The sequence below is a fragment of the Herpetosiphon llansteffanensis genome (assembly GCF_003205875.1).
Classification (GTDB): Bacteria; Chloroflexota; Chloroflexia; order Chloroflexales; family Herpetosiphonaceae; genus Herpetosiphon; species Herpetosiphon llansteffanensis.
This window is the reverse complement of the sequence record NZ_PUBZ01000107.1, coordinates 1-46,149: the sequence shown is the minus strand read 5'-3', so window position 1 is coordinate 46,149 and position 46,149 is coordinate 1. Positions and strand designations below refer to the sequence as shown.

General features: G+C 51.7%; 40 protein-coding genes. 19 read left to right on the top strand and 21 right to left on the bottom strand.

What is annotated here, in order from left to right:
* Positions 1-396 precede the first annotated feature (396 nt).
* The 10 genes from C5S61_RS16590 to dprA form a co-directional block, all read right to left on the bottom strand.
* Positions 397-858 (bottom strand): nucleoside 2-deoxyribosyltransferase domain-containing protein, encoded by a 462-nt coding sequence (locus tag C5S61_RS16590; RefSeq protein WP_110516594.1) that lies wholly within the window; start codon positions 856-858, stop codon positions 397-399.
* 10 nt (positions 859-868) lie between these two features.
* On the bottom strand, positions 869-1,300 hold the full coding sequence (locus C5S61_RS16585; RefSeq protein ID WP_110516592.1) for a PD-(D/E)XK nuclease superfamily protein: 432 nt from the start codon (positions 1,298-1,300) through the stop codon (positions 869-871).
* Positions 1,301-1,302: 2 nt separating this feature from the next.
* Entirely contained in the window at positions 1,303-2,100 is a 798-nt protein-coding gene (locus tag C5S61_RS16580) for a DNA adenine methylase (protein WP_110516589.1), read from the bottom strand.
* A gap of 65 nt (positions 2,101-2,165) precedes the next feature.
* Positions 2,166-2,714: a DUF1349 domain-containing protein gene (locus tag C5S61_RS16575; RefSeq protein ID WP_110516587.1), complete on the bottom strand. Its 549-nt coding sequence runs from the start codon at positions 2,712-2,714 to the stop codon at positions 2,166-2,168.
* 56 nt (positions 2,715-2,770) lie between these two features.
* A complete protein-coding gene (locus tag C5S61_RS16570; RefSeq protein WP_110516585.1) occupies positions 2,771-3,670 on the bottom strand; it encodes an alkaline phosphatase family protein in 900 nt (299 codons plus the stop codon).
* Positions 3,667-4,506 carry a PHP domain-containing protein gene (locus C5S61_RS16565; RefSeq protein WP_110516583.1) on the bottom strand — a complete coding sequence of 280 codons (840 nt, stop codon included), beginning with the start codon at positions 4,504-4,506 and terminating at the stop codon, positions 3,667-3,669. The genes C5S61_RS16570 and C5S61_RS16565 overlap by 4 nt, the downstream gene beginning before the upstream one ends.
* A gap of 76 nt (positions 4,507-4,582) precedes the next feature.
* Complete coding sequence (locus C5S61_RS16560) at positions 4,583-5,701, bottom strand: DUF4349 domain-containing protein (protein ID WP_110516581.1); 1,119 nt, start codon at positions 5,699-5,701, stop codon at positions 4,583-4,585.
* Between the two features lie 128 nt (positions 5,702-5,829).
* The gene (locus C5S61_RS16555) at positions 5,830-6,978 is read right to left on the bottom strand and encodes an AI-2E family transporter (protein WP_110516580.1); all 1,149 of its coding nucleotides are present in this window, start codon (positions 6,976-6,978) and stop codon (positions 5,830-5,832) included.
* Between the two features lie 29 nt (positions 6,979-7,007).
* Positions 7,008-7,451 carry a Fur family transcriptional regulator gene (locus tag C5S61_RS16550; RefSeq protein ID WP_054534714.1) on the bottom strand — a complete coding sequence of 148 codons (444 nt, stop codon included), beginning with the start codon at positions 7,449-7,451 and terminating at the stop codon, positions 7,008-7,010.
* A 20-nt stretch (positions 7,452-7,471) separates the two neighbouring features.
* The gene (gene dprA, locus C5S61_RS16545) at positions 7,472-8,581 is read right to left on the bottom strand and encodes a DNA-processing protein DprA (RefSeq protein ID WP_110516578.1); all 1,110 of its coding nucleotides are present in this window, start codon (positions 8,579-8,581) and stop codon (positions 7,472-7,474) included.
* 147 nt (positions 8,582-8,728) lie between these two features.
* Between dprA and C5S61_RS16540 the strand changes: the two genes are divergently transcribed.
* Both C5S61_RS16540 and C5S61_RS16535 read left to right on the top strand, forming a co-directional pair.
* Positions 8,729-11,614 carry a PAS domain S-box protein gene (locus tag C5S61_RS16540; RefSeq protein ID WP_164689563.1) on the top strand — a complete coding sequence of 962 codons (2,886 nt, stop codon included), beginning with the start codon at positions 8,729-8,731 and terminating at the stop codon, positions 11,612-11,614.
* Between the two features lie 36 nt (positions 11,615-11,650).
* Positions 11,651-11,857, top strand: coding sequence for a hypothetical protein (locus C5S61_RS16535; RefSeq protein ID WP_110516574.1), 207 nt, complete (start codon positions 11,651-11,653; stop codon positions 11,855-11,857).
* 64 nt (positions 11,858-11,921) lie between these two features.
* Here the strand turns inward: C5S61_RS16535 and ung are convergent, their stop codons facing one another.
* Complete coding sequence (gene ung, locus C5S61_RS16530) at positions 11,922-12,599, bottom strand: uracil-DNA glycosylase (RefSeq protein WP_110516572.1); 678 nt, start codon at positions 12,597-12,599, stop codon at positions 11,922-11,924.
* Between the two features lie 145 nt (positions 12,600-12,744).
* Here ung and C5S61_RS16525 point away from each other — a divergent pair, with 145 nt between their 5' ends.
* The gene (locus C5S61_RS16525) at positions 12,745-15,003 is read left to right on the top strand and encodes a CHRD domain-containing protein (RefSeq protein ID WP_124033448.1); all 2,259 of its coding nucleotides are present in this window, start codon (positions 12,745-12,747) and stop codon (positions 15,001-15,003) included.
* Positions 15,004-15,053: 50 nt separating this feature from the next.
* On the opposite strand, the gene C5S61_RS16520 is transcribed toward C5S61_RS16525, so the two are convergent.
* Positions 15,054-15,248, bottom strand: a complete 195-nt coding sequence (locus C5S61_RS16520; RefSeq protein WP_110516568.1) for a hypothetical protein — start codon at positions 15,246-15,248, stop codon at positions 15,054-15,056.
* A 376-nt stretch (positions 15,249-15,624) separates the two neighbouring features.
* Between C5S61_RS16520 and C5S61_RS16515 the strand changes: the two genes are divergently transcribed.
* From C5S61_RS16515 to C5S61_RS16505, 3 genes are read left to right on the top strand one after another with little or no spacing between them, the layout of a single operon-like run.
* Positions 15,625-16,215 (top strand): hypothetical protein, encoded by a 591-nt coding sequence (locus C5S61_RS16515; RefSeq protein ID WP_205701419.1) that lies wholly within the window; start codon positions 15,625-15,627, stop codon positions 16,213-16,215.
* Positions 16,212-16,904, top strand: coding sequence for an HAD family hydrolase (locus C5S61_RS16510; protein ID WP_110516566.1), 693 nt, complete (start codon positions 16,212-16,214; stop codon positions 16,902-16,904). Before C5S61_RS16515 ends, C5S61_RS16510 begins: the two co-directional genes overlap by 4 nt.
* On the top strand, positions 16,888-17,727 hold the full coding sequence (locus tag C5S61_RS16505; RefSeq protein WP_110516564.1) for an SDR family NAD(P)-dependent oxidoreductase: 840 nt from the start codon (positions 16,888-16,890) through the stop codon (positions 17,725-17,727). Before C5S61_RS16510 ends, C5S61_RS16505 begins: the two co-directional genes overlap by 17 nt.
* On the opposite strand, the gene C5S61_RS16500 is transcribed toward C5S61_RS16505, so the two are convergent.
* Positions 17,674-18,015 (bottom strand): hypothetical protein, encoded by a 342-nt coding sequence (locus C5S61_RS16500; protein ID WP_110516562.1) that lies wholly within the window; start codon positions 18,013-18,015, stop codon positions 17,674-17,676. The genes C5S61_RS16505 and C5S61_RS16500 overlap by 54 nt on opposite strands.
* Positions 18,016-18,187: 172 nt before the next feature.
* Here C5S61_RS16500 and C5S61_RS16495 point away from each other — a divergent pair, with 172 nt between their 5' ends.
* Positions 18,188-18,895, top strand: coding sequence for a class I SAM-dependent methyltransferase (locus C5S61_RS16495; protein ID WP_110516560.1), 708 nt, complete (start codon positions 18,188-18,190; stop codon positions 18,893-18,895).
* 253 nt (positions 18,896-19,148) lie between these two features.
* Here the strand turns inward: C5S61_RS16495 and C5S61_RS16490 are convergent, their stop codons facing one another.
* Positions 19,149-20,714 (bottom strand): CYTH and CHAD domain-containing protein, encoded by a 1,566-nt coding sequence (locus C5S61_RS16490; RefSeq protein WP_110516558.1) that lies wholly within the window; start codon positions 20,712-20,714, stop codon positions 19,149-19,151.
* Positions 20,715-20,905: 191 nt separating this feature from the next.
* Here C5S61_RS16490 and C5S61_RS16485 point away from each other — a divergent pair, with 191 nt between their 5' ends.
* Entirely contained in the window at positions 20,906-21,625 is a 720-nt protein-coding gene (locus tag C5S61_RS16485) for a twin-arginine translocation signal domain-containing protein (protein WP_110516556.1), read from the top strand.
* 163 nt (positions 21,626-21,788) lie between these two features.
* Positions 21,789-22,805 carry a hypothetical protein gene (locus C5S61_RS16480; protein ID WP_110516554.1) on the top strand — a complete coding sequence of 339 codons (1,017 nt, stop codon included), beginning with the start codon at positions 21,789-21,791 and terminating at the stop codon, positions 22,803-22,805.
* A gap of 44 nt (positions 22,806-22,849) precedes the next feature.
* Here the strand turns inward: C5S61_RS16480 and C5S61_RS16475 are convergent, their stop codons facing one another.
* The 7 genes from C5S61_RS16475 to C5S61_RS16445 all read right to left on the bottom strand — a co-directional run bounded on the left by C5S61_RS16475 (position 22,850) and on the right by C5S61_RS16445 (position 30,459).
* Complete coding sequence (locus C5S61_RS16475) at positions 22,850-23,314, bottom strand: barstar family protein (protein ID WP_110516552.1); 465 nt, start codon at positions 23,312-23,314, stop codon at positions 22,850-22,852.
* Positions 23,311-23,901, bottom strand: coding sequence for a guanyl-specific ribonuclease (locus tag C5S61_RS27120; protein WP_205701418.1), 591 nt, complete (start codon positions 23,899-23,901; stop codon positions 23,311-23,313). The genes C5S61_RS16475 and C5S61_RS27120 overlap by 4 nt, the downstream gene beginning before the upstream one ends.
* Positions 23,902-23,975: 74 nt before the next feature.
* Entirely contained in the window at positions 23,976-25,052 is a 1,077-nt protein-coding gene (locus C5S61_RS16465) for a sugar ABC transporter substrate-binding protein (RefSeq protein ID WP_110516550.1), read from the bottom strand.
* A gap of 37 nt (positions 25,053-25,089) precedes the next feature.
* The gene (locus tag C5S61_RS16460; protein WP_110516548.1) at positions 25,090-26,913 is read right to left on the bottom strand and encodes a M3 family oligoendopeptidase; all 1,824 of its coding nucleotides are present in this window, start codon (positions 26,911-26,913) and stop codon (positions 25,090-25,092) included.
* A 52-nt stretch (positions 26,914-26,965) separates the two neighbouring features.
* Positions 26,966-28,660, bottom strand: a complete 1,695-nt coding sequence (locus C5S61_RS16455) for a peptide ABC transporter substrate-binding protein (RefSeq protein WP_110516545.1) — start codon at positions 28,658-28,660, stop codon at positions 26,966-26,968.
* Between the two features lie 4 nt (positions 28,661-28,664).
* Positions 28,665-28,892 carry a preprotein translocase subunit SecG gene (gene secG, locus C5S61_RS16450; RefSeq protein WP_164689561.1) on the bottom strand — a complete coding sequence of 76 codons (228 nt, stop codon included), beginning with the start codon at positions 28,890-28,892 and terminating at the stop codon, positions 28,665-28,667.
* A 499-nt stretch (positions 28,893-29,391) separates the two neighbouring features.
* On the bottom strand, positions 29,392-30,459 hold the full coding sequence (locus tag C5S61_RS16445; protein WP_110516542.1) for a deoxyguanosinetriphosphate triphosphohydrolase: 1,068 nt from the start codon (positions 30,457-30,459) through the stop codon (positions 29,392-29,394).
* A 228-nt stretch (positions 30,460-30,687) separates the two neighbouring features.
* Between C5S61_RS16445 and C5S61_RS16440 the strand changes: the two genes are divergently transcribed.
* The 10 genes from C5S61_RS16440 to C5S61_RS16395 all read left to right on the top strand — a co-directional run bounded on the left by C5S61_RS16440 (position 30,688) and on the right by C5S61_RS16395 (position 45,712).
* Positions 30,688-31,485 (top strand): NYN domain-containing protein, encoded by a 798-nt coding sequence (locus tag C5S61_RS16440; protein ID WP_110516540.1) that lies wholly within the window; start codon positions 30,688-30,690, stop codon positions 31,483-31,485.
* Between the two features lie 12 nt (positions 31,486-31,497).
* Positions 31,498-32,532: a type 2 isopentenyl-diphosphate Delta-isomerase gene (gene fni, locus C5S61_RS16435; protein WP_110516538.1), complete on the top strand. Its 1,035-nt coding sequence runs from the start codon at positions 31,498-31,500 to the stop codon at positions 32,530-32,532.
* 21 nt (positions 32,533-32,553) lie between these two features.
* Positions 32,554-33,063 (top strand): GNAT family N-acetyltransferase, encoded by a 510-nt coding sequence (locus C5S61_RS16430; protein WP_110516536.1) that lies wholly within the window; start codon positions 32,554-32,556, stop codon positions 33,061-33,063.
* Between the two features lie 141 nt (positions 33,064-33,204).
* Positions 33,205-36,300: a transglycosylase domain-containing protein gene (locus C5S61_RS16425; RefSeq protein WP_164689560.1), complete on the top strand. Its 3,096-nt coding sequence runs from the start codon at positions 33,205-33,207 to the stop codon at positions 36,298-36,300.
* A 114-nt stretch (positions 36,301-36,414) separates the two neighbouring features.
* The gene (gene surE, locus C5S61_RS16420; RefSeq protein ID WP_110516532.1) at positions 36,415-37,182 is read left to right on the top strand and encodes a 5'/3'-nucleotidase SurE; all 768 of its coding nucleotides are present in this window, start codon (positions 36,415-36,417) and stop codon (positions 37,180-37,182) included.
* Positions 37,183-39,774, top strand: a complete 2,592-nt coding sequence (locus C5S61_RS16415) for a hypothetical protein (RefSeq protein WP_110516530.1) — start codon at positions 37,183-37,185, stop codon at positions 39,772-39,774.
* A 13-nt stretch (positions 39,775-39,787) separates the two neighbouring features.
* Positions 39,788-40,870: a redox-regulated ATPase YchF gene (ychF, locus tag C5S61_RS16410; RefSeq protein ID WP_110516528.1), complete on the top strand. Its 1,083-nt coding sequence runs from the start codon at positions 39,788-39,790 to the stop codon at positions 40,868-40,870.
* 500 nt (positions 40,871-41,370) lie between these two features.
* A complete protein-coding gene (locus tag C5S61_RS16405) occupies positions 41,371-42,960 on the top strand; it encodes a leucine-rich repeat domain-containing protein (protein WP_110516526.1) in 1,590 nt (529 codons plus the stop codon).
* 273 nt (positions 42,961-43,233) lie between these two features.
* Entirely contained in the window at positions 43,234-44,574 is a 1,341-nt protein-coding gene (locus C5S61_RS16400) for a phosphomannomutase/phosphoglucomutase (protein ID WP_110516523.1), read from the top strand.
* 334 nt (positions 44,575-44,908) lie between these two features.
* Positions 44,909-45,712, top strand: a complete 804-nt coding sequence (locus C5S61_RS16395) for a DUF899 domain-containing protein (RefSeq protein ID WP_110516521.1) — start codon at positions 44,909-44,911, stop codon at positions 45,710-45,712.
* Positions 45,713-46,149: the final 437 nt, after the last annotated feature.

Sequence of the window (46,149 nt, the reverse complement as noted above, 5' to 3'; positions counted from 1 at the left end):
AAATGACCGACCCCGAGCGGATTGCGCGCTGGTGGGTGCTGCTGGCCGTCGCCACGTTGTGGGTGGTGAGTGTGGGAGGTGAGGCGGATAGGACTGACGCAGCGAACGCGACGGGTGAGGACGAACCGCCGCCCAAGGGAACGTGGCCACCTGCGGTGGTGGCCGCCCGTCCCCGCATGCTCAGCTGTTTCCGGCGTGGCCTCTTGCTGATCATCACCCACCTCATGACCCACCAGCCACTTCCCGTTGGACGTTTTTATCCTGAACCATGGTCACCGGTGTTAACTACCTACCCTTGAAAGAGAGGGGGTTGGGGGGTGAGGGAATGCTCCATGCCACCACCAATTGTTAAAAACCTACCCTTGTAAGGAGGGGGCTGGGGTGAGGGAATCAGTCTCAGGCCAAGCGTTTGCAGGCCGCAATCAGTGCTTCAAGATTGGCAGCTTGGGGAATCTGGTAGCGAGCACAGACAATATCAACATTGCCTTTACGCCAAAAGCCTTCAGGGCAGCAAACCAACAGCTTGCCGCTACTGGCAAATAAGCCCAATTCGAGCAAGCTAATCGGCGATTGGGTTTGCGGCGCAAAGTAGATGATGATCAAATCGGCCAGCGCCAAGCCATCAAGCTCCCATTCAACTTGACCGCGAAACAGTGGATTTTCGATCGTTTGCGCCCACGAGCTATCCCAGGCATCGCGACGCGGGTTGAGCAACAATACATCATCGGCGGCCAATTGTTGCTCAATTTCAGCTTGCCAATCAATCGCACTGCCCATTTCGATCGAGCCAGCCAGAAAAATTGTGGGCAAGGTTTTGCTGGTGGGCAAGGTACTTGGCGGCTTAAGCACAATCGCCATGATTAAGCTCCTAGATTTGTTTACGATTTGCTAAAGTAATAAATGCATCTAAGCTAATAATTTTTACTAAATGGCTATCAATAATATATTTAGTTAAACCATTTTTAAGATAAAATTCTTTGATTGAACTCCAGCCCTCCCCGCCTAATACAAGTAATGCATAAGGATATAATTCAGGATTATTACGAACAAGGTGAATAAGCTTAATCACTTCAAATGGTACTTTTTCCTGAGCACTTCCTGAAACTTCTTGCCATTTTAGCGATAAGGGAATAAACATATCTGGATAGGCGATAGATGTAATCAAAACATCTAATTTATGTTTACCACCGCTAATACTTTGACCTACAATAGGTTGTGCAGAAAAACTATATCCATTCTTTGCAAGCACAGGTTCTACGAGGCTTTCTAGAATTTGACCACTTGCAGTATTCCGACTCATATTTATATTCCTCTAGTAGCTAATATTTCTTTTGCAGAAGAACGATCACCATTACAAGATATTCGACGAGGTGCATCAACAAGAACTAACTTGAAATCCAGATTTTTATAAAGTTTCTGAATGCGTTCAGTTGCTTGATTAGAGGCAATAACTGGCCCCTGATGTTTAGATAGCCATTCAGCTAATTTTTCTTGTTCATCCCAATTAAATCCACCACTACTATAGTTGGTAAACTCAACATCATAAGGTGGATCTGCATAAATAAAGGCATTTTCTGAGATAACAAGATCTGAAAAATACTTATTAGATAAAACCCAATTTTCTAAGACTAACTGATAATCTTGAAAATCGTTAATATAATTTATTTTCTTGTATCTACCAAAAGGTACATTATAAAATCCTTTTTTATTGAATCTACATAATCCATTATATCCTGTTTTATTTAAGTAATAAAATATTGATGCAGCTTCTGCTGTTTTATAATTATTTTCTCTGATTAATTGATTAAATCGATCGCGATGTTGATAGTATAATTCTTCAGAATTTTCTAGTCGGATTTTAATAACTAGCCCTTGACTAATTTGTTGATAAAAGTTTATTAAATGAGGATTTATATCGTTAATTAACGCTGATTCTGGCTGTAATCCAAGTGATACAGCCAGACCACCAGCAAATGGCTCAACCAGTTGTCTATTAGCAAACGGTTGCCATAAACCATGTAATGTGGAAACCAACCAACGCTTGCCACCAGCCCATTTTAAGGGTGGAAGTACATGAGGCAAAAGATTTGTTATTGTCATGGATAATCCCTTGTAAGCATGATGGTTGCGTAGCTAATATATTTTATTAGAATAACACAAACATGCTACTCTTGGGGCAGCGCTTCAAGCTGAAAATCGCGGAATTCGGCGCTAAAGCCAGTTTGGATTGGCGCGGCAGCCATAAGACCAACCTGTACAGGCAATGCGGGTGGAAAATAGCCCAAACGCACCATCGTTGGCGTGGCTTCGGCCTCGGTGGCATACAGCACTTGCAGCGTGTCGCCGTTGCGCGTGACGGTCAGCCATAGTTCTTCTGGCGCTTCAGCCAATTTCACCACCGACCAATCCGAATGTTCTAGGGTCAGCACAGCGCTCATATGATACACGCCATCGACATATTCGATGCCACATTTGAGCCAATTATATTCATCAAGCCGCACCATCAAGCCAGCTTGATCGTACTGGTTCTGGTAGTTGGCGCGCACCCGCACGCTACAGCTAAAATTATTTTCGGCAACTTGATAGTAAAAATGGCCAGAATCATAAATAAACCCATAATGAGTTGTGCGCCAAAAATCGCTTTTGGTTTCAGGGGTGATGATCACCACATTGTCGTTGGCTGACCATTGTTGGGGTTCGTTTAACCATTGCATCGCGTTTGCTCCTTCGAAAACTAAGCAAGATCTGAGCATGTTGGCCTATTATAGCGCTATATCTCAATGCTCAGCAGGTCGAGAATCAAGGGCGTGATTTGGCTAATATCGGCGACCTTGGCGGCACGTTGGGCCTTAGCACCAACCACCAACAATGGCACAGGGTTGCGGCTGTGGCTGGTGTGTTCGATCATCTCTAAGTTGCCATGATCGCTGACCACAATCAAGCTATCGTTGGGCTGCATTTGGCCGATCAACGCGCCAAGCATAGTATCGATCAATTCCAACGTGCGTTCTGGCGTTTCGGCAATCCGTCGATGGCCCACGAAATCGGGCAAATAGCACTCGTAATGCACAAAATCGGCCAAACGTAGCGCCTTGCCAAGCCGCAAACCTGCTTCGTGGGCAGAAATCGTGGGCAAGCCAGCCAACGCGCCCCATTGTTGCAAATAAGCGCCAGTAATATCCCAGGTTACTGCTTGGCCACGAAGCCACTCTGGTGTAGCAGGCAGCGCCAAATCGATGACTTGGGCTGCAAAGGCGGCGGCGGTTGCTCGTTGCTCGCGCTTGGCCACGAGATCCCAATAGTTATCGCGATGCACGGTGGCAATCAGGCTGGTGTGGCCAAGCTGCTGCACTTTGGTAAATAGGCTTTGCTCGGCAATCATGGGGCGCTGCGATGGTGCAGGATACGCTGGATAATGCCTGCCCAACAAGGCCGATGCGTTCACGCCAGTCCATAAACTGGTGTGGCCGGTGCCACTTTGCGGCAAGCCGTCAACGCCCAAGGTCGCATCGATTGCGCGAAAATAGAGCCTTGGTTGATCGATCAGCAAATTGCTGTGTGGCACAGCGCCCAACAAGCTATTTAGAGTTGGCAAATGGGCAGTTGTCCAAGGTGGCGCTGGCGCTGGCAACAAGCCAACTCCATCAATAAAACAGACAATTACGCTCATCGGACATCAATCCCAAAGCGGGACAACAACGCGCTACACCGTTCGGCAGGCTGGGGGCTGAAGCGATCACGCGGGCCATGCGAATCGCCGCCAGCGCTGATCAAAAAGCCATGCAAAGCCGCTTGCTGCGCAAAAAACGCCACTTGCTCAGGGCGATGCATTGGATAATAGACCTCAATTCCATCAAGCCCAACCGCCGCCAGCGCCGCCAAATCTGCAGCAGTTGCTGGGATGGCATAGACGCTTTTTTCGCGCCCAGGATGAGCCAAAATTGCTACGCCACCAGCAGCGTGTGCCACTTGCACAATTTCGGCCACACTCAACGGATTGTAGGCTTCAGGCTGGTTGGTCAATAAATAGGCCATGCCCGCCGATTCGGGATCAACGCCAGTTTGGCTGGGCCAGATACCATCGCGCACCAAAGCATGCGCCACATCAGCCAAGTTGGCAGGGCGATCAACGGCAATTTGGCCAAGGCTGGGCAGCTCGTGGCCAGCAGCGCGGGTTTGCTCCAGCAAGCGTTGGGCATCGGCATGATTGCGGCTCACAACCGCATCGCACAAGCCCAAAATTCCCGCATGGTTGGGGTTTGCGCCATAGACCAAGGTATGCCAAAGCTTGCCATTGAAGGCACTATCGAACTCAACACCGCCGATGAAATGCAGGCCAGCAGCCTGCGCAGCCGCCGCAAATGTGCTTACTTGGCTGGTTGTGTTGTGGTCGGCAATCCCAATCACGTCGATGCCAGCAGCTTGAGCCGCCGCAACTAATGTGTTTGGTGTCCAATGTGAATGATGGGGCGTAGCAATGGTATGACAATGCAAATCGAGCAACATTTAACCCTCCCAACACAAAGGGCCAAGAGCACTAGCTCTTAGCCCTGCGATGGCGTTGCCAAAATGGTACCACAATTTAGGGTTGGTTGACGGTAGGATTTGGGGTATTGATTGGGGTATTTTGGCTTTGGCTATATTTGCGCCATTTGCGCCAGCCAAACCAAGCAACCAACAGCAACGGCAACCAAATTGGCAGCCACACTGCCCAGATAACCAAGGTTTCGGCTAGATCTTTGCCAATTTCCAAGACATCATCCCATGCGCCAGTAGCTGCGGCGAGCGGAGTCCAAGCTGGTTTTTCGGCGTGGGCCAGCGCGTTGCGCACATTTTGGCCAATATCAAGCGTCGTAAGAATGCTATATTCGGTGGCTTTTGGCCGAATCATCAAGGTAACCAAACTCATCGAAGCGCTATCGCTCAAAAATTTCTGACGGCCCTTGATAACTTCGATTTGGCTTTCGTATTGAGCTAAAGTTTCATTGATTTTAATTGTGTCGGCGATGGTTTCAGCTTTGGCCAATAATTCGCGAATGCGGGCAGCGGTTGCTTCCAAATTGGCTAGGCGCGATTGATTATCAACAAATTCTTCGGTGACATCTTGGCCCGAGACTTCGCGGCGCACAACTTCGAGCTTATTTTCTTCAAAGGCATTCAAGGCTTTTTCAAATTGATCGGCGGGAACCCGAAAGGCCAGCGAGATATAGGCTTGGGCTTCGTCGTTGCTGCTGGCATCGTCGGTCGAAACAATAAAGCCACCCAAACGCAACACCATATTTTCAATTTGGGTGCTGGCAAAGCGCATTTGCTTGTAGTCGATCAAGGCTTCAACATTGGCATTTTTAATCACCAAGCGCTCGGTTGCTTGGCTGGGTGCAGCATTAGGCTGTTCTGGCTCTGCAAACTTATCAGTTGGTGCAGCGGCCCCGCCAAGCGCCGTCGAACCTGTGCTTCCGTTCTCTTGCGACAATAAAAGGTCTGTATTGGCAGAATCTTGGCGACTTAGTGCTTGGGTAGGCATTGCACCTGAATGCTGTGGTGAATCAGAAGCAGAGTCCATCACGTATGCAGCAGTTTCAGGCTTTGGTGAACCTGAATTACCTGAACCATTAAACATTTGCGTAACGATCAAAAAGACAACCAAAACAGCAGCGCCAATCGCCAATGGACGTTTGCGTGAACGAATTTGAGCTAACATAGCTATTTCCTTTCGCGGAATGGGTCAAATTTTGGTTTGTCGCGACATTTCTATAGCATCAACGCCAGCAATGATTAATTTGTTCCCTTGATCAATAGCTATTTAGCGATCTGGCTTGAAATTGGTGATCAAATGCCCTGGCGCTTGCGCAATGTGGGGCGACGGCGCAATTGGCCACGGCGGATGGGGGCAGGGGCAGAAGCTTGCATAGGCAGCGGGGTTGGAACCGAATTGGCTTCGCGAATCCGCTTAATCCAAAATTCTTCGACTAAGGCTTGGCCAACCACCGCCAACGGAATCGCAATCACCCCGCCGATGATCCCAAGCAACTCGATACCACTAAACAGGGCCAAAATCGTCACGACCGGATGAGTTTCGACCGCCCGACCCATCACCTTGGGCGCAATGATGTGAACTTCAACATTGCCAACAATCAAGTGCAACACCAACACCCAGACCGCCAGAATTGGCTGCACCGTAAACGCAACCAGCATGGTGATCAATGTGGCCACAAAGCCGCCAACATACGGAATTAGCTCCAGCAAACCGCCAATAACGCCCAGCGCGACCGGATATGGCACGCCCAACATCCATAAGCCCATGCCAAAACAGATAGCATAGAAAGTTGCGACCGTAAGTTGGGCCCAAACCCAGCGCCCTAAGCGGCGGCCAATCACATTCGTGACGTTAATCAAGCGTTCTTGAAAGCGATTAGGAATCATCAGTTTGATGAAATTGCTGGCAACATTGGCGCGGCTGACCAAGAAAAATGCCAAGACCAAGACCACAATAAAGTTGATGATCACGCCCATCAAGGTGCGGCCAAAGGTCAAGGCAGCGCCACTAAAGCCGCCAACCATTGTGCCAGCATAATGGGCAGCTTGGCCCGCCAAATCGCCAGTCGGTAGCGATGTGTGCAAGGCTGGAAATTGTTGGGCGATCCATGCACTTGCTTGTTGCATCGGTTGGCGCACTAAATCGGGGAATTGTTGCGCCAGAATGCGCACCTGTTGATTGACCATTGGCACCAGCACAAAGCCCAAGCTAACAAACATCGCAATAATGATCGTGTAAATCACCAAAATAGTAATTGGGCGCGCAATCCGCAATTGTTCAAAGCGCTGCACGACCCCCGAAATTGCTACGGCGAGCAAGATTGCTACGAAAAATAGCACCAACACATGATGCAGCAGAATCGTAATCCAGACCCCTGAAAAAATCAGCAATGTCCAGCCGACGGTGCGGGCGCTGACTCGCACGGTTAGTTCTTTGGGCATAAGCCGCTACCTTCCAACGCTCCGAGAAGCTAGCCCAAACGTGGCGTTAGGCGCAGCTCTGGGCGATTATGTTGACATTGGCCACACAAGCCAAATGCTTCAAGCGCATGGCCATGAATCACAAAGCCTGTCGATTTGCCAAGTTGGCTCAAAATACCATCAAGGTCGCAGGTGTTGAAGGCAACCGCCGTGCCACAGCGGGTACAAACCAATTGGTGTTGATGCGGATGGGCTGGCAAATAGGCGTGGTCGCCTTCGTCGTGGTGAATGCGCGCCAACCAATGGCTGGCCGCCAACATATCCAAGGTGCGATAAATTGTTGCCCGCCCAACATCGGGCAATTCGGCCACCAACTGCTCGGCGGTAAAGGGTTCGCGCCGACTGGCAATCGTGCGCACAATTAAACGCCGTGGGCCAGTCATACGGCAGCCTTGCTCATTCAGCGAGCGTAATACGTCATGTTCCCAAGCCATAGATTAAATTCCTTGCTAGGTTAAGAAAGATCATAGGATGCGGGCTTTTCCCGCGCCAGCACATAGTGCATACCACCAACATGGCGAACCATACCTTTGAGTTCCATCAGGCCCAACGTTGCCGAAAGATCATGGGCGGCCAAACCACAGGCCCGCCCTAAATCGTCGATATGGGTTGGCTGACCACTCAAATAGGGCAAGAGCAAGGCCTCGGCTGGTGTTTCTGGCACAATGCTGCTGACCGTTTGTTGGGCTTGGGCTTGATGCAGATTCAGTTGCTCAAGCACTTGGTCGATACTACGCAAGGGTGTTGCGCCATCGACAATTAATTGATTGGGGCCATCGCTGCTATGGCTCAAAATCGAGCCAGGCACCGCAAACACATCACGGCCTTGGTCGAGCGCAAAACGGGCAGTAATTAATGCGCCGCTGCGTTCGCCAGCCTCAACGACAATCGTTGCCAAGCTTAGCCCGCTAATCAAGCGATTACGCGCCGGAAAGTTGCCACTCAGCGGCTCTGTCGTCGGCGCATATTCCGAAAGCAAGGCTCCTTGCTGGCTGACATCGTTGGCCAATTGGCGATGTTGATTTGGATAAATCTGTTGCAAGCCACTACCAAGCACCGCCAAGGTGCGACCATTATTATCCACAGCTGTGCGATGAGCGATTGCATCGATGCCAAGCGCCAAGCCTGAAACCACGGTCAGGCCTGCGCGGGCTAACTCGCCAGCAAACTTATAGGTGACCTCACGCCCATATGGGGTGGGGTTGCGAGTGCCAACAATCGCCACCGCCCAGCGATCGGTTTCAATCAACGAGCCACGCATATACAGCAATGGTGGCACCGGATCGATGGTTTGCAACATGCTGGGAAATTCAGGATCGCTCTGCATCACAACCGTGATGCCTTGCTCGGCGATGGTACGAAGTTCAGTTTCAAGGTCTAAATGCTGCTGTGCATGCTGTAAGGCTTGAATCGTGCGCCGATCCAAGCCGGCGGCACGCCAATCGTCAAGGCTGGCCGACCACGCTGCTGCAGCAGAGCCACAGTGTTTTATCAGCGCTTGAAGCCGCTGTGGTCCTATACCAGGAGTGAGATTAAAGGCAATGTAGGCATGACGTTCATCCATTGCAAACTCCCACGCATGTGTAACGCTTTAATTATACATCAGTCCGATTGGTAGCAAAAGCAAATAGGAATTGCGGGCAGTTTCAAAAGCAAGTTGCTTCACGGTATAATGAACCTATTATGGCTTTTTTCCACACTGGCCGAGTTTATGAATAGTTTTAGTAATACGTCCCGTCAACCAGCCATCGAGCCACCAACGCTCACCCACCTAAACCAAACTATTGCCCGTTTAGAAGCTGAGCTTGCGAGCGCCCAACAAGCCTTGCTTGACAGCGAAACGCGCAAAATGGAGTTTTTTACCCAAACTCCAGTCATCGAGTTAATTATCGAGCCGCAGACGTGGCAGATTTTAGCTGCCAACCCAGCCGCTTGCCGTTTTTATGGCTATAGTCAAGCGGAGTTTTGCAATTTTAGGCTCAGCGATTTAAATGCCCAACCAGCCCAAGAACAACGCTCGGCAATTCGTAATGCTGAACTTGGCGGCAGCAATCGCTACGATTTTCGCCATCGTTTACGCTCAGGAATGGTCTGCGATGTCGAAGTTTATATCACTGCCTTCGACTATCAGCAACAGCCAGTCTTGTGTTGTTTGATTCACGATGTAACCGCCCACAAGCAAACGATTCGCCAAATGCAACGCCAAAATTCCTACCTTGGCTCGCTGCACGATGTTACCTTGGCCCTGATCGAACAGGTTGCGCTCAACGATTTGCTCGAAATTATTGTCTGGAAGGCTACCGATCTGGTTGGCAGCGAATATGGCGTGCTCTACATTCGCAGCGACGATGGCCAAGCCATGCAATCGGTGGTTGGGCGCGGCGCAATCGACGTGATTCAGCGGATCGAATTGGGCCAAGGTGCGGTTGGCACGGTTGGTTTAACCGGCCAGCCGTTAATTATTGATGATTATGCTGTTTGGCCAGAGCGCCTCTTTACCCCACTAGATGGTTTTGGCAATGGCTTGTTGGTTTTGCCATTGCTGCGTGAACAAACCGTCGCTGGCGCATTGGCGATTATCTACGATCCCAGCCAAATTCAGATTAGCATTACCATGCTTGAAATGGTGCAACAATTTGCCCGCTTTGCCTCGCTTGCACTGGAGAAGCATATGCTCAACACCGCAGCTCAAACCGAATTGGCCGAACGTCGGCGGGTCGAACAGCAGTTGCGTTCGCTCAACGAGCGCTTTGAGTTGGCCCAAACGGTGCTCAACGGCGGCATCTACGATTGGGATATGATTCAGCAAACCACGCTGGTCAATCGGAGTTTTACCACGGTGTTTGGCTATACCAGTGCCGAGGTTGCCAGCAGCCCAACCTGGTGGGACGAGCATATTCACCCTGATGATCGTGAGTTGTTTATGCAACGCACTGCCAATCTGTTTGCTGGCAGCAGCGACGTTTTTTCTGCAGAATATCGCTTCCTCGATCATAATCAGCAATATCGTTTTGTGCGCGATCGTGGCCATGTGCTGCGCGATGCCAGCGGCCAGCCGTTGCGCATGGTTGGCACGCTAATCGATATTTCGGAAGAATATCGGCATATTGTCGAGATGTTGCCCTTGCCATTATTTGTAGTGCAGGATGATCGGATCGTTTATGCCAATCAGGCTGGTTTGGCGCTGACCCAAACCACCAGCAGCGAGCTATTGGGCCAATCGGTGCAACAGGGCTTGCGCCCACACGATCTTGCTGATTTTAATGTGCTCATTCGCCATGCCAGCAGCGTGCCGACCAATTTTATTGAAACGATCTTTTTGCGCCGCGATGGCACGCCGATGTATGGCGAATGCTCAACTTCAGCCATGGTGTTTGACCATCGCAATTCGGTGCAAGTTATTATTCGCGATATTAGCGAGCGCAAACAGGCCGAACAAAAACGCTTGGAAATTGAACAACACTTCTCCGAAACCCAAAAAATCGAAAGCTTGGGCGTGTTTGCAGGCGGCATCGCCCACGATTTCAACAATGTGTTTATGTCGATTCTTGGCAACACCCATTTGGCCTTGCTCGAATTGCCCGAACAAGCCAATGTACGCCAATTATTAACCGAAATTGAGCTATCGGCCAAACGTGCTGCCCAAATTACCAAGCAAATGGTCGCTTATACCGGCCAAAACCTTGATGTGCGGCGCAGCCTGTTGATCAACGAAGTGGTACAAACCTCAATTCGACTCTTGCCGTCAGCCTTGAGCCAGCAACGCCAAATCCAAAGCGAGCTAGCGCCCGACCTCCCTGCAATTGAGGGCGATCAGCAACACTTGCGCCAAGCAATCAGCAATGTTTTAATTAACGCACTCGAAGCATCGAGCAGCGGCCCAATTAGCGTAAAAACTAGCCTGCGCGAGCTGCATGGTGTGCCCGAAGGCCATACCTACACAACTGGCAGCTTTGTGCCCGCCAACTATATTGTGATTGAAATTAGCGATCAAGGGCTGGGCATGGATCACGCGACCATTTCGCGCATGTTTGACCCGTTTTTTACCAGCAAGTTTACTGGGCGTGGGCTTGGCTTGGCGGTGACGTTGGGCGTTGTGCGCGGCCATCGCGGGAGCATTGCGGTTAAGAGTCGCCCGCAACAGGGCACAACGATCGGACTGTATTTGCCAATTATGCCAGCAAATATCCAAAGCGCAGTCATTACTCAGGAGCCGAATCTGGCAGCTTCAGTTGCAGGCAAAATTCTGGTCATCGACGATGAGCCAGATGTGCGCATGGTGATTGATCGCATTTTACGCCGCTTGGGCTACGAAACCTTGCTTGCAGAAGGTGGCAATCGTGGCATTAGCTTGTTCCGCGAGCATTATCAGGACATTGCTGGGGTCTTTCTTGACCTAACCATGCCCGACCTTGATGGCCAAAGCACCCTCGCCGTGCTCAAGCAAATTCAGCCTGAAGTGCGAGTGGTAATTATGAGCGGCTATAATGAACACCACGTGAGCCAACAATTTGGGACTACTGGTACAACCCAATTTCTGGCAAAACCATTTATGATTGAGGAGATCCGCGATAAGCTCGCGGCATTACGGCTCTAGCCATGCCGCGTTTGGCAACTTTTGAAAGGGGCAAGTATGTCTCGGCGTTCTCCAAAACCATCACCATGGCCACGGCGCTTTATGTATATCACAGGCATTGTGATGGTCATTTTCTTTGGTGTAGCACTCAACGGTTTATATAGCGGCAATTTTGCGCTGGCGTTTCCCATGTTTGCTGGCTTAACTGGGTTGATGTTGTTTATGATTATTTTGCTCTTTTTACACAACCGCATGAATCGTTAACCCAAGCAGAAACCTCAAACGGGCTGATCGGGTTGTTGCCGATCAGCCCTTGCTGCGGTTTAGTCTACAAATTCGGAATCTGCCAATCGATTGGGCTTTGGCCATGGGCTTCAAGCGCTGCATTAATTTTCGAGAATGGGCGGCTGCCAAAGAACCCATTATCAGCAGAGAGCGGCGACGGATGCGCCGATTGAATGATGGTATGTCGGCTGCTATCGATTAAGCTCGCCTTCTTTTGGGCATACGCACCCCACAGCACAAACACCACGTGCTCAGTTTTGGCATTAACTTGGCGAATCACTGCATCGGTAAATTTCTCCCAGCCCCGATTTTTATGCGAGTTGGCAGTGTGTGCGCGAACGGTCATCACAGCGTTAATCATCAACATGCCTTGTTTGGCCCACGGCAGCAAATAGCCGTTATTCGGCACAACACAGCCCAAATCGGTTTTGAGTTCCTTGAACATATTTTTGAGCGATGGTGGTGCTTTGACCCCAGGCAGCACCGAGAAACAGAGTCCATGCGCTTGGCCAGGGCCGTGGTAGGGATCTTGGCCCAACAACAAGACCTTGGTTTGCTCAGGCGAGGTTAATTCCAAGGCCGAAAATACCTGATCTTCTGGCGGGAAAACCTGATGTTCGGCACGTTCGGCAGCAACAAATGCTTCAAGTTGGCTCCAATAAGGTTTGGTTGTTTCCTCGGCAAGCACTGGTTGCCACAAAGCTGGAATCGTTAATGACATTGATTAATCCTCATATTCACACAACGCTGGCTCTTGCATCTTCATAACATGCCCATATCATACAACTTAAGCATCGCTCAAGGCTGTGTCAATGGTTGACACAATGCTCATGTATGCGAAGTTTCCTTTGATTAAGGGGGTCAGTGTGCTGAATCATGTTCGGACACCTCGCAGGTTCTCGTTTATAACCTTGCTTTCTTTGTTTAGCCTCGTTATTGGCCTGAATTTAGCTCAAGCCGCACCACGCAGTAGCCAAGGGTTGGCTGGCTTTACCCCAGGCAATATTGTCGTTGTGCGGCTTGGCACGGGAGCGAGTGCGATTTCAAGCGCTGCGACGGCAGTTTTTCTCGATGAATATACACCGAGCGGCTTGTTGGTTCAATCAATTGGCTTGCCAAGCAACCTGAGTGGTAATCCGCGGCGGCTTACAATGGCTGGCACGTCAACTTCGGAAGGCTCACTCAGCCTTGCAAGCGATGGTCAATCACTGCTTTTGGCAGGCTACGATGCCGATGCAGGCGTGACTAATATTGCTGCCACAAACAGTGCAACCACTAATCGCGTGGTAGGTCGCGTGAGTTTAGGCGGCATTATTGACCTATCAAATACCGTGAATGATGCCTACAGCACCAATAATATTCGTGGAGCAACAGGCACTGGGAGCAACATTTGGTCAGTCGGGACTGGTTCACCCGGCGGTGTGCGCTACCTTAATGGTCTTGGCACAACCACTACCTTGATCACCCCAACTAACACGCGGGTAGCTCATACTTTTGGTGGTAATCTGTATTTTTCAGCCAATACTGGTGCAATTCGTGGTGTTTATCAAATTGGCACAGGCTTGCCAACCACTGGCGGCCAAAGCATTAGCCAAATTGCTAGCGCAACCTCGGCCTATGGCTTTGTCTTTTTAGATCGCGAGCCAAGTGTGGCTGGCGTTGACACGCTGTATGTGGCCGACGATATGGCCAATCTGCGCAAATTCTCGTTCAATGGCACAACATGGGTACTCCAAGGCGTTTGGGCTACTCCTAGCACTGCATTTCACGTTACCGCACACGATAACGGAGCCAGTGGCGTTGATTTGTATCTGACACGCGCCGGCAACACGATCAGCAAATTAACCGATACTGCTGCCTACAATCAGCCAATTAATGCAGCGTCGTTGCAACCAATTGCCAGTGCTGCAACCAATACTGCCTTTCGGGGCATTATCGTGATTCCGGCTGCAAACCAAGCGACTGCTACGCCAACCGACACCGCTACCCCAAGCGAAACAGCGACACCAACTGATACGGCTACGCCAAGCCAAACGCCAACCAACACGGCCACTCCAAGCGAAACCGCCACGCCGTCGCTAACGCCAGTTGCAAGTTGCTTGCGCTTTAACGTCAGCTTAGATGGCGAGCAGGAAGTGCCACCAACTGGCAGCACGGCCACTGGCAGCGGCATCGTTGATGTTGATACGATCAACAATACCTTGAGCTACAACTTTAGCTACCAAGGTTTGAGCGCGGATGAAACTGCGGCTCACATTCACGGCTTCGCGCCACGTGGGGTCAATGCAGGCGTATTATTCGGCTTGGCAATTGGCTCACCCAAAGTTGGCACACTCAACTACAGCGAAAACCAAGAAGCCAATATTTTAGCGGGCCAAACCTACATTAATATTCATACTAGTGCTTTTCCAGGCGGCGAAATTCGCGGTCAATTAGATGGTGCTATACCTTGTCCGCCACCAACGGCCACGCCAACCGAAACCGCAACGCCCAGCATTACGCCAACCGCCACCGAAACTGGTACAGCAACGCCTAGCCTAACCCCAATTATCACCCCGCCACCAAGCTGTGTCACGATGTCGGTGATTGCTGATGGCTCGCAAGAAGTTCCACCATCAGGCAGCAATGGCATGGCGATGGGCACGATTCAGATTAATACTGCTGCCAACACGCTGAGCTACAATCTTAGCTATCACGATTTGAGCAGCGCTGAAACTGCGGCGCATATTCACGGCTTTGCGCCACGCGGCACCAACACAGGCGTGTTGTTTCATCTGCCGCTTGGGGCCAGCAAAGTTGGCACACTCAACTACGCCGAAAATCAAGAAGCTGGTATTTTGGCGGGCCAAACCTACATTAACATTCACACTGAAAATTTCCCTAACGGCGAGGTTCGCGGCCAACTTGATGGGGCACAATCCTTGTGCGCAACACCCACGCCAACCATCAGCGTGACTGCAACCAATACTGCCACAACGAGTCCAACCAACACCGCCACAACGAGTCCAACCAATACCGCCACCGCAACGGTGAGCGTCACCCCAACCAACACCGCAACCGCCAGCATTACACCAACGACGGTTGCCCCAAGCTTTACCGTCTATTTGCCATTAGTCACGAAATAAGCCAAAAAGCCGCTGGATCACAATTGATCCAGCGGCTTAATCATTAAACTTCAATGCCAGAAATTAATGCCCAAGAATGCTAAAAGGCAGCCAACCAGCAGAATGCTCGCTAGCGTCACCCCAAGGATCATGAATAACACCAATGCTGCCAGCAGATAGCCTGCACTGAAAAAGAGAATGCCTTCCCAACCAACATCATGCGGAGGTAAATCGAAGAGCTTTGAAGGTTCTGGTGGTTGTTGCATACGAATTGGCTACCTCGTGGTGGTCACGCTAAAATCGGCTGGGCGGAGGGCCGGGACTCCCACCGCCGCACGCCAGTCACGGACACACCAGACCACTTCTGGTCTATAAAATTGATTATAGGCTGGTTTAAAACCATTAACTATGGTCAGATTGCCATAAGCTGACGACCAAATTATTGTGGAAAGTATACAAGATTGGGCAATTTGCCAAACAGCAACTGCCCACGCAGCCCATGCAGGGTGAAAAGCGATGAATTGCGGCACTCCGCAGGTGGCGTGAACCACATTCAATCCTATCATCCCTATGACAAGCAACGATCGGCTGTGGTATACTGCTGCTAAATATTCCCCTTCGAGGCACTGCAAGGAGGTTGACGTGGCCAGTCGCAACCGCAAATCCGCCGATTCGACCAATACCAAGGCTGTCGAACGAGTCGACATTGATCGCTCCTACAAGTTTATGATCATGACCTCCTTTATCCTCAACATTGTGTTAATTATTGGCTTGATCATTTTAGCGGTCGCGCTGTTTGGCTATAAAACGGGCTTGGCTCCGCTCAAACCCACAATTGCCAAATTGACCGATACGATTGATGGCCTCAACAATGCCACGATTAAAGCCAGCGTGCCCTTGAATGAACGCTTGCCAATTAGCTTGCAAGTGCCAGTCAGCCAAAATACCAAGGTGCGTGTGACGCAGGCCGTCCCTTTATCCGTGCCTGCTGATATTACGCTGCCCGGCGTAGGCTACCTCAAAGCCAGCGTGGCCTTGAACTTGCCCGAAGGCTTGGAATTGCCAGTCTATCTGAGCATGACGATTCCACTTGAATCATCAGTGCCGGTCAGCTTAACCGTGCCAGTCAATATCCCGCTTAGCGAAACTGAGCTAGGGCCGCAATTCCGCAGCTTGGGCGAGTTGGTGCAGCCACTGGCCGACCTTGTAAATGGGAAACCAAGCGAAGAATGAAACTGTTGCTCTGGGATATTGATGGAACCCTGATTCGGGGACATGGACGCGGGCTTGAAGCTTTCAAGGCCGCGTTTCAGCGTGTGTACGAATTGGATTTGCCGCTCGGCTCGACCGCTGGCAAAACCGATGGCTTGATCGTTCGCGAATTGCTGCATATGTGGCAAGAGGCGGCGATTCTTGAGCGGCTTGAACAATTTTATACGGTCTACGAAGGCGAATTGCACTCGCGCTTTGAGCATTTGCAACGTGAAACCACCATTTTGCCTGGCGTGCAGACTGCGCTGAGCCAACTTCAACCCCACACAATTCACTCACTTTTGACTGGCAATATGCTGCGCACCGCTCGCATCAAGCTTGATGCGGTAGGCCTAAGCGCTTATTTTCGCTGGGATTGGGGTGCGTTTGGCTCGGATAATCACATCCGCAACGAATTAGTGCCCGTAGCTTTTCAACGAGCGCAAGCGGCTGGCTGGCAAGGCACGCTCGATGATGTGGTGGTGATTGGCGATACGCCGTTTGATATTGGCTGCGCCAAAATTGCCGGAGCACGCTCAGTTGCTGTGGCGAGCGGCCAATTTAGCCTTGCGCAACTTGCTGAGCACCAGCCCGATTTGTTGCTCAGTGATCTGCGCGAACTTGCACAGTTGCAGGCATTTTTAGGAGTTGGCGATGAAACTCATCGATAAAGTGATTGTGATTACTGGTGGCAGCCGTGGCTTGGGTTTGGCCATGGCCGAGGCAATGCTGCGTCAAGGAGCCAAAGTTGTGATTGCTGGCCGCGATCAGGCCAGCCTTGAACAAGCGCTTGCAGAACTCAAACGCCATGGCAGCCATGTTGTGGCGAGCAGTTGCGATGTTGGCGATTTGGCAGCGGTCGAAGCCCTGCGCGATCAAGCGCTTGCCCAGTTTGGCAAGCTCGATGTTTGGATCAACAATGCTGGGGTTGCCGGCCCCTACGGCGCAACCGTGGCAATTCGCCCGCGTGATTATCGCCGCGTGATCGATACCAACATTCTGGGCACCTATCATGGCTCAATTAGCGCATTGAAACACTTTCAAACCCAAGGCCATGGCAAATTAATCAATCTGTTTGGGCGCGGCGATACTGGGCCTGCGCCGTTCCAAACCGCCTATGGCGCAAGCAAAAGCTGGGTGCGCAATTTCACGCTTGCCCTCGCTAAAGAACATCAGCAACAAGGGATTGAAATTTTGGGCTTTAACCCAGGTTTGATGACAACCGATATGCTGACCAATGTTGAGGTGATGGCTGGCTACGAAGCCAAACTCAAAGCGCTCAACACGATTCTGCGCATGTGGGGCAACCAGCCCAGCGTGCCCGCTCAAAAAGCAGTTTGGTTGGCATCGAAAGCAACCGATGGCCGCAATGGCCTAAGCGTCAATCTGCTTTCGCCACCGCGTTTGCTGTTTGGCGCACTCAAAGAAGGCCTGCGTCGTTTACGCGGCAAGCCCGCCCCAGAGTTGCCAATCAAACTGACGACCATTGAGTAAGTGGGGGGCGGTTGTTGGGGGTCGGGGATCGGGCGACGAAACCACGAAGAGCGCGAAGCGCACGAAGGGTAAGTTTTTTGCCACGAATTCCACGAATTGCACGAAAAAGTATTTTCGCCACAGATTGGCATAGATTTGTTTGATTATTGTGCCAATAGCCCACAGCCCATAGCTCTGCTTCCTCTGCGCCTCTGCGTTAAAAATGTGATCCACGAAGGACACGAAGCGCACGAAGAACGTTTTCGCCACGAATTCCACGAAAATGAGGCTATGGGCTTCATCCCTCATCCCTCATCCCTCATCCTTACGTTGTTCTCTGCGCCTCTGCGTTGAAGTGTGCTCCTGGACCCTGAATCCTGACCCCTCGCCCCTTCATCCCTCATAATTCATCCTTCATAATTTCTCAAGCCTGCTAGAATAGCCCAATTGAAGCTTCTTTGTGTTTTGAGGATGTTTTCCCATGGCCAAATCAACAGTTGAGGCTATTCGCGCCCGCTTCGATGCCGATGTTGAGCGCTTCTCGAATTTGGAAACCGGTCAATCGGCAACCGTCGATGCGCCCTTAGGCCTGACCCTCGTCGCCCAAGCCGCCGCTGCCACTACGCCCAATGCGCGCCATATTTTGGATATTGGTTGCGGTGCTGGCAACTATAGCTTGCGCTTGCTACAAGAATTGCCCAATCGCGATGTAACGCTCATCGATTTGAGTTTGCCAATGCTTGAGCGGGCACAACAACGGGTGAACGCTGCCACAACTGGCTCGGTTACTGCCTTGCAAGGCGATGTGCGCCAGCTTGAATTGGGCAACGAACAGGTTGATATTATTGTGGCCGCAGCGGTGTTTCACCACTTGCGCGACGATGCTGAGTGGCATGCGGTATTTGCCCAATGTTATGCGGCTTTGCGCCCAGGCGGCTCGTTGTGGATTTTTGATTTGGTTGAGCATTCCAGCGAGGCGGTGCATGCGTTGATGTGGCAGCGCTATGGCCAATATCTCAGCGATTTTCGCAATGAAGCCTATCGCTATGAGGTTTTTAAATATATTGAGATCGAAGATTCGCCGCGTCCACTGCTGTGGCAAATTGATGTTTTGCGCAGCGTCGGCTTTCAAAAGCTCGATATTTTGCACAAAAATAGCTGTTTTGCCGCCTTTGGTGGCGTGAAATAGGAATGAAGGCTATCGGAACATCACGTTATCCCCTCACCCCAACCCCTCTCCCACGGAGCGGGCGAGGGGCTTTAATTCCGTGATTTTGCACAATATGTCGGTGAAAAACGGGTGCTCCCCCTCGCCCGCGTTCAGTGGGAGAGGGGGGTGGGGGGTGAGGGCATGCCGCTGGTTGCCAATCAAAAAGCTCATAGCCGATAGCCATTGTTTATGTTCTATGCTCTTTGTTCTTTGTTCTTCCGACCCCTCGTTATTACAATTTCGAGAGAATCGAGGCTAAGCGGCGGCGGAATGGTAGATCAAACAACGGGCGCAGCGCTTTTGCTGCATTCAACTGAAGCTGATCATGCTCGTGCTGCTTAGCTGCTTGGTAGGCCAGCAAGGCGCTATTATCGGGATTATCGGCCAAGGCTTCGGCCACAAGGCCCAACGCCACCTCAGCATCTTGCAAATCGCCAAGGTAATCTTGGGCGGTCACTAATTGCTCAAGCAGCGATTCGTGTTCTTCTGCCAAGGCATCGCTAAATAGCTCCAACGTATAGCGCAAATGCTTGATTTCGATGCGTAAGCGGTGCAAGCTCGCAACTGGCGCATCGTTCAAAATCGCATCATAGGCCCGAATGCGCTCGTAGTGGCTCCAAACCGTGCTGCCAACCCAATGCCGCACCAAACTGCGCTCAACGCGACCTTCAGCGGTGTCGGCTTCACGCACGCCAGCGCCTGCGGTCAGCACAAAATCGGTCAAGCGTTGGGCAAATTTGCTGGCTTTGCGGCTTTCCAAAAAGCCCAATAATTCAACTCGCGCCGCATCACGCTGCTGGCTGATCGATTCGATCAACGGTTCATAGCCTGCTTGTTCTGCTTTTTCGAGCGTTGACCGATGATCCTCAAGCTTGCCCAAAAATACATCTGCATCGCGCACAGCGCCCAACATACTGGCCCATTGGCGCAGGCCACGACGCAATTTGGCCACAATTTCCGGCTCGTAGGCTGTTTCGCCCAAAATTGCCAAAATTGTGCGCAAGCGTCTGGTTGCCACGCGCATCTGATGCACACCCTCGGAATCATCGCCAATGACGGCGATCGGCCAAGCTTTGTGCAATTTCAGCACATGTTTGGCCAAAATCGAGCGGCCTGCTTCGGCCAAATTGCTGCTTGACTCCATCGGTGTGCTATCAACTGCGTGTTTGAGCTGATCTTGATATTCGGCATGGTTGAGCAACAACATGCCGCGCTGGCTCTTGGAGCGGGTTTCTGGCTCCAGCGGTAATGCGGTGGTATAAATCGCTGCCAGCACCGCCAAATCGGCAGCAGTGCCAACGCCTTTGAGTTCAATTTCGATCTCATGGAATGGCAATGAGCGCTCGCCGCTGATCAACGAGCCACGATCAAGCGCCAACTCGGCAATCTCTTCGCCATCGCGCTCAATTCGCCAGAGCCGCCGCCGATTGCGCACCGTGAGCATTGGCAACAATGGTTCGTCGCCAATTAATGCTTGTAGTGGTTCGCGAATCTCGCTTGGCCACAATTCAGGATGATCACGCACATTCGGCGTAATTTCGTGCTCGAATTCTTGGCGCTGATGGACTGCACCCTCAACTTTGCCCGGTAATTTGAGGGTGAGCCACAATTGCTGATCGATGCGGCGAATGCGCAAGGTATAGCGCTGTTGGTTTAATTGGCGACTCGCAGTATCCAAAATACTATCGCGGATTTCGGCGGTAACCCGCTCGCTGAGGCTAAAAGGCGCAATATTCACAGCCTCAAGTTGCTTCGGACGGATCGGCTGCGTTGCGCGGTATTTGGCTTCTTGTTCCATGGATCATCTCCGTGACAACATCATCCATTGGTCAGTATAGCATGGTGCTTGGCTTGAGCATAGGTCAAAATATCCCCCCAAAGGGTGAGATAATCAATACATCCATAATGGGATTAGCAGCGAATATCTCTACAAGAACATCACACAACAGAATGGTGTTTGAGCATATTTTTTGTTAGGAAGGGCAACCTATGAGTATCTCACGTCGCGGATTCTTAAAAGGTGTAGGCGGTGGAGTTGCGGTCGCAAGTTTTGCCTCGATGTTCGGTTTGCACGATGTTTCAGCAGCCGATTACAACGCTCAAAACCATGATGCCAAAGATACCCCACTCACAATTGTGTCGTTGGCCGCTACCGCCGAACGCTTGGCTATCACCTCGTATTACAACACGATCAAGGGCAATCCATTTGGGCTGGCCGACGAAGAATTGTTGTATCTGAAGTATGCGCTCAGCTCAGAATTGCATCACCTTGAGGTTGTGGAAAGTTTCGGTGGCAAGGCGCTTGCAGATAAGTTCTATGTTCCAGCCAAGTTCTTGAGCGATTTTGGGGTCAACACCAACACCTTTATGGCAGCAGAAACCGCCTTTACTGGCGCATATTTGGCAGCTACCCGCCGCTTTGCCGAGCTTGGCGAGCCACGGATTGCCGCGACCACTGCTCAGCACGCCGCGACCGAAGCTGAACACTTGGCTTTGACTCGGGTAATTGGTGGCTACTTGCCAAATCCAAACACCTTGCCCGCCCCAATCTTCTACAACGTCTCCGACGCGGTTCCGGTGCTTGGGCCATTCTTGCAAGGCGGCACAGGCTTTATCGGCCCAGTCGATTACCCCGGTGCTGATGCTGTTCGCGCCTTATTGGGCAAAGACATGGCACTCAAAGTTCCTCCATTCACCCAAGTCTTCTAAGTTGTAACAGTTGCCCGTGGTCAAGTAGCAAAGTGCTTTTTGATCTGCCGTGCGTTTGGTTTCCAGTTTGGCTGGCTGCTGTTACGGTGGCCAGCTTAACGTGCTTAATCTATATCACATCAAATTAATAAGCCTATATTTGTACGATAGGAAGGTGATTGATATGCCAAAGCGTGTCTTGTTAATCGTGGGGTTGCTGCTGGGGTTAACCCTTTGGCCCAAAGCCACATCGGCCCACGAGGTCTGTTTTCCCGAAGATCAAAGCCCCTATTGTCTGAGCGACCCATTTAGCGATTATTGGGAAGCAAACGGCGGTCTGCCGGTCTTTGGCTATCCAATCACCACAGTCAACCGCGAACAAAACCGCGATACTGGCAAGGTGTATCGTACCCAATGGATGGAACGCAATCGCTTTGAGTTGCATCCAGAAAATACGGGCACGCCCTACGAAGTGTTGCTTGGCCTCTTGGGCAAAGATCGCTTGAGCCAACTTGGCCGCCAGCCAGATCCCGCTGAATCGGGCCAAAAAGCAGGTTGCTTGTGGTTCAGAGAGACAGGCCACAATGTCTGTGATCAAGGCAGTGGGATTGGCTTTAAAAGCTATTGGCAAGCGAATGGCTTGAAAATTGATGGCTTGGATGCCTACGCCCGTTCGTTGCAATTGTTTGGCTTGCCCTTGACCGAGCCAAAAATGGAGCGCAACAGCAGCGGCGATTTGGTCGAAACCCAATGGTTTGAACGCGCTCGCTTCGAGTGGCATCCCAATAATCCGAATAATTTTAAGGTGTTGTTGGGCTTGTTGGGCAAAGAAGTGCGGGCCACTGCCCCACCAACTACGCCACCAACCACGCAGCCACCAAGCACTGCCAATTGCACCATGAACGTGCCAGCAGTCGCCGAAGGTGCACAGGTTTGGGTGGTGTATCCTGAGATCGAGAGCAACGCAACCCAAACAGTCTGCGTGCGCTTAACGATAACCGGCAAACCCAAGAGCGGCACAACCGCCACGGTCGAAATTGATTTGGCCAGCGGAACCCAATCGCTGATCGCATTAACCGATAGCAGTGGTGTGGCCACGATTCAATTCAAGGTTGGCAATCAATCGAGCGGGCGGCGCAATAATGTGCGTGCCAGCTTCAGCAGCGGCCAAACTGCGACGACCAGCTTTGTGATTAAGTAAGCTGAATGGTGCGAGCGTTGGGATATTCGCCCAACGCTCGTTGCTTATTCACCCAGATTTGGCTCATTCAAAACCCCAGCCAAATCGATCAACTCAGGCTGGCTATACTCCAAACCGCTAAACCAGATGCTCCAGACCTGACCTTGGCCGCGCCATTGCTCAACACAGCTTTGGGCAATCTCGCAGAAAATTTGCCATGCCCCATGATCGTGGCGGCGCAATTGGTCGGCCTCATAAAAAATAATGATCAGGCCCTGCGCATCCAACCAACTTAAATCATTCAACGCTTCTTCGAGCGCATCCCAATTGTGGGCAACATAAGCCGGAAATTGCAAGGCTTGGGCACAGGCATTGAGTAAATCGGGCTTGCTGCTAATTTCGCGGCCATCAAGCTCGATAAGATGCAGGTTCAGCTGTTGCACGCCCATCAATAAGCGGGCGATGTGCGCTGCTTGCACCCGATACAAGCCAGATTGGGCTGGATCGCGGGCTAAATTGAGGAGTTTCATTGGCGCACCCTCCGAAAGCTTGCATAATGATCGTCGGTGTAATACAACTCGCCATTATCGCCAGCAACAATCCTGCGTGCCCCGCGATCGGCTGAGCCAGGTGTTTCGACCGTGTATTCGCGATAGTAGCCACGTGGTTTGCTGGGCAGAATTTGCTCGCGGTTGCTGAAAATTGCGCCATCTTTGCTATAGGGAAACGGCCCATCTTGCTCGATTAATTCGATTGTCTCTTGGGCTTGAATTGGCAAATCGCCAAACGCCACATAGCGCAAGCCCGCCGAATCGCGCTCGGGCATGCGGGTTGCTTGGGCGGTTGGGCGCGGCGTGGGCTTGCTGGGCACTGCAGTTTGGCGAGGCCGCGTGGTTGGTTTGGTCGTTGGCGTGGCAGTTTGGCGAGGCCGCGTGGTTGATTGTTGGCGCTGCGGCGTACTCGATGGCAAGCCGCGCGAACTGCTTTCGAGGGTTGCGGCGTTGGTTGGGTTGGCGCTTGGTTGATTTGAGCTAGGCTGATTATTGAACCAAATCAAACCAATTAAGATAATTAGGCCAAGGCCAAACTCCAAACCGCGACGTAAACGGGTTGACATAGCTATTTCCTCGCAAAAACACCCGACCGCACAGGCAGATCGGGTGTTATGGTGTGATGTTGATTGTTTGTTGTTTATGGCGTGATGCCTGCTGCTTCACAAGCGGGCACTAATTTGACCGGACAAAGCTGTTGTGGCGACCAAAAATTGTCGTTGATAATCGTTTCTTTGATTGTGGCTTTGGTCACCACAACCGGGTTGAGCAAAATGGCCGGAACATCAAGAATGCCGTTTGCGACTGTGCGATTATTGACCAAATTGGTGGGAATTGGCTGACCAACAAGCAAGGCATGGGCAATTTTGGCGGCAGCCTCTGCTTGAGGCCGAATTGCCTTGTAAATCGTCATATGCTGCTCGCCAGTGATGATGCGTTGCACGGCGGTTAATTCTGCATCTTGGCCTGTGATTAAAGGCATTGGCTCAAGTTTGGCAGCTTGCACAGCGGCTAAAGCGCCGCCAGCAGTGCCATCGTTGGCCGCATAAATCCCATCAATCTGATCGCCAGCTGCCAGCATGCGTTCGACATATTGCTGGGCCTCTGCTGGCTGCCAATCTGGCGTATCAAACTCGCCAACAATCGTCAATTTGCCCGCCACCACCAATGGATCAAAGACCTTTTTGGCTCCCAACTTATATTCGCTGGCGTTGTTATCGTTGAGCGCGCCGTGCAGTAGCAGAATTTTGGGATTCGTAATGCCACGGCTGGTCAAGCCAGCAATCAAGCTTTCGGCCTGCAATTCGCCGATTTTTTGATTGTCAAACGAAATGTAGGCCGTAACCCCAGGCGAATTCAGAATCAGCCGATCATAGGCTACAACCGGAATCGATTGCTCGGATGCATGATCGGCTATCGTGCGCGAATCGACCGAATCAACTGGATCGAGCACCAAAACCCGTGCGCCAGCCTTAATGGCCTGTTCTGCTTGCTGTTGTTGCAGGGTTGGATCATTTTGGGCGTTGTAGTACAACACCTGACAATCATCACATAGCAACTTCATCTCGCGCTCGAACCATGGCCGATCCACGGTTTCGTAGCGCTTGGTGGTTTGCTCCGGCAACAACAGCGCAATAATTTTGGCCTTGGGTGCTTGCGCCCCACCACATCCAACGAGTACGACCATGAGCACCAATAGCACAAACCTGCGTTGCATAGCTAAAACTCCTTGTGCATTGGCGGACGTGGCTTCGTTAGTTGGCGGGAGCATCCAATAATTGCTCGCTTAGCTCAACGAAGCGGTCGATGTCGGCCTTGACCGTAGCCAAGCTTGCCCGCCAAAAATCTGGTGTCCGAATGTCAATTCCAAAGCGTTCGGCCAAGGTTGCAGCATCGGCCTTGCCCGAAGCAGCCAATAAATCATCGTATTTGGCGCGGAACTCGTCGGGCGTTGCCACATATTGGGCATATAAGCCCAAGCCAAACAACAAGCCAAACATATACGGATAGTTGTAAAACGAGCGTTCAGCGCTGTAATAATGGCCTTTGACCGCCCACATATACGGATGATAATACTGTTCGTCGATGCCATCGCCATAGGTTTCAGCTTGGGCCTTGAGCATCAGATCGTTAATTTCTTGCACGCTTAGCTCGCGGGCTTGGCGGGCTTCGAACAGGCTTTGCTCGAAGATAAAGCGGCTGCTAATATCGACGACCAACTGACAGCTATTTTGCAAGGACGATTCGATGATTGCCAATTGAGTAGCTGGCTCGGCTTTGGCCAAGGCTGCGTTGCGCACAATCGTTTCGCAAAAAATGCTGGCGGTTTCGGCCAAGGTCATGGGAATTTGGCGCTGCAATGGCGTGGTTTCGGCTAAGTTAAGATTATGATAGCCGTGACCCAACTCATGTGCAAGGGTGCGCATTCCTGCAAACGATGGCTTATAGTTGCTGAGAATGCGTGATTCATCGCCAACCAAGCGCATACAAAACGCCCCGTCACGTTTACCAGCCCGTGGCTCGGCATCGATCCAATTTTCATCGAAGGCGCGAGCGGCATAATCGCGCAAGCGTTGCGAATAGCTGCCGAAATGCTCCAAAATAAACGCTTCGGATTCGGCGTATTCCCATGTGCTGACATCGTTGCCAATGGGCGCAAAGAGATCGAACCATGGCAAGCGTTCGCCGCTACCGAGCAAGCGCGCTTTGGCCTGCAAGTAGCGCCGGAAATCTGGGAAGGTTTCGCGGGCGGCGGTCAGCATCGCATCAAGGGTTTGGCGATCAATGTTGTTATCAGCCAGCGCCTCATCCAAAGCCGTGGCCCAACCACGATGGCCTGCCAAGGTGTTGACTTGGCCTTTGATGCTATTAATTGCAGCGGCCAGCGGGGTTTCAACCTGCTTCCAGCCAGCTAATTCTGCTTCATAGGCGCTTTTGCGCACCTCGCGCTTGGGATCAAAGGCCAAGTTGCGCACCATGCTCATGGGCATGTGCTTGGTCTCGCCATCAAGTTCGACTGGCACATTGAGCTGCGAACTAACGACCGTGTGCAATTTGCTCCAAGCATTCGCGCCGCTCAAATTGAGTTCTACGGCCAACACTTCTTCTGCTGGCGACATCAAGTGAGTTGCTTCTTGCTTGGCTTTTTGCAAGGCGTAGGCATGGTCGGCGGCTAACGCTGATTTGGTGATTAATTGCTCAACATCCAAGCCACCAATCCAAGCCACCCAACGAATGCCTAATTGTTGGAGTTGCATGCCCAATTGCTGCATTTCGCTGAACCGCGCTTGAGCGACCGTATTGCGGGTGTCGGTGGCGACGAAGCCCATCACATAGCTAAATGTTGTTGATACTGCCTCATGGGCTTGGTTGAGTGCATTGGTTACGGTTTCAAAGGTCGCTATGGTTGCCGAATCAAGCACTTGGTTTTCACTACGTTGAATCGTAGCTTGATCAAACAAGCGTTTGAGTTCAGCAACTTGTTGCTTGAGTTTTTCAAAGCCTTCGGCAAATTCAGGTGATTCGAGGCTGGGGTAAACAACTGAAAGATCCCAGTGCGGTAAGGTTTGGGTGGTCATGTGATCGATCCTTTCTCATCAACAACCCTAAAAAGCCGCAACGCCCAGCTGTTTAGCGTGGGCGTTCGTTTTGTGGTTCATTGCGGAAGTTGGGTAACACTTGACGGGTCGTTACTTGATACCAATTGGCGATGCGGCGGAAGCGGTCGCTGTAGCGATAGAGCACTTCGGCCTGCTGATTGATTGGCGCAAGGCCCAGCACCTCAATTGATGGCGCGACTTGCTGCTCCAACAATGGCTGATAGAGCATCACCGAGGGCGCAAGGGCCAGCCATTTGGCCTGAAACTCTGCATACAATTCGCGGCGGGTCTCTTGGTTGGTGGTTTGGCGCGCTCGTACCAATAAATCGTCAATTGCTGGATCTTCGAGGCCAGCAAAGTTGGCGGCGTTGACCTGCGACGAATGCCATAATTCATAGACATCGGGATCGCTGCCTAAATTCGACCAACCATGAATCGCCATATCGAAGGTATGTTGGCTGAGCGTATCTTGCAAATTGCTGCTTGGCACCAATTGCAGGCTGGTTGAAACGCCAACCGTCGCTAATTGGGCCTGAATTCGCTCGGCAATTGCGCTGCGTTCAGGGCTATTGGCGCTGACCAGTTCAAAGCGCAATAATTGGCCAGCTTTGCGCCGCCAACCTTGCTCATCGCGCTGCCAGCCTGCTTGATCGAGCAAGCCATTGGCGCGACTTTGCTCTGCATCGTCGATATAGCCAGTCAGTTCATCGGCCACCGCCCACGATGAAGGCAAAATTGGCGAGGTCAAAGGCAAGGCCCGATTTTGCAGCACCTCAGCAATCAAGGTATTTGGGTCAACTGCATAGTCGATGGCTTGGCGCACGCGCAAATCATCAAGTGGCGGACGACGCAAATTAATCGTCAGCACCACATAATCGGCCAATGGTGCGCGAACCCGCCGATAGCCGACTGGCAGCGGCAATTCGCCTTGCTCAGTCACATCGTAGGTAAAGGCATCGACCGCATCGCGGCGCAACGCTTCGTGGGCTGCTTCCATGGTTGGGTACAGCCGAAACTCCAGCCGCTCCAAATTGGGGCGACTATTGGGAATATTGGGCCGATAATCGGCATTTGCCACCAATTCGATTAAATTGCCATCGCGCTGGCCAAAGCGAAAACTGCCAGTACCAATTGGTTGCTGGTTCCACGCTTGCCATTGCTCTGGTGTGGCGTTGCGCAACAAATGCGATGGTAACATCGGCACAGTAAGTTGATTGAGGAATGGCGCGAAAGCTACGGGCAAATTAAAGCGCACAGTTTGCGGATTGAGCGCCGTAACCGCGATGTTTTGCCAGGCCAACTTGAGGCTTGGGTCGCCATTGAATTGTGGGCTTTTGATCCAGTCGATCGTCCAGATTACATCGTTGGCGGAAAACGCTGTGGCATCGTGCCAACGAACATCATTGCGTAAGGTCATGGTATAGACCAAGTTATTGCTGCTGACCTGCCAATTTTCTGCAAGATCAGGCACAACCACGCCGGTGGCCTCAACGCGGGTCAAGCCCTCGAACAACAAGCCACTGAGGTCGGCCTCGGCGCGGGTTTGAGCGCTACCGCGCAATGGGTTGAGATCGTTGACCTCGCCAACCAAGGCCTCGCGATACACCCCGCCAACGCCAGCCTCGCCGCCTGCTGTTGTTGCTAGCGCTAAGTGCGCCAACAACAACAAAATCAGACTAGCACAAACCAAGGTGGCTCCAATTTGCCAGCGAATACGTCGAACCATACGCTTAGACTGTTAATAAGAAGGGATGCAACAGCGCCAAGAGAATCAATACGCTGGCGATCACAATCGTTACGCTAAACAGGGTTTTTTCAACGCCGCGACGGGTTCGATAGGCGGCTGAGGTGTTGCGGCCACCCAACACACTGGCGCTATTGCCTTTGGCTTGTAAAAGCACCAAAGCAATCAAGGCAATCCCCAAAACAACTTCTGCCGAAAACAAATACGTTTGCACCTGGTAAACCTCCACAGTTGGCTGTGTCTAGTCAAGTATCAATAGATCGCTATTATAAACCAAGAATATAGAACGAGGGATCGGGTGTTGGGGGTCGGGGGCTAGGGATCAGGGATCAGGTTTTGTTTAACCACGAAGGACACGAAGAGCACGAAGGACGAGGCTATAGGCTTTTGGCTTTATTTAACCACGAAGGACACGAAGAGCACAAAGTTGAGGTTTATCATTTCTATGACATTTATAAGCCTTCAAGCGTTTACCCAATCCTTAACGCAGAGGCGCAGAGAAGTGAGAGCTATTGGAACCCGAATCAAAATAATCTGTACAATCTGTAACCAAAAAAACTTAACCTTCGTGTCCTTCGTGCTCTTCGTGGTTTCGTTCTCTGCGCCTCTGCGTTGATCGTACCTTCCACTACATCTCCAAAAGCCAACAGCCCATAGCTTAACTTCTGGCCCCTAGCCCCTAGCCCCTAGTCCCTGAACCCTGCCCCCTCGTTCTACATATCCCACGTTTTGGGAATAAACAGATCGTTGAATTTTTTGAGCGCATAGCGGTCGGTCATGCCAGCAATATAATCGATTACTGCGCGTTCGACTGGCTCGCCGCGTTGTTGGCAAATTGCCAGCAGATCGCTGGGCACGGCCTCGGGATGCTTGCAATAATATTCATACAAGGTGTTGATGACATAATCGACCTTGCCATCTTCGGTTTTGGCCGGGCCGCGCAGGTAGACATTGGCATACATATATTCGCGTACGCCGTTGGTGGCCTCTAAAATTTGCGGGCTCATGCTAATCGCCAAATCGCTGGGAGCTGGTTGCTCGCCGCGTGCCCACCAATTATGGTCGATCATATCGCAGACCATGGTATTGATGCGCTCGGCGTGGGTTGTGCCAAGCATGGCAACATAGGCGCTGGGCAAATCATTCAGCTGCAAAATGCCAGCCCGCATTGCATCATCAATGTCATGGTTAATGTAGGCCACGCTATCAGCCAATTTAATAATTTGGCCTTCGAGCGTTGAGGCTGTGCCCCAGGTTGCGGTGGTAATATCTTTGCGCGATTTGGAGTGCGAATAAATGCCTTCGCGCACTTGCTGGGTTAAATTCAGACCCTCGCCATGTTTCTCCAACAACTCAACCACGCGCACGCTTTGCTCGTTGTGGCGAAATCTGCGGCCAATCGCTTTGGCCAACGCGGCCTCGCCTGCATGACCAAATGGCGTGTGACCCAAATCGTGGCCTAAGCCAATGGCTTCGATCAAATCTTCGTTGAGTAGCAAAGCGCGGCCAATCGTGCGCGCAATTTGGGTTACTTCGAGTGTGTGGGTTAAACGGGTGCGATAGTGATCGCCGATCGGTGCAATAAAAACTTGGGTTTTATGTTTCAGCCGTCGAAATGCCTTGGAATGCAAAATTCGGTCGCGATCGCGCTGAAACTCGGTGCGCACTGGCGAGGCTGGCTCAGGCTGATCGCGTTTGGCGTTCGCGCTATAGGCCGCCAATGGCGATAAACTTCCAATTTCTGCTGCTTCAAACAATTGCCGCACAGATTGATGCTGCATATCCTGCTCCTTGACGTACAATTAACCGCAAACAACCAAATTAAGACCGCCCAGCAAGCCAATTATTTGTTATGATGTATATCCTATAGCATTGTGACAAGCGCTGGCACATGGCATTTCGAGCGTCAATATGCTGTATCCGCGTTCTACGAGCGCAGCAGTGAAAACTAAAAACGCTGATCGCCCGTAGGCTACGGGGATCATACAAACAACCAACCGAGGCTGTGTATGCCCTACTTAATTGATGGCCATAATTTAATTGGCCAACTGGCGACGATTCGCCTCAATGATCCTGATGACGAAGCAAAATTAGTGCAATTGTTGCAACGCTTTGCAATTACGCGCAAAGTCAGCGTTTCGGTGGTCTTTGACCGCGGCCAATATACCCAGCGCACGCTTGGCGGCGGTGGCGTAACTGTGCGTTTTGCCCGCTCACCAAGCGATGCAGACGAGATGATCAAATCGCAACTTGTGCGTTTATCACGAGCAAGCGAATGGGTGCTGGTTTCATCCGACCGCGCGATTACCTATGTGGCCGATGCGGTTGGCGCACGGGTGATTAACGCCCGCGATTTTGCTGCCCTGCTCGAATCGATGGGTGCTGCTGATCCGAATGCGCCGACTCATCAAGAGATGCATGCTCATGTGCGCCAAGATCAGTTGCCAGAATGGCTGGATTTTTTTGGCTTTGATAAAGAAAGCGCCGAGAGCAAAGTTGATCTGACGCGCAAACCCAAGCCAAACCACCCAAGCCAACAGCGCACTGGTACGCAAGCTAAACGGCGTTCGCCCCAGGCTGCTAAACCAATTGTTGTGCCACAACCGCCTGAGCGTTGGCAACTTCCGCCGCGCCGCAAAGATCAGCCCGACCCAATTCCGCGTGATGCTGATGGACGGCCACGGCTCTCGCGCGGTAGCAAAAACCCGCAGGCAAGCACCGGCGAACGGTTGCACAAACCACCGCCGCCAGTGCATCCCGATGAGATCGACGAATGGCTTGAATTTTTTGGGGCTGATGAGGAATAACGAGGCTGGATCATGACAGAAACTGCAACCGAAGGCCGCAAAATCGATCATGTTAATATTGTGATCAACGAAGATGTGAACGCCAAAGGCATTACAACTGGCTTTGGCAGCTATCATTTTGAACACGATGCCCTGCCAGAATTGGATATGCACAGCATTGATTTGAGCACCACGTTTTTGGGCAAGCAGCTCAAAGCTCCATTTTTAATTAGCTCGATGACTGGTGGCGCTGCCCCAACCGAGGAAATTAATTTACAATTGGCCGAAGCAGCTCAAGCCTTGGGTGTGGCGATGGGCGTTGGCTCGCAACGAGCGGCCATCTTCGACCCCAGCTTGGCTTCGTCATATCAAGTGCGGCGGGTCGCGCCTGATATTGCCTTGTTTGCTAATTTGGGTGCGGTGCAACTCAACTATGGCTATGGCATCGAGCAATGCCAACGCGCCGTTGATATGATTGAGGCCGATGCGCTGATTTTGCATTTTAATGCCTTGCAAGAGGCAGTGCAGCCAGAAGGCGATACCAATTTTGCTGGCTTATTGACTAAAATTGAGGCGCTTTGTCGGGCCTTGCCCGTGCCAGTGATTGCCAAAGAAGTTGGCAACGGCATTGGCGGCAAAGCGGCCAAGCGTTTGGTCGAGGCTGGCGTGCAGGCGATCGATGTGGCTGGTGCTGGTGGCACCAGTTGGAGCGAAGTTGAACGCTTTCGCCAGCATACGCAGGCTGGACAAGGCATTGCCGCCACATTTGCTGGTTGGGGTATTCCCACCACCGAAGCAATTAAACAGGTGCGCGCAGCCTTGCCAACAATTGGTATTATTGGCTCTGGTGGCGTGCGCAGCGGGCTGGATATTGCCAAAGCAATTGCGCTTGGCGCTGATTTGGGTGCATCGGCTGCGCCAAATTTATTGGCCCAAAACAAGGGCGGCAGCGATGCAGTTCATGCAGCCATTGCGGCAATTATTGCGCAATTGCGCATCAGTATGTTTTGTACTGGCGCGGCAGATTTGGCCGCCTTGCGCCAAACACCCTTATATCGTGTTAGCTAAGTTTTTCGAGAAAGTAGTTTCATGAGTAAAACCTTGGATATTATCATTCGGGCCTTGGAGCCAGATGATTACCTTGACCTTGCGACCATATTTAGCGGGCCAAACGTGCTTGATGGATCATTGCACGTGCCATTTCCAGCGCAGGATGTTTGGCGGCGGCGGGTTGAAAATCCCGATACCGAAACGCCACGCTTGGTTGCCACCATCGATGCCATGGTTGTGGGCGTAATTAGCCTTGAAATTGGTGAGGGCCGTCGCCGCCATGCAGGCGATTTGGAGCTAGCGGTGCGCGACGATTACCAAGGCCGCGGCATTGGCGCAGCTTTGATGGCTGCGATCATCGATTTGGCCGAAAATTGGCTTGGTTTAAGCCGGCTCGAAATTGTGGTGTTTACCGACAATACGCCAGCAATTACGCTCTACAAGCGCTTTGATTTTGCGGTCGAAGGCACCTTGCGCAACTACGCCTATCGCGGCGGCAAGCTGGTCGATGCCTATACCATGGCCCGTTTAGCCCCTGCGCTTGCCTGATGTTCAACTGATGGAGAGCTGAAAAAGTCGCAATTTTTGCAACTTCCTAACTTGAGCATGGTAGAATATCCGAGGCGGCGCGAGCCGCCTTGTTATATATCCAGCGACCACACACCGAATTCAAAGGGGTATGTGTCTACTATGCGTCAAACAACTCGTAATGCAATATCACGGCGACAACGCCGAACAACACGTTTTATTCCCTCGCGGCTTGGCAACAAGGGCGCTCCGCGCTCGATGGGCCGCCGCATCGGCATTGCTTTTATGGGCTTGCTGGTAGTTGGGCTGGTATTTATGGCTGTTGCTGGGGTGGCAATGGCCGTTACCTACAATGGAATTGCCGCCAACTTGAAGCCACGGCTTGATCAAATTCATACCTATACCGCCTTTCAAGCCTCGAAAATTTATGATCGCAATGGCACATTGCTGTATGAATTTGTCGGTGAAGGTCGGCGAACTCCGGTCAATCTCGATGAAGTTTCTAAGCATTTGATTAATGCAACGGTCGCTGCCGAAGATGCTTCGTTCTTTGAAAACTCTGGCGTGAACTACTTCAGTATTGCGCGGGCAACTTTCGCCAACATCACCCAACAAAGCGTCGGTGCTGGTGGTGCTTCAACCATTACCCAACAGGTTGTGCGCTTAATTGTGCTGACCCCTGAGGAACGCCAAGATCCCAACGTCTATAGCCGTAAAGTTAAAGAAATTATCTTGGCCCAAGAGCTGAATACGGTTTATAGCAAAAACGAAATTCTCGAACTCTACCTCAACGAAATTCCCTATGGCAACTTGTCGTATGGCGTTCAGGCTGCCGCCCAAAACTATTTCGGGATTGATGCTAAAGATCTCGATATGGCGCAATCGTCGTTGCTTGGCGGGATTCCCCAGCTGCCAACGACCTATGATCCAATGCCTTGGCTTGATGATAAGTTAGTGCTCAAAGGGATCAAATTGCCCAAGGATGTCTGGCTCGACCCAATGTACGATCTTGCCAACGATGTTAAAGGCGAGATTGTGCCACCAAAAGGCCGCCAGATCGAAGTGCTGCGCCAAATGGTGCGCAACAATTATGTGACTGAGCGCGAAGCACGGGCTGCGGTCGCGACCGATTTACAGTTTGATAAGCCTGAAGTCAGTTTGTTAGCACCACACTTTGTTTTCTATGTCAAAGATTATTTGCAACAACGCTATGGCGCTGAGGTGGTTTCGAATGGTGGTCTGAACATCACCACAACCCTCGATTTGCAAACCCAAGATTTGGCCCAAACCATCGCCTACACTCGGATTCAGGAACTCAACGATGCTGAACGCAATATTCACAATGCGGCAGTGGTGGTCATGCAGCCGAACACGGGCCAAATTCTGGCCATGGTTGGCTCAATTGGCTATGATCTTTCCGAAACGACGACAACGCCAGGCGAAGAGGGCAACGTGCTTGATGGCAAGGTGAACGTTACCACTGCCTTGCGTCAACCAGGCTCGGCCTTGAAGCCATTCACCTATCTTTCGGGCATGGAGCAATATGTTGCGACCAAGGGCGAACGGGGCATTACCCCTGCCAGCGTCTTGTGGGATGTGCCAACGATCTTCAATCCACGCGGGGTAAAATACGAGCCGCAAAACTTTGATAATCAATTCCATGGCCCGTTGCGCGCGCGCACGGCGGTTGCCAACTCGCTGAATATTCCAGCGGTCAAAGGTCTGAAGGCAGCAGGGATTCCTGAAACTTTGAATTTGTTGCATCGCTTAGGGATTTCGCCCAACGTGTTGGCCAACGATCCTGGTTATTATGGTTTGGCGCTGACCCTTGGTGGTGGCGAAGTTACGCCGTTGGATTTGGCGACAGCCTACAATACGGTTGCTAGCGGTGGCCGTTATTTTGCGCCAACCCCAATTCTCAAAATTACCGATGCGCGCGGCAAAACCTTGGAAGAATTCAAGCCTACCCCGCTCGCCAACCCAGAGAGCGATGCCGTCAGCGATACCAGCAAATGTGTGATTCCAGATGGCGAAGATTATCGCTTGGGTGCGCGTTTGCCGAATGGAACCCAATGTGTTGATGGACGCTTGAACCACATCATCACCAATATGATTAGCGACAACGAAGCGCGTCGCCCGATTTTCGGCACCAACAGCATCTTGAAACTTTCGTTGCCAGCAGCGGTCAAAACCGGTACGACCAACGATTTTCGCGATGCTTGGGCTTCGGGCTTTACGCCATTTGTCACGGTAACGGTCTGGACGGGCAATAACAACAACGAACAAACTGCCCAAGTGGAAAGTACCCAAGGTGGTGGTGTGATTTGGGCGCGCACGATGGAAGCAATGTTTGCCAACGACACCATTATGAATCGCTTGGCTGGCTTCTATGGCGGCATCGATGCTATGCCCCAAAGCTTTGCAAAATCGTATCCTGGTGTCTATCGCGAGGAAATTTGCGAAATTCCAGGCCCATTCGGTGGGCGCACCGACGAGCTGTTTATCGATGGCTTGGACTCAGGTGGGCGCTGTGACCTGTACGAAAAAATCTCGGTGGTCAGACTCACCACAACTGATGCTGAGGGCAAAGAAACATCAACCTATTGTCGCCCAGTTGCTGGTGCTGACTATCCAGAAGGTGCGATCTCATCGATTTATGTTTGGAAGTTGCCAGAAAGTAACGACGACGAACGGATCGATCTGAGCAAATGGAAGGGCTATACCAGCGATCGCAACGATAATGGCGAAGATTCGCCGGTGGCGGTTGATCCCGATAAGTTGCCAAGCTGCGATGCGGTTGCGCCAACGCCAACGCCTGGCACACCAACGCCTGACCCACTGACCCCGACCGCGCCAATTTTGGGGCCGGGCCAAGTGCAAATGCCAAATTTGGTTGGCTACGGCGAAAACCAAGCTCGCCAGATCTTGATGAACTTGGGCTTTGCACCAGATAAGATTGTGGTCGATTATCAAGGCCGCGATCGACTTGGCCCCGTTTTTGATCAATATCCAGCTTATGCGGTGGTCAGTAGTTTGCCCGGGGTTGGCTCGGCGGTGGATCTCAACACCGTAATTATTTTGGGTATTCGCTCGCCGGATACCAGCCAGCCAACCGCGCCACCAGCGCAACCAACCACTCCAGCGCAGCCAACGCCGGTGTTGCCAGTGCCAACAACAATTATTGTTGAGCCAACGCCAGTCGTTGAGCCATCGCCGATACCGGAACAACCACAACCAACCCCTGTGGTAACGCCCTAAATTGAGCAACCGAGCGCTTGTTGGCAACGACAAGCGCTTGGCGTTTGGCATGTCGTGGCATAATGCCCTATAATGCCCGCGAATGAGCAGGCTCTGGTGGCCTGAGGAGCGATCATGAACATTTTGCTTTCCAATGATGATGGTGTGCATAGCCCTGGCTTGTTGGCGTTGAAAGGCCAACTTGAGCAGCTTGGCCGTGTCACTGTTGTTGCGCCTGAGCGCAATTGGAGCGCAGGCAGTCATAGTCGCACCTTGTTTGCCCCGCTGCGCATCAACGAAGTACAGCTTGCAGATGGCAGCCCAGCCCTCGCTTGCGATGGTTCGCCCGCCGATTGTGTTGGCTTGGCCTTGCTTGGCGTGCTCGATCATCGGCCTGATTTGGTGGTTTCGGGGATCAACCTTGGGGCCAATCTCGGCCACGATGTGCTCTATTCGGGCACGGTTGCCGCCGCCATGGAAGGCCTTGTGGTTGGCATTCGCTCAATCGCAATTTCGCTGGTTGATGGCTACAAGCCGGACAGCGATTTTAGTGTGGCCGCCACTTGGGCACGCCGCATCGTCGCGAGCGCCATGGAATTGCAATTGCCCAGCGATATTTTGTTGAATGTGAATGTGCCGCAAGGCTCAGCCGAAATTATTAATGATGCCAAAGTTACCCGCTTGGGCCATCGGATTTATCGCGACGAGCTGATCAAACGGCTTGATCCACGTGGCCGCCCCTATTATTGGGTTGGTGGGGCCGCGCCTGAAGGCAAGCCCGACGATGGAACCGATTTTGGCGCAGTGGCCAACAACCATGTCTCGATTACGCCGCTGCATTTTGATATGACCAACCTTGATTGGGTGCAACGATTAAGTACTGCCATATGGAATAACGCTTAAATGTCACGTTATAAATTACAAACCTATCAATTTGGCATTGTCAATGGTTTGCGCCAAGATGTGAGCGATCGCATTAATAGTGCGATGCCAAATAATTTGTTCGCACCTGAGGCTCGCAAAGGCCATTTGTTTGTATTAACCGATGCAGTTAATGAAGGTGCGCGCGGTAAAGAAGCGTGTGATCTTGTTACCCAAACTATTATCAAAACATTTTATGCAGATACTTCATTTAGTATTACCTCTGGCTTGCGCAATGCCCTAAAAGCTGCCAATACTGCCCTGTATGAATTTAATTTCAAGGCTGCGCATCACCAAAAAACAGCGGTTGGTTGTACATGTGCGGTCTTGCGCAACAACGATTTATATATTGCCCAAGTGCAGCCAACCCAAGCTTATGTTGCCCATCGTGGCCAATTGCGGGCCTTGCCAACCAATCCTTCGTGGCAAGGGAATGTCAGCAGCTCAACGATTATGCCGCCCAACGCGCTTGGCACCAGTTTGTTCAGCGAGCCAGAAATGTTTCGCAACGTGGTTGAAGCTGGCGATATGCTGGTGCTGTGCTCAAGCCGTTTGGCACGTGTGCTTGGCCGCGCTGATGCAGAGCGCATGTTTTGCCTTTCCGAGGCTTCTGCTTCGCTGGAAGAATTGTATGCAATTGCACGGCGCAATAGCTTGAATGAAGCCCATGTTGCCTTAATCGATATGCTGCCGTTTGTCGACCCGAATAGCGAATTGCTCTCTGCTGAGGGCTTGGCTGAACGTGGCAAGGCTGCTGCCAGCGTGGTTGGCGAATGGATTAGCGATGTCACGGCCAATGCTGCCTTGATGGTGCGCCGCGAAAAAGATGATGAAAACGGCGAGCCTAGCTCGGCCATCGACGAACTGCCCCCAATGCCCGCCGAGCTGGAGGAAGTTGACCCACGCGATATGGGCTGGCTCAACGAGCGCCCACGCTATCGCCCGCGCAGCTTGCGTGATGCTGAGCAATGGTTGCCCAGCGCCTATTTGGGCGAAACCAGCATGGTCGCGGCAATTCAGGCCGCCAGCAGCGCGCCAAGCATCGATTTGACCGATATGGAGCCGTTGCCAGTCGATTTTGCCGCCGTGCCCGTGCCGCAGCGCGATCCAGTTGTGCCATTGACTGGCTGGCAGAAATTCACTGCGCCATTTCGCTATTTGCTGGCAGCAATCGTGACCTATATTGCCAATTTTGGCCGCAACAGCCGCCCGATGGCTCCGCCATTGCCGCGCTTTGCGCAAGCTCGCGGTGGCGATTTATCGTATCGGCGTTCGCGGCGGCGCAATATTCCATGGACATTAATCGCCTTGCTGATTGTGTTGGTTGGCGGTGGTTGGTTCTATGTGCAAGATCGGCGCACCCAAAACACCGAAGCCGCCTATCAAGATAGCTTGAATGTGGCCAATTCCAAATTTGAAACCGCAGTCAAAGCCACCGATGATCGCGCCGCCTTGGAAGAATTGGGCGAGTTAGACACCCATCTCGAAACCTTGGCCAGCGATCAAGGCTATATGAGCAATCCAACCCGCAAGGCCGATTATCTGGCGTTGCGCAAAAAATCTGATAATCTGCGCGCTAGCATTGATCGCACATCGTTTTTGACCGACCTCAAATTGGTAACGACGATGCCAACCAGCGATACGATTGGCAAACTGATTGTCACGCCAAACACTGGCAAAAACGACTTGTATTTTATTGGCACCGAGAATGGCGCGCTCTATAGCTACACCGAAGGCAGCAGCGGCCAGCCCACCAGCCTGCTCAAAGATGGCGATGAAATTGCTGGCTTGCCAGCAGCGCCAATTCGTAGCGTGATGTTGCGCGAAGGCGAGCTAGCTGCAATCGACGCACCGCCCAATCTCAATGCCCAATCAAATATCTATTTCTATTTGCGCGACACCAAAACCTGGGTTTCGCGCACCATCCAAGGCAGCGAACTCTGGACGCGCCAACCATTCCCTGATATTGAGACCTACGGCGGCGGCTTGTATGTCTACGATTTGGGGCGCACCGATAGCGCAACCGCTGGCGAAATTCTGCGCTATCGCTCAGGCGAGTTCGCCAACTTGCCCGAAAATTGGATCACCGATTCAACTGGCGATTTCAACACCAAAGCGGTCGTTGATATTGCGATTGACGGGCGGATCTATATGCTTCAGCCTGATGGCACGGTTGGTATTTTCGAGGGCGGCTCGTTGATCGATACCGTGAGCGTGCCAGCGCTTGATCCGCCGTTACGCGCCCGGCGCTTGTTCGTCGAGCAAGAAGTCAGCGCCGAAACCTTCCGCGACAACCAAGGCCATTTTTTCATTGTTGATGCAGTCAATCAACGGGTGATCGAAGTTAATCGCCAAGGCGAGATTATTCAACAGCTGAAAGTGCCGAGCACCAGCACAATCAAACTCGAATTGCTCAACGATGTGGCAGTGGTTGGCAGCGGCTCCAGCAAAATGCTGTATCTTGCCAATAGCAACCGAATTTATTCGATGGTCTTGCCATCGCCACCGCCACCACGTGAAAGCTTGGGCGGCACAACCACGACACCAACGGTTCAAATTACACCAACACCATAAATAAAGGGGTTTCATGAAAATCGGGATTATTGGTTTGCCCAACAGCGGCAAAACCACGGTATTTAATGCGCTAACCCGCAATACCGCTGAAACGAACGCCTATTCATCAGGCCAGATCGAGCCAAATATCGCTATGGTCAAAGTGCCCGACGAGCGGCTTGATGCCTTGGCCAAAATGTACAAGCCCAAAAAACTCACCCCAGCCGACGTGCAATATATCGACGTGGCGGGGATGAGCGGCAACGCCCACGAAAGTGGTGGCTTGAACCCACAGTTTCTCAACTACATCAGCCAAGTTGATGCGTTGCTGCATGTCGTGCGAGCTTTTGAGGATGATGGCGTTCCGCATGCCCAAGATAGCGTCAATGCTGCCCGCGACTTAGCCTCGGTCGATATGGAATTGATGTTCTCGGACATGGCGATTATCGAGCGCCGTTTGAGCCGCTTGCGTGGTGAAGTGACCAAAATGGTCGGCAAAGACCGCGAAGTGCGCATGGTCGAACTCAACGCCCTTGAGCGCTTGTATACGGGCCTCGAACAAGATGTGCCGATTCGCGCCCAAGAATTGAGCGAAGAAGAAGCCAAAGTTTTGCGCGGCTTCCAATTCCTCAGTGGCAAGCCAATGTTGGTTGTCGTCAACATCGACGAAAAGCAACTCAAAACCCCGCCAGTCTTGGAATACAACAAGCCAAAAACCGCAATTGTGACCTTAGCAGGCAAAGTTGAGGCCGAATTGGCCCAGCTCGAAGATGAAGATGCCCAAATGTTTATGGAAGATTTAGGCATTACCGAGCCAGCCCGCGACCGCGTAATCAAGGCCTCGTATACCATGATGGGCTTGATTAGCTTCTTGACCGCAGGCGACGACGAAGTGCGTGCTTGGACGATTCGCCAAGGCATCGGGGCTGCTGAAGCCGCTGGCACAATTCACTCCGACTTACAGCGTGGCTTTATTCGTGCCGAAATCGTGGCCTTCGACGATTTGATGAAGGCTGGCGATATGGCGACCGCCAAAAAAGCTGGCACCGTGCGGCTCGAAGGCAAAACCTACGTTGTTAAAGATGGCGATATTGCTCACTTCTTGTTCAACGTGTAACAATCCCTCACCCCCCAGCCCCCTCTCCCACTGAACGCGGGCGAGGGGGAGCCGTCGTGGATGACCAGCGAATTAGGCGAAAACCACCTTAACAAGCCCTTTCTCACTCGACGCGGGCGAGGGGGAGCCGTCGTGGATGACCAGCGAATTAGGCGAAAACCACCGTAACAAGCCCTCTCTCACTCGACGCGAGCGAGTGGTAGCAGCCGTTTCTATCGACGAATTGCGCCAGAACCACGTGATGAAGCCCCTCGCCCGCGCCACGGGAGAGGGGTTGGGGTGAGGGGATATTAACACCGACCCTTGTAGGCCAGCCCTCTCTCACTCGACGCGAGCGAGTGGTAGCAGCCGTTTCTATCGACGAATTGCGCCAGAACCACGTGATGAAGCCCCTCGCCCGCGCCACGGGAGAGGGGTTGGGGTGAGGGTATGCCAATCCATGAGATTCAATTGCCACTTCTTGCAGCAAAGCAGTGGCGTTTTGGTTTAAGGAGCAGAAGATGAACGAGCAATTGTGCCGTGCGCGGATTGCCCAAAATGCCCAGACCCGTGAGCCAACCCTCGATCTTTCGTCTCTCAAAATTACTACATTACCAGAAACAATTGGCGAATTAACTCATCTTGAACACTTAGACCTATCAAGGAATCGTTTGCAGCAACTGCCACCTGAACTTGCCAAGCTAACCAAGTTGCGCACATTGGATCTCAACTACAACGATGAAATTGAAGGATTGGAGCCATGGATTGGGCAGTTATCAAGTCTCGAAGAACTGCATATCCGTGAATTATCGGTAACCGAACTCCCAGCCAATTTAGCGCGATTACAACAATTACACACGCTTGATCTCAGTTATACCGAGCTGAACGAACTTCCTCGCTGGTTAGGCGAGTTGCCCTCATTACAAACGCTCAATATTAGTGGCCTAAATATAGGCGAGATACCTGAATGGTTTGCGAGCCTTCCAATTAAACACTTGGTCTATTATCCAAGCGGTATCCCCAATGAACACTTGATTGGTACGCTGACCACGCTTGAAGCGCTTGATTTATGGTCTAACCACGATGCGTTGAACGTTTATCCTGAATGGCTCCAGCAAATGGGTCATTTGCGCAGGTTGAATTTTTATAGCAAGATACTTGTTCCAGCATGGCTCATGGAATTACCGCAGCTCACCCATTTCGAAAGCTATGGCGATTTTCGTGAAATTAGCCAAGTCTGGCACAACTGGAAATCACTTGAACATCTCACGTGTGGTGATGTTGCCGCAACGACCTTGCCACCAAACCTCAAAACCCTAGAAATAACTATCAGCGGATCAGCAGTTCCTGAATCAATTCGCCAATTGCACCAGCTTGAAGAACTAAAGTTATTTGGCGAAGGGTTTCGCGCGTTGCCTGGCTGGGTTTTAGAATTGCCCAACTTGCACACCTTGAATCTTGTCAGCACAGGGATTGACCACATTCTGCCGCCTGCCCGACCTAACTATAGTTTACGAAAACTGCATATGAATACCTTATATTGCAGCCGTCAGCATCGCTTAGATGGGCTGCGCAGCCTGCATAGGCTGGAAGAATTAAGGTTGAGTAATCATCGACTCGGTACGTTACCAGCATGGTTGCACGAATTGCAGCAGCTACGCGAGCTTTCGATTGATGATTGCGCGTTGACTGATCTTGATCCAAGGTTGGGCCAACTCCAGCAGCTTGAGGAACTTTATCTTCATGGTAATGATATTCCCATAGCGAGCTTGGAACGCATTTTGCCAACGCTCACTAAACTCAAACATCTATCATTTGGATTATCAAGTGATGAGCCATTTCCTGCCAGTATTCGCGAGCTGTCGCAACTGCGGAGTTTGTATCTCAGAATCGGGCCAAACCATGTAATTCCTGAATGGCTGAATCAATTGACCAAGCTCGAAAGCATAATGCTTGGCTACAACCTTGAGCCAGTCCAAATTCCATGGATCGAAGGCTGGCTAGCACTGCCGAAATTACGCGAGATCGATATCCATATCAAACCAGAATTATTTGATCCTGAATTATTGCAACGCTTTGAGCAACGTGGTGTACAAGTTGATCTGGGATAAAATGCAATCCCTCACCCCCCAGCCCCCTCTCCCACTGCACGCGGGCGAGGGGGAGCCGACTCTTTTTTACGAAGGAATTGGGGGAGAACCACGGCATTAAAGCCCCTCGCCCGCGCACGGGAGAGGGGTTGGGGTGAGGGGATCTCTTACAACCTACCTTTGTAAGGCTAGGGGTGGTGATCTGCATACGCCATTTAAAAATCCTGCTCTTCGCGATTTAACAATTTTGGCGTATGATAGCCCGTGATCGCTCTGCACAGAAAGGATACACCCATGCAGGTCAATCCAGGGATTTTCAAAGCCTACGATATTCGCGGGATTTACCCCAGCGAACTGAATGAAGATGTAGCATTTTTGATTGGACGCGCCTTCGCTTCGTTTTTGCAAGCAGAAAAAGTCATTGTTGGTCGCGATATGCGCACCTCAGGCCCATCAATTTTCGATGCCGTCACCCGTGGCTTGATGCACCAAGGCGCTGATGTGATCAATATTGGCATGGTCAGCACCGATCAATATTATTTTGCCTGTACCCAATTGGGCTTGCCGGGCATGATGGTTACGGCCTCACACAACCCCAAACAATACAATGGCTTCAAGATGGTCAAAAAAATGCCCCAATTGCTCTCAGGCGATGCAGGCATTCAAGATTTGCGCCAATTGGTCGAGAGCGAAGCGTTTGCCGAGCCAACCCGCCAAGGCAGCATGAGCGAGCTTGACCTCAGCGAAGAATTTATCGAATCAGTTTTGCAGTTGATCGATGTCGCCAGTCTCAAACCGCTCAAAGTGATTGCCGACACAGGCAATGGCATGGTCGGGCCAATTCTCCAGCGGGTTTACGAACGCTTGCCAGTCGAATTGATTGGCTTGTATCTTGACCCCGATGGTACGTTGCCAAACCACGGGCTTGATCCATTGCAGCCCGAAAATCGCGCCGAACTTGAAGCCCGCGTGGTTAGCGAAAACGCCGACGTTGGCTTTGCCTTCGATGGCGACGGCGACCGCTTCTTTGCGATCGACAATCGCGGCCAATTTATCTCTGGCGATTTTATGACCGCCTTGATGGGCCAATATTTCCTTGAAAAACACCCAGGGGCCAAGATTCTGTATGATGTGCGGGCTTCGTGGGCCGTGCCCGAATTGATTGGTGCTGCTGGCGGTGTGCCGCTGATGGAGCGGGTTGGCCATGCCTTCATCAAGGCCCGTATGTCGAATGAAGGGGCAATTTTTGCTGGCGAAGTCACTGGTCACTACTATTTTGGCGATTTCAATTATGCCGATTCGGGCGTGATTCCATCGCTGATTATTCTGGAAATGCTCTCGAAGAAGGGCAAAACGCTCAGCGAATTGTTGGCTCCGCTTGAATCGACCTACTTCATTTCAGGCGAAATCAACACCAAAGTTGCCGATGTGAAGGCTGTGTTGGCGACCTTGGCCGAAAAATACAGCGATGCTGAGCAACATACCATGGATGGCTTGTCGGTGAATTATCCCGATTGGCACTTTAATGTGCGTGGCTCCAACACCGAGCCATTGTTGCGGCTCAACCTTGAAGCACGCAGCAAAGAACTGATGGAAGCCCAACGCGACGAAGTGTTGGCAATTATTCAGGCGTAGGGACGAGGGGTCAGAGGTCAGGGATTAGGGTTCAGGTTTGCCGCCATGTTCCCTCACCCCCCAGCCCCCTCTCCCACGAAAACGCGGGCGAGGGGGAGCCGACTAGTGTTCATCAATAATTGTGTTAGAACCACGAGGTTAAAGCCCCTCGCCCGCGCCACGGGAGAGGGGTTGGGGTGAGGGGATCTTCAAACCTAGCTCTATGTTCTATGCTCTCCTGACCCCTGATCCCCATCAACCGACCCCCATTCTACAAATAGATCATTTGTTCTTTTTTCATGCTATGATAGGGAGGCAATCAAGGCAGTTTATTGTAGTGATGAAGGAGCATTCAATGGACGATCGCTCTCAGAACCACATTCCGCTTACTGATGCCAATCCTCCAAGTATCCCCGCAACGGTTGATCGCACTACATTCCAAGCCGAGCTTGATACAATTCGCCTTCGCGAGAAAGCCCACACCCGCGAGGGCGATGCGATTGCTGCTGCTCGTCGCCGCTTGCCAATGGTCGAAGTCGATGCAACCACGCCAGTAGTTGGGCCAAACGGGCTAGTTCCATTAATCGACGTTTTCGAGGGTCGTAGTCAATTGTTTGCAGGCTATATGATGTGGTACGACGGTGCCAGTGCTGCGCAGCAATGCGAAGGCTGTAGCATGAATGTTGGCCATGTGCTTGAGCTTGGCTACCTGAACTCGCGCGATGTGACCTTTGCCGTGCTTTGCCAAGGCCCGTTTGCCGAAAGTAACCACTACCGCGAATTTATGGGCTGGCCCATGCCTTGGTATTCTGTGCCAGCAGCCTCGCTTGATCGGCTGATTGCTGGTCGCCACTTTGGCATTTGGGTTTGCTATTTGCAAAATAATGGTCGGGTGTTTGAAACCTATTGGACAACCGGTCGTGGCTGCGAGCAGATGGGCAGTTCATATGCAATGCTCGATATGACAATTTATGGCCGCCAAGAAGCGTGGGAAGATTCGCCTGCTGGCTGGCCGCAGCGGTTTTTCAACACGCGCTCAGCCCAAATGCGCACCGATGAGCATGGCCATGCGGTCAATCGGCCTGCTGGACGGCCAATTTTGCAATGGTCACGCATCGCCGCTGGCCGCTCCGATGAGCTTGCTGGCGCTGATAAATAAATGGGGATCGGCAGTTGGGGGATGGGGATCGGATTCTGTGGACTGACAAGCTTAGGTTTCCGCTGAGCACCACAAAGCCAACGGCTCATCAATGGATGCCTCTCAGCCTCAAATTGCCCTTGAGGTGAAGGGGGATTAAAGCCCCGCCTGCGTTTCCCGCTGGCGGGATGGAAGGGTGGATATCAAGACTATGGGTGAAAATCTACTCTTGCAAAATACAGAGGATTAGATGTTGATAGACGCAAATGCCCAAAAAAGCGCTAATTAGCAGCCAAAAAGGCTCGATCCTCAATCCCCAACCCCTACTAAACAATCATTTTCGACATAAGCAACTCCATGGGATCGGCAGTTGAGGGCTGGGGATCAGCAGCTGCCCATGGTTCAAGCAGTGCTGATTTGCAAGCAATAAATGACCTGATCCCCGACTGTCTCTTATA

What these genes read in the sequence shown, in the direction of transcription:
- C5S61_RS16560 (WP_110516581.1), bottom strand. Translation starts at nt 5,701, where the DNA reads ATGTTAGCTCAAATTCGTTCACGCAAACGTCCATTGGCGATTGGCGCT.
- C5S61_RS16430 (WP_110516536.1), top strand. Translation starts at nt 32,554, where the DNA reads ATGAGTAAAACCTTGGATATTATCATTCGGGCCTTGGAGCCAGATGAT.
- C5S61_RS16480 (WP_110516554.1), top strand. Translation starts at nt 21,789, where the DNA reads ATGCCAAAGCGTGTCTTGTTAATCGTGGGGTTGCTGCTGGGGTTAACC.
- C5S61_RS27120 (WP_205701418.1), bottom strand. Translation starts at nt 23,901, where the DNA reads ATGTCAACCCGTTTACGTCGCGGTTTGGAGTTTGGCCTTGGCCTAATT.
- C5S61_RS16400 (WP_110516523.1), top strand. Translation starts at nt 43,234, where the DNA reads ATGCAGGTCAATCCAGGGATTTTCAAAGCCTACGATATTCGCGGGATT.
- C5S61_RS16540 (WP_164689563.1), top strand. Translation starts at nt 8,729, where the DNA reads ATGAATAGTTTTAGTAATACGTCCCGTCAACCAGCCATCGAGCCACCA.
- C5S61_RS16585 (WP_110516592.1), bottom strand. Translation starts at nt 1,300, where the DNA reads ATGAGTCGGAATACTGCAAGTGGTCAAATTCTAGAAAGCCTCGTAGAA.
- C5S61_RS16455 (WP_110516545.1), bottom strand. Translation starts at nt 28,660, where the DNA reads ATGGTTCGACGTATTCGCTGGCAAATTGGAGCCACCTTGGTTTGTGCT.
- C5S61_RS16485 (WP_110516556.1), top strand. Translation starts at nt 20,906, where the DNA reads ATGAGTATCTCACGTCGCGGATTCTTAAAAGGTGTAGGCGGTGGAGTT.
- dprA (WP_110516578.1), bottom strand. Translation starts at nt 8,581, where the DNA reads ATGGATGAACGTCATGCCTACATTGCCTTTAATCTCACTCCTGGTATA.
- C5S61_RS16500 (WP_110516562.1), bottom strand. Translation starts at nt 18,015, where the DNA reads ATGAGGGATGAAGCCCATAGCCTCATTTTCGTGGAATTCGTGGCGAAA.
- C5S61_RS16580 (WP_110516589.1), bottom strand. Translation starts at nt 2,100, where the DNA reads ATGACAATAACAAATCTTTTGCCTCATGTACTTCCACCCTTAAAATGG.
- C5S61_RS16465 (WP_110516550.1), bottom strand. Translation starts at nt 25,052, where the DNA reads ATGCAACGCAGGTTTGTGCTATTGGTGCTCATGGTCGTACTCGTTGGA.
- C5S61_RS16555 (WP_110516580.1), bottom strand. Translation starts at nt 6,978, where the DNA reads ATGCCCAAAGAACTAACCGTGCGAGTCAGCGCCCGCACCGTCGGCTGG.
- C5S61_RS16425 (WP_164689560.1), top strand. Translation starts at nt 33,205, where the DNA reads ATGCGTCAAACAACTCGTAATGCAATATCACGGCGACAACGCCGAACA.
- C5S61_RS16395 (WP_110516521.1), top strand. Translation starts at nt 44,909, where the DNA reads ATGGACGATCGCTCTCAGAACCACATTCCGCTTACTGATGCCAATCCT.
- C5S61_RS16460 (WP_110516548.1), bottom strand. Translation starts at nt 26,913, where the DNA reads ATGACCACCCAAACCTTACCGCACTGGGATCTTTCAGTTGTTTACCCC.
- C5S61_RS16490 (WP_110516558.1), bottom strand. Translation starts at nt 20,714, where the DNA reads ATGGAACAAGAAGCCAAATACCGCGCAACGCAGCCGATCCGTCCGAAG.
- ychF (WP_110516528.1), top strand. Translation starts at nt 39,788, where the DNA reads ATGAAAATCGGGATTATTGGTTTGCCCAACAGCGGCAAAACCACGGTA.
- surE (WP_110516532.1), top strand. Translation starts at nt 36,415, where the DNA reads ATGAACATTTTGCTTTCCAATGATGATGGTGTGCATAGCCCTGGCTTG.
- ung (WP_110516572.1), bottom strand. Translation starts at nt 12,599, where the DNA reads ATGTCATTAACGATTCCAGCTTTGTGGCAACCAGTGCTTGCCGAGGAA.
- C5S61_RS16415 (WP_110516530.1), top strand. Translation starts at nt 37,183, where the DNA reads ATGTCACGTTATAAATTACAAACCTATCAATTTGGCATTGTCAATGGT.
- C5S61_RS16550 (WP_054534714.1), bottom strand. Translation starts at nt 7,451, where the DNA reads ATGGCTTGGGAACATGACGTATTACGCTCGCTGAATGAGCAAGGCTGC.
- C5S61_RS16575 (WP_110516587.1), bottom strand. Translation starts at nt 2,714, where the DNA reads ATGCAATGGTTAAACGAACCCCAACAATGGTCAGCCAACGACAATGTG.
- C5S61_RS16405 (WP_110516526.1), top strand. Translation starts at nt 41,371, where the DNA reads ATGAACGAGCAATTGTGCCGTGCGCGGATTGCCCAAAATGCCCAGACC.
- C5S61_RS16445 (WP_110516542.1), bottom strand. Translation starts at nt 30,459, where the DNA reads ATGCAGCATCAATCTGTGCGGCAATTGTTTGAAGCAGCAGAAATTGGA.
- C5S61_RS16590 (WP_110516594.1), bottom strand. Translation starts at nt 858, where the DNA reads ATGGCGATTGTGCTTAAGCCGCCAAGTACCTTGCCCACCAGCAAAACC.
- C5S61_RS16510 (WP_110516566.1), top strand. Translation starts at nt 16,212, where the DNA reads ATGAAACTGTTGCTCTGGGATATTGATGGAACCCTGATTCGGGGACAT.
- C5S61_RS16535 (WP_110516574.1), top strand. Translation starts at nt 11,651, where the DNA reads ATGTCTCGGCGTTCTCCAAAACCATCACCATGGCCACGGCGCTTTATG.
- C5S61_RS16440 (WP_110516540.1), top strand. Translation starts at nt 30,688, where the DNA reads ATGCCCTACTTAATTGATGGCCATAATTTAATTGGCCAACTGGCGACG.
- C5S61_RS16505 (WP_110516564.1), top strand. Translation starts at nt 16,888, where the DNA reads ATGAAACTCATCGATAAAGTGATTGTGATTACTGGTGGCAGCCGTGGC.
- C5S61_RS16520 (WP_110516568.1), bottom strand. Translation starts at nt 15,248, where the DNA reads ATGCAACAACCACCAGAACCTTCAAAGCTCTTCGATTTACCTCCGCAT.
- C5S61_RS16565 (WP_110516583.1), bottom strand. Translation starts at nt 4,506, where the DNA reads ATGTTGCTCGATTTGCATTGTCATACCATTGCTACGCCCCATCATTCA.
- C5S61_RS16475 (WP_110516552.1), bottom strand. Translation starts at nt 23,314, where the DNA reads ATGAAACTCCTCAATTTAGCCCGCGATCCAGCCCAATCTGGCTTGTAT.
- fni (WP_110516538.1), top strand. Translation starts at nt 31,498, where the DNA reads ATGACAGAAACTGCAACCGAAGGCCGCAAAATCGATCATGTTAATATT.
- C5S61_RS16495 (WP_110516560.1), top strand. Translation starts at nt 18,188, where the DNA reads ATGGCCAAATCAACAGTTGAGGCTATTCGCGCCCGCTTCGATGCCGAT.
- C5S61_RS16570 (WP_110516585.1), bottom strand. Translation starts at nt 3,670, where the DNA reads ATGAGCGTAATTGTCTGTTTTATTGATGGAGTTGGCTTGTTGCCAGCG.